The organism is Streptosporangium sp. NPDC020145 (assembly GCF_040631275.1).
In the GTDB taxonomy this organism is placed as follows: Bacteria; Actinomycetota; Actinomycetes; order Streptosporangiales; family Streptosporangiaceae; genus Streptosporangium.
This window is the reverse complement of sequence record NZ_JBEXZT010000032.1, coordinates 1-57,671: the sequence shown is the minus strand read 5'-3', so window position 1 is coordinate 57,671 and position 57,671 is coordinate 1. Positions and strand designations below refer to the sequence as shown.

Here is a 57,671-nt window from a genome sequence, read left to right as displayed (position 1 = left end):
CGTCGCCGAGGCGCTCGTCGCCCACGGCGTCAGCGCGGTTCCCGTACTGGACGCCGACGGCCACGTCATCGGCGTCGTCTCCGAGGCCGACCTGCTGCTGAAGCAGGAGCTCAAGGACCGCTACCACCACGAGGAACGCAGGCCGGCGTCGCGAACCCGGCCATCTCATCCGGTCGGTCTCGGGGAGAACGGTGAAAGGACACACGAGAACACCGCCGCCGATGTGATGACCTCTCCCGCCGTCACGGTCGAACCACAGCAGGCCACCGCCTACGCCATGAGGCTGATGGACGCCAACGGGATCAAACGTCTGCCGGTCGTCGATCGGCGGGGCAGGCTCGTCGGCATCGTCAGCCGTCGTGACCTGCTAAAGATCCTCATCCGGCCGGACGCCGACATCGCCCGGGAGATCCAGGAAGACGTCCTGGGCCGCTACCCACGCCAGGACGCCTCCACGATCTCGCTGTCGGTGGATCGAGGGATCGTGAGGCTGACCGGACGGGTGAAACGACGCAGCGACGCGCGGATCACGGCACACATGGCGACCATGACGAACGGTGTACTCGACGTGATCGACGAGCTGAAGTGGGACGAGGACGACGCCCCGGCTCCGCAGGATCGATGACCCCACCTCCCGTGGCGGCAAGGACGCTGGTCGAGGTCGGCCTTGCCGCCTACGGTCACACACTGGACCCACGCGTACGGAAGACCTTCACCAGATGCTGGAGCCTGCCCTGCGATTGCCCGCCGTCTGGCCGAGCTCGGTCGCCCCACCGGGTGCGCTTCGTCCTCGTACCCGGCCTCACCGAGGATCCGGCCGCCGTCGAGGAACCGGTGCGCTTCGTCGCCAAGCTGGGCAACGTCGAGCGCCTTTCGGTGAGGGACGTGGTGCCGGATTCACCCGTCAAAGGTCGCCGCGTCTCTTCCCGTCGAGCGTCCGGGCGAGATCACAGAGCAGCGGGGTGAGCAGCGCCGCCGTCAGGGCCATCGCCCATCCGGCGGAGGGCGGCGGCACCAGCGCCAGTGCCGCACCGAGCGGCGGGACGAGGGTGACCAGCGTCTGGAGCAGGCCGGTGGAGACAACCGCGATCAGCAGCGCGCGCCCGTGCCACCAGCCGCGTTCGAAGGTCCACCGGTGGGCCCGTACGACGTAGGCGAGGGTGAGCCGGGCGAAGACCAGGGTCAGGACCGCCTGGGTGCGGACCTGTTCGTCGCTCCAGCCCATCCGGCGCGCGGCCTCGACCCCGGCGATCACGAGCAGGCCCACGACCAGCGATCGCACCGCGACGCGGCCGAGCACGGCCCTCGACAGCAGACCACCACGAGGAGGCCGCAAGGCCAGTGGATCGCCCGACGGCTTGTCGACGCCGAGAGCGATGGCGGGGATGCCGTCGAGCACCAGGTTGATCCAGAGCAGGTGCACGGGAAGCAGCGGGATGATCAGATCCGGCCAGAGAACCAGACCGGTGAGGACCAAGAGGATCTCGGCCAGGTTACCGGTCAGCAGGTAGCCGATCATGGAGGAGACGTTGTGGCGCAGACGCCGTCCCTCGCGCACTCCGGTGACGACGGTGCCGAGTTCACCGTTGGTGACGACCACAGCGGCGGCCTCCCGGGCGACGTCGGTGCCCTCGTCGCCGGCCATCGCCACCCCCACGTCCGCGTGGCGCAGGGCGGGGGCGTCGTTGACTCCGTCACCCGTCATGGTGACGACCTCACCGCCCTCACGCAGCACACGGACCAGTTCCAGCTTGGTGGCCGGATCCACCCGGGCCAGCACGCCCGCCCGGCGCAGCCGTGCGGCCCTGCCGGTGCCGTCGCCGTCGAGGCAGGCGCCGGTGACCACAGGATCGGGGACGATGCCGACCTCCTCGGCCACGGTGCGGGCGGTGTCGCCATGGTCTCCGGTCACCATCACCACCCGGATTCCGGCCGCCCGGCAGTCGGCCACCGCCTGACGGGCCGAGGGCCTGACCTCATCACGCAGCCCCACCAGGCCCAGCGGACGTAACCCATCCACGTCAAGATCCATGGTGTCCGCCTCGGCGAAGGCCAGCACACGCAGTCCCCGGCGGGCGAGGGTCTCCACCTCACCGGCCAGGTGCCTGACCCGTTCATCGTCGGTGCAGCGAGCCAGCACGACCTCCGGTGCGCCCTTCACGGTCAGCAACGGGCCGGTGGTCACCACGGCCATGGACCGGGTATCCGCGTCGAACGGCCGGGTGGCCAGACGGACGTCCCCGTTGGCGAGCCGTGCCCCGTTTTCCCTGGCGGCCGCCTGAAGCGCGATGTCGACGGCGTCGCCGAGCCCGTCGCGGGCGTCGTTGCAACGCAACGCGGCCCGCCACAGGTCCGCGCCGGGGACCGTCACCTGGTCGACGACCGCGAGCCTGCCCGTGGTGAGCGTTCCGGTCTTGTCGGAGGCGATGACGGTGGTGGCTCCCAGAGCTTCGATCGCCGAGAGCCTGCGGACGATCACCCCCAGTTTCGCCATCCGCTGGGAGCCGAGGGCCAGGGCGGTGGTGACCGCGGCGGCCAGGCTCTCGGGAACCGCGGCGATGGCCAGCGCGACCCCGGCCAGCACGATGTCCGGCAGCGCCGCCTCTCCCCTGCCGACCCTGGTCAGGCCCATCACCACCATGGCCGCGCCTGCGGCCAGGGCCAGCAGGCCCATCCTCCGGGAGGCCTGCGCCAGATCGATCTCCAGCGGCCCCTTGGGGCTCCGTCCCCGCAACGCGTCGGCGATGCGGCCGGTCTCGGTCGCGGCGCCGGTCCGTTCCACCACCGCCGTCCCCGAACCGCGTACGACGAGGGTGCCGGAGAACAACTCACCGTCGCGGTCACCGAGCGGGACACCGGAACCGGTCGCGCCGCCGGCCCGTTTGGCCGCCGACTGCGACTCCCCCGTCAGTACGGCCTCGTCGACGGCCAGGGAGGTGGCCTCGATCAGGCAGGCGTCGGCGGCCACCCGGTCACCGGCCGCGACCTCGATCACATCGCCGGGCACGATCTCGGTGGCGGGGACGCGCCGGGTGACGCCGCCGCGCCGTACCTTGGCCAGCGGCGTGGTAAGCGAGCGCAGGGCGCGGACCGCCCGGTCGGCCTTGGTCTCCTGGCTGACCCCGATGACCACGTTGACCAGCAGGATCGCCAGGATCGCCACCCCTTCGGGGATCTCGGCCAGGACGAGCAGCGTCACCAACCCGGCGATCAGCAGCAGGATCGACGGCGGGTCGGCCAGCTGGCGTCCCGCGCGGGCGAGGAGCGTGGGGGGATCGGGTTGGGGCAGTTCGTTGGGTCCGTGCTTGTTCAGCGACTGGGCGACCTCGGCCTCGTCGAGTCCAGGCGTGACGCCTGCGTCGGTGTGCATGCGTCCAGCAGATCATCATGGCTTCGTCCGGAGCGTGAGGCGAAGGACACCGACGATCGGGACCTTCGGCCCCTGAGCACCGTGCGTTGCCGGACGGGCCCGGTTTCCCTGCTGGTGCTCTCCCAGGCGTCGCCGGAACCCTGTGCGGACCGCCCCACGAACGCGGTCCACGCTCCCGGTTCAGGACCGGTCCTTCTCGGCCCGCTCAGGCGGCCTGTCAACCCGGTCGGCTGTTCCACGACGCTCCGGCGTGATCGGAGCGAGATCGGTGATCCGGTACCGGAAGAACTCCCCTTCGGCCCAGCGGCCGGTGCCGAAGAACCATCCCACTCTTCCCGCACTGGGGACGGTGACACCGCCGAAGGTGGCCCAGGCCGTGATCTCGCCTCCGAAGGGGTGCCATCCCCAGGATCCGGTGTTGTCCGGGTCTCCCCACCGGTCGAAGACGAACGACCGGATCCGGCCGTCGGCGGTGAGTTCGTAGCAGGTCCGGACCGTCTCACCGTCGACGGAGTGGCTGACGCCGATGTGCGTGTCGTCGTCGGCCCACCATGTCGCCCCGAAACGGGGCAGCAGCGCCGTCGGCACCCAGCACGCCTCCGCTCCCGCCCGCTGCGCGGCCGAACGGGACACATCGCCTCCCTCGGCGTGGACCAGGGGAACCAGACCGGCCACCTTCCAGTCCATGCCGCCGTGTCCTGCGGCGTAGTGGTCCGAGCCGGTGATGAGGGCGGCGACGCGCGCCGTCCACACGAAACCCCGGTGCGGGGCGAGTACCTGACGGGCCCGGAACGGCAGCCACCTTCCGATCTTGATGCTGCCCCGCATGCGCAGGCGGACGGCCATCGCCAGAGGCGTGCCCGGCGCGATGGCACCCACGAGGTGCCTGCGTACCGGCGCGGGTAGTTCCGCGACCTCGGCCGCGGTGAAAGCCGCAGGGGCGGGCAGCCGTGTCAGGAGTGCCGCTTCGAGGTGTGACCGCTGTGTTCTGTTCATGCCGTCTCCCCGTCACGCCTCACAAGCAGGAAGGCCAACAGTGTTCCCGTAAGGACGACCACGTCCACGACGACGCCCGCGCCGGTCTGGGAGAGATCGGCCAGCAGGATCGGCAGCGACAGGGCCGTGGCCGCGAGCACGGTAGGCGCCCAGGCAGGACGCCCCACCGCCAGCAGTACGGCGGCGCAGCAGAACAGCGCGGCCGCGCCGAGCCACACCACCCCCACCAGCCGGCCTCCGGCCGTTCCGGGATCCGGCACCATCCGCCCGTAGGTAAGCTCGCCCACCTCGGTGATCCTCCACAGCAGCAGGAACCCGGCGATGTGGATGACACCGTGGACGAACAGGACGGCTCCTCCTCCGATACGCAGCCACGTGCGCACGCCGCGCCGCGTCGTCGGCAGCCCACGCGACCGCGGCCTGCGAGGAGATGAGTCGTCCGCACCTGCCACTAAATGTGCTGGCATGTCCTCCTCCTTGGTTCTCGCTTCCATCTGATCGTGCGGTGGCGTTTCGCGCAGCGGCCGAAGGGCCTGACCGTCTGGGACTTCCGGCTCCCGCCGTTCCCCCTTCCGCCGGTGGGATAGAGGAGACGGCAAGCGGACCGCAGGAGCGGAAACCACTCCCCTCTCACCGGGAGGATCTCGATGGTCGAACACGTGACGACCCCGGGCGACCTGGGTCGCCGGATGAGCAGAAGGCGTGAGGACCTGGGCCTGACCCGTGAGCGGTTGGCCGGCCAGGCGGAATCGACCCGCTCTACCTGGCATACCTGTCACCTGGGCGGTCAAGCTCCGGCCAGTCGAGGCGTGGCCGAGGGCGGGGCAAGCAGCCTAAACTCCCGTTGTCGGCGCGGTGCTCCGCCCGCCATCGCTCCATTGACGGTGAGGTGTCCGAGGCAGAGCTCGCCAAGGAGTACCGGTGAGCCGCTCGACGCTCCATCGCATTGTTCGCGCTGCGCCTGAGCGGGGAAGCAGGCGCGTTGCCTGCCCAGGACGCTGCGTCGCTTTGTTTCCGTCATCTGTTCGCTGATCTGGAGAAGTACTTGTGACCATGGAAAACCCCGGAGGGGTCACCGCGAAGCTGGCGGTCCTGATCGATGCGGACAACGCCACGCCCACGGTGATCGAGGAGCTGCTGGCTGAGGTCGCCAGGTACGGGACCGCCCACGTCAAGCGTGCCTACGGCGATTGGACGGATCCGCGTCTCAAGGGCTGGAAGGATCGGCTGCTCGCCCAGTCGATCCAGCCCATGCAGCAGTTCGCCTACACCACCGGCAAGAACGCCACCGACGCCGCGATGGTCATCGATGCGATGGACCTGCTGTACACGGGCCGCTTCGACGGGTTCTGCATCGTTTCCTCCGACAGTGACTTCACCCGTCTGGCCGCCCGTATCCGCGAGTCCGGGCTGACCGTGTACGGGTTCGGGGAACGCAAGACGTCCAAGCCGTTCGTCGCGGCCTGCGACAAGTTCATCTACATCGAGAACCTGCGCCCCGGTGCCCGGGCCAGGCCCGTCTCGTCGGCCCCGCCGAGGGGCCTGTCCGATGATGCCGACCTGATCAACCTGCTGCGCCGTGCCGCGGAGGCCGCCTCCGACGACGAGGGCTGGGCGAACCTTGCGAGTGTCGGCCACATCGTCACCAAGCAACGCCCTGACTTCGACCCCCGCAACTACGGCTATCCCAAGTTCAGCGACCTGTTCGCCGCCACGGACGCGTTCCAGGTGGAGCGTCGCATGCCCGGCGGTGGGAAGACCGCGGTTGTCTACGCTCGCGACAAGGCCCGGACCGATGCCCTGTAGACGGCGCAACGGACGCCGCTGAATGGTCGCGGTCACACCATCACACCCACTCGGAAACGCCCCTACTCGGCGTCAGGCCTCACCGCTTACGCCCTCAGCGGCGGCGCCTTCCCACAAGAGATCAACTCAGCGGGTTGATCGTCTGCAGTCGATGGGCGTCCTGCCTTTCGTGCGTCGCGGTCTACGCGGTTTCCAATGGCTTGCCATGGTGAAGCGTCTCGGCGTACGAGAACACGTAGCCGTTGCCCACCTCGACCGGCGCCAGGGCGGCGAGGTCGGAGGAGGCGACGTCGGGGAAGCTCAGTGTGGCCCGGCCCGTCCACAGCTCGGAGAACTCCACACCGCTCACCTCCGACACGACGAGCTGTGACAGCGGCTCCTCCGACGGGAGCCACGCGGGGAAGAACCTGGTGTGCACCAGTGGGACGGTGTGCAGGAGCGGCGGCTCCGCGGCCGTCGACTCCACCGTCACGCTCGCCTCGGCGACCCGCCTGCCGCCGGAGGACAGCGTGGCGTCGAACCGCCCGCCGGGCGCGCGCCTTGGTCCTGCGCGCCCCACTCGTACCGGCCGGATCTGGTGGACCTCGCCGAACTGCTTCGGCATGCCCTGGATCCACCCGCGTACGAGCGGCACCGCCTTGTCGACCCACGCGTACGGGCAGCGTGCCAGCCTGCGGCCCCGGTAGGCGCAGGCTATGAGAATCAGGAACTCGGTGAAGCCGCATCGGCCAGGGTCGGCCAGTTCCGCGCCGTCGTCCGAGCACCACTGCCACTCGGCGAACACCGCGGCCGCCGCGCCTGGATCCGGGCCCAGCGTCAATTCCGGCGGGAGGAAGCCCGCCGCCGCGTCCGGGTCCACACGGTAGTCGACCATGATCACGTCTCCGGAGAAGTGCCATGGGGGCTTTGTGATCATGGAGGAACGGCCGGAGGGCGACAGCGGGAGCGTGTATCCGTGCGGCTCTCCTGTCCGCGGGGCGGGCGGGGCGGGGGGCGAGGTGGTCATCGTCCTGGTCCTCTCTTGCCGGGGATGGCGTTCCAGACACCGGCCAGGCGCTCGACGGCGCGGGCCAGCCGGCCGGGGTCGTTGAAGCTGTAGGCGAGTCGTACGGCGGACACGGGGTTGCCGCCGTCGTGGCCGAGATCGCCGGGGCTCCGGTCGCCGTTGTGGCCGTCCGGGCGCCGTGCTGGGCGTCGCCCGGGGCCGAAGCGGGAGCCTGCGGCCACGTACACGTCCGCCTGTTCCGCGGCGGTCATCAAGGCGTGTTCGGGGTGGTGCGAGCGCAGCCACACGAAGAAGCCTCCTGCCGGGCGGTCCAGCAGGAAGGCGTCGTTCAGATGGGCGGTGAGCGCGTCCACCAGGGTGTCGCGGCGCTCGCGGAGCCGGTCACGCAGCCAGGTGAGATGGCGGTCGTAGTGCCCTTCTTCCATGAGGGTCGCGACGGCGAGCGAGGCGGTGTGGTTCGGGCAACCGCCGCTCCTGAACACGCCGTGCCCGGCGAGCCGGTCCACGAGCTCGGGAGCGGCGACCAGCCAGCCGAGGCGGAGGCCGGGGGCGAGGCTCTTGGAGAAGGTGAGCAGCCGGATCACCCCCCGGTGCCGGGCGAGGCTCGCCATCGAGGGCGGCGTGTCCTGGACATCGGAATCGGGCCCCGGCTCCATGTCCAGGGCCTGGTTCAGGAGGAGGTCGGCGTAGGCGTCGTCCTCGACGATCAGGGTTTGGTGGTTCCGGGCCACATCCAGGAGCGCGTGGCGGCGTTCCAGGGGGACGACCAGGCCGGTCGGGTTGTGGAAGGTGGGGTTGAGGTAGACGAAGGCGACGCGCCCGCGGGTCTCCGCGAGGGCGGCGGCCAGGGCGTACGGGCTCATCCCGTACTCGTCCCCGGCGACCTCGTATGCGCGCAGCCCGCAGTCGGCGAGGATGAGCCGCCCCAGGTCGTAGCAGGACTCGTCCACCAGGACGACGTCGCCGGGGGCGGCCAGGGTGGTGGCGATCAGGTGGAGCGCGTGCGAGGTTCCGGCCGTGACCAGGACGTTCGCGGGATCGCACGGCACGCCGTCCCGCTCACGTACGCGGGCGGCGAGCCGGGTGCGCAGCGGGAGAGCTCCGCGGTCGTCGCCGTAGGCCAGCGCCGCGGAGCCGTAGGCCGCCAGGGAGCCGGCGTACGACGCGGCGAGCAGGTCGGCCGGAAGCAGGCCGGGGTCGAGATAACCGGGGCCGAGGTCGATCACATGGGGCGGGGCGACCGACTGGACGACCCCTTCCCACCACTGCCGTGTGTGGGAGAGCGGGCCGGCGACCTGTACGTACGGCGTCATGTGGCGGCGAGTACGTGGCGCAGCGCGCGTGTGGCCTCGCTGAGCGGGCCTGCGGAGCGGGCGAGGGCGATCCTCAGCATGCTGTCGCCCTCGGCGGGGTTGGCCCAGTGGAACTTCTGGCAGGGCAGGACGTACACGTTCTGGTCGCTCAGCGCGGACCACACGTCCAGAGCGGAGCGGTCGCCGACGTGCACGCGTTCGACGCTGGCCCGGCTGTCGAGGTCGGGGAAGCCGACGCCGGGCAGGTGGGAGAGCTCCTGCCGTACGTGGGCGCGGTTGCCCGCGATGAAGCGGTGCAGGTCGGCGAGGCCGCCGTCGGCGGCGTCCTCGGCGAAGCGCTGCACCAGGGCCAGGACCAGCGGCGACGCGCCGAGCAGGATGTCGGAGTAGATCTTCGGGATGGGCAGGCCCAGCTCGGCGGAGAACACCAGCCAGCCGATCTTCAGTTCGAGCGTGGGCCACAGTTTGCCGGTGTCCTCGATGACGACCCAGCGGCACCCGCTGTCCTCCAGCACCCGGTAGTGGTCGTAGTGGCCGCGCGGGTCGAAGCCGCGGAAGGACGTGTCGAGCGCCAGCACCACGTTATGCCGGGCGCACTGCGCGGCGAGCGCGCGTAGCCGTTCCTCTGTCAGCACGCGTCCTGTCGGGTTGTTGGGGGTGGTGACGAAGACGCAACGTACGGAGTTCAGCAGGTCGTGATCCAGGTCGCCCTCGTGCAGGCGGTCCTCCTCCAGCGGGACGAGCCGCAGTCCCACGCCGCGAAGGATGTCGGGGATGTTGTCGAAGGTCGGGTGGATCAGCGCGACGGGGCCGCCCTCCCTGACCATTGCCCTGGCGAAGATCTCCATGGCCACGGAGGAGGAATAACAGGCCAGCACGCGGCCGTCGCCGCCCGGGTGACTGTGCTGGCCGAGCAGGCCCAGGTATGCGCGGCAGGCGTCCAGCTCCACCTCCTCCGGAGGACTGGCCGCGGTCTTGGCGAAGAGGTTCGGCAGGTCGTCGATGATACGGGCCTGGCCGGGGGTGAGCGCCTGCCTCGCATGGCCGTCGGCCATGTTCAGCCGACTGTTCAACGCCATGAATTCGAATTCGGTGAGATTTCTGGTGGCGGTGTCGGGGAGGGACGCCGTCGCCTGGATTTCCTGCATGACTTTCACCTCACAGTGGGTGTGCCGACAACTTTCACGAGACGCGGAATATGCGGACGACTTTGTTTGCTCCGATGCCGCGCCCGACGGTCTGCGTTTTTCGTTCAGGAGTCAATTACGTTGCCGTTTCTCTTGGGCGGTGAGAGTCTGCCGCCAGCGGATACTCCTTCGGACGGCACGGAAGGACGATGGCGATGGACACCGCGACAGCCGCTGTGGCGGCGAAAAACGAGGCCGCTTCGCCGAGATCGGCGAAGGTCTGGACCGGGATCGTTTCCGGCGCCGTCGCCGTGCTTTTGCTGGCGTACGCCGGAGGGCCCGGCTATTACGTCGACGAACTCTATTTCCGGGTGGCGGGAGAGCATCTCGCCTGGGGTTACGCCGACCAGCCGCTGCTCGTCCCGCTGCTCTCCTGGGCGCAGATCGCGCTGTTCGGTGACTCGCTGACCGCGATCCGCGTCGTGCCCGCCGTACTGGGCGGTGTGGCGGTGTTCGTCGCGGGGCTGACCGCCGGGGAACTCGGGGCGGGACGCCGGGGGCAGGTGCTGGCCGCCTGCGCGGCGGCCGCGTCGCTGGCCACACTCGCGGCCGGGCACGTCCTGCATCCCACCGCCGTCGACCACCTGGTGTGGGTCACGGCCTGCTGGCTGGTGATCAGGATCGTCCGTACCGGCGACCAGCGGCTCTGGCTCGCGGCGGGTGCCGTGGCCGGGGTCGGGCTGCTGGCCAAGTACCTGGTGGTACTGCTCGCCGTCGGGCTGGCGGCCGGGCTGCTGATCGCCGGGCCGAGGCGGATCCTGCTGAGCCGCTGGGCGGCGGGCGGTGCCGCGCTCGCGCTGCTCATCGGGGCTCCAGGGCTGGTGTGGCAGGCGGTGAACGGCTGGCCGCAGCTCACCATGGCCGGCGTGCTCACCTCCGGCGACAGCGGCGTGGTCGACTTCCTGGTGGGGCAGGTGCTGATGATCGGGCCGTTCCTGGCGCCGGTCTGGGTCGCCGGGCTGGTGGCGCTGCTGCGGCGGGCGGAGTGGCGGTCGTACCGGCTGGTCGCGGTGGCCTACCTGGTCATGGTGCCGGTGCTGATACTGCTCGGGGCCGAACCCCGCTACACCGAGGGTCTGCTGTCGGTGCTGCTGACCGCCGGGTGCGTGCGCGCGGCGACGCCCGCCCGCCGCCTGTGGCTGGGCGTCGCCGCGGTGGTCAACGGGGTGCTCGCCGCGCTGATGGTGCTGCCGGTCCTTCCCGTCTCCACGTACGCGGCCAACCCCGTGCTCGCCGCGCTCGGTGAGGAGCAGTTCGGCCAGACCGGCTGGCCGAGCCTGGCCGCGCAGGTCGCCGCCGTCCACCGGGCGCTGCCCGAATCCGAGCGGCGGCGTGCCGTCGTGTACGCGCAGAACTACGGCGAGGCCGGGGCACTCGACCGGTACGGTCCGGCGTACGGGCTGCCGCCGGTCTACAGCGGCCACAACGCCTACGCCGGCTTCGGCCGTCCGGCGGACGCCAAGGACGTCGTCATCGCGGTGGGCGTGGACCGGGCGGCGTTCTCGGCGCTGTTCGAGCGGTGCGAGGCGCGCGGGCGGCTGACGTTCGACGTCCCGCACTTCGAGGAGGGCAGGGAACTGCTGCTGTGCGTCGGGCCCCGCAGGCCGTGGTCCTCGATGTGGGACGGGCTGCGGTGGACGGGGACGTTCTGACCGGGTCATGACGGCTCGGCCCTTCGCCGGGACGAACAGGACGAGCGGGACGAGCAGGCACGCGGGCCGTGCGGCGCCGCGAGGATGGCCACGCCACCGGGGAAGCCGGGCATCAGCGCGCGGGACCGGTGGGTGCCGGCCGCGAGCGGCGCCGTCGAGAACGCTTGCGCCAAGGGGAGATCGGTCATCGCGGGCCTCCGTCATGCGGGACGAGCTCCGGGTTCGTACGGGATATCCCGGCGGACCGCCGGCCGAGCGCGCAGGACGGGCCGGTCAGGGCCGTGATCATCAAGAAGGACTCGACGGCGGGTGGACGACGTGGCCGACGGCCGGGACATGCCTCGTTTCGACGAGGGTGACGCCGTCGCGGTCGCCGGAGGCCACCGCGAGATATGACGCGGTCATCCGGCCCGACGTGCCGCCCCCGGCGATGACGACTTTTCTGACCATTCTGCTGCCCTTGTCCGTGCGTAAGATAAGTGAGCGCCGAGAAAACAGGAAACAGCGATTGGCGAGGCGCCCTTTTCAAGGGTGCATGATGCGCCGCGGGGATTCCAGCTCATTGACGCGGTAGCTAAATAGGGCGGTCAGACGGGTCTTCACGCCTGCGGGCACAGACGGTGAGCTGCCGTACGCCGGCCATGTCGCGCGGCTCATGGCGGCTGTATCGGCTCAGTTGGATGGTGATTCGATTCTGAACCCAACCGCAATTGACTCTTCAACGGACGCTGAGTTAGCTTGGGCATGACAGGGGGCTTCGCTACCCGGCGACCTCGGCAACGGCCGGGAGCTGTCCAAACAAACGCGCGTCCCGCGGTCGTTGTGCGTGCTATTTCCGCAGCTCGCGCGCGTCCTGCAGCATCGCGTACGGCAGCGCCCCACCATCATGGCCAAAATCTGCTGAGAAATGGGAGCCGCCGTGCTGCGGATTCATTTCACGGTCGAGGACTTGGCGCGGCTGCGCATGGCGGCGACGCTCGGCCCGGTGACCGAGAGCGTCTTCGCTCTCGACCTGTTCGGGCGCGGCGGTGCCGTGCCCGGCGAATGGCGCAAGGGAGTGCGCGAACGCATGAACGGCGAGGCCGCTCACGTGGAACGGCTGGCCCGAGAACGCCGCCCGGTCGAGGAACTACTCGACGTGGTGACACACACCCGGTCCGACAGCCAGGCGATCTCGGCGGTGCTCGCGTTCTGCCAGGCCGCGGTCCTGCCCTACTGGGGCCGGGTACGCGGTTACCTGGAACTGGAACGCGAGACGTTCGGGCGCATCACCATCACCAACGGTGTGGAGTGCCTGCTCGACACCCTGCACCCCAAGCTCATGTGGAACCCCCCGGTGCTGGAGGTGCCGCACGACACCGACAGGGACGTGCATCTCGACGGGCGTGGCCTGCTGCTGAGCCCGTCGTTCTTCCTTCAGGTCAAGCACTGCCTGTTCCTGGACAGGGAACAGGAGACCGGCCTGCCGGCCCTGGTCGTGTCGGTCCCGTGGACTCCCGGTGTGCTGACCGAACTCGTCGCCGAGCCCATGACCGCCGACGAAGCGCTCGGCGCGCTGGTCGGGCACACCAGGGCGGCGGCCATGCAGGCACTCACCAACAGTTGCACCACCGGCGTGCTCTCCGAACGGCTCGGCATCTCGCTGGCCGGCGCGAGCAAACACGCCGCGGTGCTGCGCAAGGCGGGACTCATCACCACCGCGCGCAACCGCAACACGGCCCTGCACACCCTCACGTCCCTGGGTGTGGCGCTGCTGCGCGGCGACTGGCCTCGCCTCCCGGCGCAACTGCAAAACCCCGCGAGCTTCCAACGCAGCTGAAACCCCCCGCGAGGAGGAACAGTGAGCAACAATCCCTTCGAGAACCCGGACGGCACCTACCACGTGCTCGTCAACGACGAGGGCCAGCACTCGCTCTGGCCGTCCTTCGCCGACGTGCCCAGCGGCTGGAACGTCGTGCTGAGCGACACCGACCGGCAAAGCGCGCTCGACTACGTCAATTCCAACTGGATCGACATGCGGCCGAACAGCCTCGTCGCCGCGATGAACGACCCGGCGCAGAAATAGATCATGCTACCGCTGATCGTCCAGGGCGCGGGCGAGCCGGTCTCCGCGTGGATCACGCGGAACGTGCGGGAGATCCGCGACAACCTGCTGGTGAACGGAGCGCTGCTGTTCCGCGGGTTCGACGTCGGTGGCGTCGAGGGCTTCGACGAGGCCGTACGCGCGATGTCGGGCACGCCTCTGGCCTACACGGAGAGATCGTCACCCCGCAGCGTGATCAAGGGCAACGTCTACACCTCGACCGACTATCCGCCCGACGAGGAGATCTTCCTCCACAACGAGAACTCCTACCAGGCCGTGTGGCCCATGGTGTTGTTCTTCCACTGCCTCCAGCCACCCACCTCGCTGGGCGCGACACCGCTGGCCTCCACCCGTGAGGTGTACGCGTCGCTCGACCCCTCGGTGCGCGAGGAGTTCGAGCGGCGCGGCTGGATGGTGGTGCGCAACTATGACGACGACTTCGGCATGCCGTGGCGGGAGGCGTTCAACACCTGCGACCGCGACGAGGTGACCGCGTACTGCAGGCGCAACGGTGTGCGGGCGGAGTGGCTCGACGGCGGCGCGTTGCGCACCAGCGCCGTACGCGACGCCGTGCACCGGCATCCGGTGACGGGCGAGCCTGTCTGGTTCAACCACGCGACGTTCTTCCACGTCACGACGTTGCCGGAGAGCGTACGCGAGGGGCTGCTTGAGGTGTGCGGCGAGGAGAGGTTGCCGAGCAACACCTACTACGGTGACGGCGGCCCCATCCCCGACGAGATCATGGATCATCTGCGCAAGTGCTACCGGGCCGCGTCCCGCCGTTTCGACTACGAACCGGACGACCTGCTGGTCATCGACAACATGCTGACCTCGCACGGGCGCGAGCCCTACACGGGGAGGCGGAGGATCGCGGTGGCCATGGCCGAGCCATCGTCTAGCCTGGCCGGTTCTCCGGCTCCTGGTACCTGAGCTGCCTGATCCTGGCGGAGATCACCAGCAGGACCAGCAGGTCGGCGAGCAGGCCCGGCACCGCGGAGAACTGGTTCACGATGAATGCGAACACCTGGCCGAACAGGATGTCGGCCAGGATCGCCAGGTTGAGGATCTGGAAGGCGGTCAGGCGGTCGTGCCGCGAGAATCCCAGCATGGCGGCCCCGACCAGGCACAGCACCACTGTGACCGCGGCGGAGGTGGCCAGCCCGATCACCGCTCCCCGCTCGGGCTCGCCCATGAGGGTGGGGCGGTCGTAGGAGTTCTCCAGTACCAGGCCCACGAGTGGGAGCGGTGCGCGTACGACGAGGTAGGCCACCGCGACCACGACCATCGCGGGGTGGCGGATCAGCCGTTCCAACCAGGCCACCGCGCCGCTCACCCACAACCGCACGCGGCCCACCGCCTCCTTGGGCGGCACCATGCCGAGCAGGCGGACGGTGGCGGCGTCCAGCGGATCGCCGGAGTCCTGCACCAGGCGGATCGCGTTGCGCCGCTGCTCCGCCGTCAGCCCGGAGATCGTGCCGGCGAGGGCGGTGTTCATGGCGTTCGCCGTGCGCTCGGTGCCGGTGTAGGCGGTGCGGGCCTTGAGCCACTGGGCCAGCATCACCAGCGCCGCGAACGTCACATAGATGATCCCCGCGGCGGGCCGGTAGAAGTAGTCGTTGCTCGTGGTCACGAACTTGCCCACCTCATCGGCGAACGTGCCGAACCCCGCCCCGCCGAGCAGCGCCGCCCCCATGCGCGCCCCCTGGCCGAGGAAGGTGAGGGTGACGACCAGCCCGGTCGCCATCAGCAGGCCGCCCCACAGCACGTGCGCGACATGCAGGTCGCCGCCGCCGAGCCGCGGGTAGCCGGTGCTCGCCAGATAGGTGCGGATGAGCAGCACCGCGCTGATGCCCGCGATGGCGAAGACCTGAAGATGGGTCGCCGCACTGGTGACACGGGCCAATCCTGATCGGCGCACCGATGGACCTCCTTCATGGCGGTGAGATCATCAGTACCTTTTCCTGGGCTTTTTCCATGACGCGGACGCCGCGGGCGGCGCCGACGACGAATTTTTCACCTGAGCCGCCGGACCGGAAATCAGCCGTATCGCGCAAAGGTCCCGCAGCCGACCGGCACGCGCTCGCGCAATGGGCTCGCGCATGCAATTCCTTTGAGTCACGCTATCACACGTCACGGTGACTGCGCTGTTTCACCCCTGGCTCAAACACATTGAACAGCGCGACCACATCCTTGATTCTTGACCACGAGATGTGCTGAGCAACCACGACCGTTGTCAGCGAAGGGAGTGACTTGTGTCAACATTCGAGCTACGCCCGGACGAGGCGGCTGCGATCCTCGATCTGGCGAGCGAACTGGCCCTGCGGCACCCGAGCGTGGAATCAGCGGAATTCCAGGACGTGAGCCGTACCCATGTCGATGAGTTACCGCGCCGACTGCGGGCGGCACTGTACGATTTCCGGCTCTCCGAACCTTCGGGAATCCTCGTGCTGTCCGGTCTCCCCATCGACGACGACGCAATCGGCCCGACCCCACCCGACTGGCGCAACCAGCCGGAACCGTCATCCACGCTGGTACTGGACATAGCGTTCTTCCTGGTGGCGAGCCTGCTCGGGGACCCGATCGCGTGGGCCACGCAACAGGGCGGGCGCATTATGCACGACGTTTTCCCGATCAAGGGATTCGAGTACGAGCAGATCGGGTGGAGCAGCGAGGAAACGCTCGTCTGGCACACCGAGGACGCTTTCCATCCACTTCGCACCGACTATCTCGGGCTCATGTGCCTGCGCAATCACGATCGTGTGGAAACGACATATGCCGACGTCGGTGACCTGCGCTTCGACGAAGCCACGGAAACCTTGCTCCGTGAGCCTCGGTTTCGCATTCTTCCCGACGATTCACACCGCCCGGCCAATCGCGTCACAGCACACGACGACGACCCCAGGACCGCTGCCCTGCGGGAACGCGGTTACCGACGCGTCGAGAGCGCGCTGAACGATCCCGAGCCCGGCCCCGTGCTTTTCGGCGCGCCCGACGACCCCTATCTTCGCGCCGATCCCTCGTATATGGCAGGAACACAGGACGAGGCTGATGAGAAAGCACTCGCCGCGCTCGTCTCCGCCGTCGAGGCAGCCATGACAGGAGTCGTTCTCCAGCCTGGCGACATCTGCATCATCGACAATTTCAAGGCCGTGCACGGGCGCAAGCCGTTCCGCGCCAGGTTCGACGGAACCGACCGATGGCTGCGCCGCCTGAACGTCGCCAGGGACCTGCGTAAGTCTCGTGAGTTCCGGCTGGACGCGCGTTCCCGCGTCATCTACTGACCACCCGGATCGAGCTAGGAGTCCCGGACATGGACAACCCGACGGCGCCCGCCCGCGAGAACTCCCCCGCCGTCCGCCCCGACCCGGCGAACCCGGCCGACCTGCTCGATCTGTTCGCCGGATGGGTGCGGCGCGACCCCGGGCGGACGGCCGTATCCGTCGCGCCGCTCCCCGGTAGGGGACCGGACGGCAACGGGCGGTACGGCGACGGGCCGCCCGGCCACGGATCACTCAGTTACGGTGAGCTCGACGCGCTGGCCGATCGACTCGCCCGCCGCCTGCGCGCGCTCGGCGCGGGCGCCGACACGCTGGTCGCCGTGTACGCGGAACGCGGCCCCGACCTCGTCGTCTCCCTGCTCGGGGTGTTGAAGGCGGGGGCCGCGTACCTGCCGCTCGACCCTGACCTCCCGTCAGGCCGTCTCTCCCTCGTCGTCGGCGACTCCGGTGCCCCCGTCATCGTCACCCAGCGCCACCTGCGTGAACGGCTGCCCGTCACCGCCGCCCAGGTGTTGTGCGCCGACGACGCCCCGGGGCGGGAGCCGGACGAACACCGCGCGCTCGTACGGCCCGCCCGGCGGGAGAACCTGGCGTACGCGATCTACACCTCCGGGTCCACGGGCCGGCCGAAGGGCGTGCTGGTCGAGCGGCGGCAGCTCGCGGCGTACCTGGCCTGCTGCCTGCGCGACTACCCGAGCCTGGCGGGAACCGCCACGCTGCACTCGTCGGTGTCGTTCGACCTGTCGGTGACGACGCTGTGGGGGCCGCTTGCGGCGGGCGGACGCGTCCATGTCGCCCCGCTGGACACCGCGTCGGCCCGGCCGACGTTCCTGAAGATCACGCCAAGCCATCTGCCCCTGCTCGACGAGATGCCCGCCGACCGGTCGCCCACGGAAGACCTGGTGATCGGCGGCGAGGCCCTGTACGGCGAGGCACTCGAACGCCTGCGGGCCGCGCGTCCCGCAACAGCGGTGATCAACGAGTACGGCCCCACGGAGACCACGGTCGGCTGCGTGGCCTTCCGCCTCGCCCCCGGCGACCGCTCCCCCGGCGGCCCGGTGCCGATCGGCCGCCCGATGCGCGGCGTCCGCGTCCACCTCCTCGGCCCCGACCTGAGCCCCGTGGGCGAGGGCGAACAGGGCGAGCTGTACGTCGCCGGCTCCGGCGTGGCCCGCGGCTACCACGGCCGCCCCGACGCCACGGCCGAGCGCTTCGTCGCCGACCCCTACGGGCCGCCGGGCGAGCGCATGTACCGTACCGGCGACCTGGCCCGCCTCCTGCCGACCGGCGACCTCGAATACCTCGGCCGTGCCGACGACCAGATCAAGATCCGCGGGCATCGGATCGAGCCGGGCGAGGTCGAGGCCGCGCTGTGCGGCCATCCGGGAGTGGCCGCCGCCGCGGTGACGGCGGCGGACGAGCGCCTGCTGGCGTACGTGGTCCCGGTCCACGAGCCGGGCCCGTCGCCCGAGCACCTGCGCGGGTTCCTCGCGCGCACGCTTCCCGAGTACGTGATCCCTTCCGTGTTCGTCTCCCTGGAGCGGCTCCCGCTGGCCGCCAGCGGCAAGGTGGACCGGGCCGCGCTGCCCGCGCCCAGCCGGGAGGACGGCGCGGACACCGGCTACACGGCGCCGCGCACCCACGAGGAGCGGGTGATCGCCGAGCTGTGGGCCGAGATGCTGGGGCTGGACCGGGTGGGTGTGAACGACGACTTCTTCACGCTCGGCGGCAACTCGCTGCTGGCCTTCCGCCTCGTCCGGCGTATCCGCGAGGCGCTGGGCACGGACCAGCCCGCCCTCTCCGTCTTCCGCAAACGAACCGTCGAGGCCCTGGCCGCCTCCCTCTCCACGAGCGCCACCGAACCGTCCCGCTCAGACGGACCTCTGGACACGGAGCGTCCCACGGCGCGACCTGACGAGGCCAAGCCGGACGAAGCGCCCTCCCCGAACCGGCCCTCCCCTGGCGGGCCCGACGTCATCGTGCCGCTTCCGTCCGGAGACCCGGCGCCGCTCTCCTTCGCGCAGCGGCGGTTCTGGTTCTTCCACGAGCACGATCCCGAGAGCGTCGAGTACAACGTCCGGTTCGGTTACCGGCTGCGCGGCCCGTTCGACGTCGGGGCGCTGCGTACGGCGCTGGGCGAGCTCATCGCCAGGCACGAGCCCCTGCGCACGGTCATCCGGTCCGTGCGGGGCGAACCGGTCCAGGTCGTACGGCCCGCGGACGACGTCGAGGTGCCGCTCTCGGTCACCGACGTGTCCGGGCTCGGGGAGGAAGAACTCAAGCGGCTGCTCCTGCGGGAGACGACCCGGCCGTTCGACCTGGCCGCCGGGCCGGTGCTGCGCATGACGCTGCTGCGCAGGGCGGCCGACGACCACCTGCTGATGCTGAGCCTGCACCACAGCGTGATCGACGCCCTGTCGATGCGGATTCTGGCCGACGAACTCGGCCTGCTGTACGACGCCGCCAGGCACGGACGGCGCGCCGAGCTGCCGCCGTTGCCGATCCGGTACGCGGACTACGCCGCCTGGCAGCGCGACCGCTGGACCGACGAGCGGTTGGAGAGCCGGCTCGCCTACTGGCGCGAACGGCTCGACGGGATCACCCCGCTCGACCTGCCGGCGGACCGCCCCAGACCGGCCGTCCGCTCGTGGGAGGGGTCGGCGTACCGCTTCACCGTGCCCGCCGAGCTGGTGGCCGCGCTGGAACGGGTGGCGGCACGCAACGACGCGACGTTGTTCATGGCGCTGGTGGCGGCCTGTCAGCTCCTGCTCTCCCGCTACGCGGGGCAGAAGGACGTGGCGGTCGGCACCCCGGTGTCGGGCCGCGACCTGCCCGAGTTCGATCCGCTGATCGGTTGCTTCATCAACACGCTGGTGCTGCGCTCGACCGTGGACGAGCACGCCACGTTCGCCGCGCTGCTCGGCGAGGTACGCGAGAACGTGCTGAACGCGTTCGACAACCGGGACGTGCCGTTCGAGCGGCTGGTGAGCGAGTTGGGCGAGGACCGGGACCCGAGCAGGACGCCGCTGGTCCAGGCGATGGTGGCGCTGCAGAACGCCCCGCCCAAGGTGCCGAACTTCGGCGGCGTGCGTACCGAACGGCACGAGCTGCCGCACGTATCGTCGATCTTCGATCTCACGCTGGAGTTCGCCGAGCGGGAGGGCGAGGGCGACGGCGGGCTGGACGCGATGATCGAGTACAGCACGGACCTGTTCGAGCTCGCGACGGCCGAGCGCCTGGCCCGGCATCTGGTCTCGCTGCTGGAGTCCGTGACGGGCGCTCCCGGGCTGCCGATGACCCGTCTGCCGCTGAGCGGTGGCGCGACCGGCGGGCCGGTGACCGGTGCGCCGGGCGACCGGCGTCCCGTGCACGTTCGGTTCGAGGAGTGGGCACGGCGCACGCCGGACGCGGTGGCGGTGGAGTGGCGGGGCGGCAGGCTCACCTACGCCGAGCTGAACGAGCGCGCCGGCAGGCTCGCGGGCCACCTGGGCTCGCTGGGCGTCACACGCGGCGTGCCCGTGGTGGTGTGCATGGAACCGGGCGCGGCGATGGTGACGTCGGCGCTGGCCGTGCTCAAGGCGGGAGCGGCGTACGTACCGCTCGACCCTGGCACGCCACGCGACCGGCTGGCCTACGTGATGGCCGACACGAGGGCGCCGTTCGCGCTGTCCGACGTGGCCCGTGCGGGCGTCCGGGTGGTCCACCCCGGCGACGGCGGGGAGTCCACCGGCGGCGTCATCCCGAGCGTGACACCTGACGACCTGGCGTACGTGATCTACACGTCCGGCTCGTCGGGACGTCCCAAGGGAGTCATGATCGACCACCGAGGGCTGTCGGACCTGTGCACGTGGCATGTGGCGGCCTTCGGGGTGGGACCGCAGGACCGGGCCTCACAGGTGGCCTCGCCGGGGTTCGACGCGGCGGTGTGGGAGGTCTGGCCGTACCTGTGCGCGGGCGCGCGGGTGGCCTTCCCGGACCGGGACACGCTCGACGATCCCGACGCACTGGTGGAGTGGTTCGCCGCCGCGGGCACGACGATCTGCTTCCTGCCGACGCCTCGGCTGGAGACCGTGATCGACGTGCCGCAGATCGAGCGTACGAGCCTGCGTACGGTGCTGACCGGCGGGGACGTTCTGCGCCGCCGCCCACGGCCCGGCCTGCCGTTCCGCCTGGTCAACAACTACGGCCCGACGGAGACGACGGTGGTGGCCACGGCAGGCGAGGTCGGCCCCGATGGCGACGGGCTTCCCCCGATCGGCGTGCCGGTGACGGGCAGCGCCGGGTACGTGCTCGACGCCTACGCCAACCCCGTGCCCGTAGGCGTGCCGGGCGAGCTGTACGTGGCCGGTCCCGGCCTGGCCAGGGGGTACCTGAACCGGGCCGGCCTGACCGCGGAACGGTTCGTGGCCGACCCGTTCGGGCCCGAGGGCGGGCGCATGTACCGTACCGGCGACCTGGTCCGGCGGCTGCCCGGCGGCGAGCTCGAATACCTGGGCCGCACCGACGACCAGGTGAAGATCCGTGGCATCCGCATGGAACCGGGCGAGATCGAGGCCGTGCTGCAACGGTCCCCGTCGGTGGCCGGCGCGGTCGTGCTGCCGAACCGCGGGCGCGACCGGCTGACGGCCTACGTCATCCCGTCGGGCCGGGGCGAGCCCGACCCGGAAGGGCTGCGGCGCTTCGCCGCCACTCTCCTGCCCGGCAGCATGGTGCCCGCCACGATCATGGTGTTGCCCGCGTTCCCGCTGACCGTGCGCGGCAAGGTGGACCGGGCCGCGTTGCCCGACCCCGGCGCGCCGGAGCGGGCAGGCACGTACGTGCCGCCGGAGGGCCCGGCGCAACGGGAACTGGCCAGGATCTGGCGCGAGGTGCTGGGCGTCGAGCGAGTGGGCGCGCGGGACTCGTTCTTCGCGCTGGGCGGCGACTCCATCCTCGCCATCCAGACGGTGTCGAAGGCACGCGCCGCCGGACTGCGGTTCACCTCGCGTGACCTGTTCCGGTGGCAGACGGTCGAGGCGCTCGCCCCACACGTACAGCGGGCCGCCGAGCGTGTGGAGGAGGAGCCGGGCGACATGACCGCGCCGCTCACCCCGATCCAGCACTTCCTGTACGACCGGTTCACCGTGCCCGGCGTGTTCCAGCAGTACGTGACCGCCGAACTGGACGAGAACGTGGACGCCGACGCGCTCGAATCCGCGGTGCGCGCCCTGGTCGAGCACCACGCGGCACTGCGTACCAGGCTTCGGGCAGGAACGCAGCGGACCGTGGAGGACACCGGACGCCTTCGGCGGGTAACGGTCGGCGGTGACGCCCTCGCCTGCGAGATCGAGGCCGCGCACCGGAGCGTCGACGTCGAGAACGGCCCCGCGATGGTGGCCGTGCTGTTCACCGGGGCCGGGCGGCCCCGGTTGCTGTTGAGCGCGCACCACCTCGTCGTGGACGGAGTGTCCTGGCGCGTGCTGCTCGATGACCTGAACACCGCCTACGGCCAGGCCGTCCGGGGCGAGCCGATCGATCTCGGCCCGCGCGGCACGTCGTTCGCGCGGTGGAGCAGGGCGCTGGCCGCCCACGCGGAGACCGGCGCGTTCGACGACGAGAGGCCCCACTGGGCGGACGTCGCCGCGCGCACGACGGCGATCCCCCTGGACCGTGCGGGCGCCGACACCGTGGCCTCGGGACGGCAGGTGACGGCCGCGCTCGACGAGGACGTCACCCGGGCGCTGCTGCGCGACGTCCCCGACGTCTACCACACGGAGATCATCGAGGTGCTGCTCGCCGCGCTGGCCCGCACGGTCACCGACTGGACAGGACACGGGGATCTCGTGCTCGGCATGGAGGGCCACGGCCGCGAGGAGATCATCCCCGACGTCGACCTGTCGCGTACGACCGGCTGGTTCACCACGTACTTCCCGCTGGCGCTGACGATCCGGGACGCCGGCTGGAGTGAGCTGATCAAGGCCGTGAAGGAGCAGGTACGGGCCGTGCCGAAGCGCGGGCTCGGCTACGGCGTGCTGCGTTACCTGCGCGGCACCGTGCCGGACTGCCGTCCCGGGATCTGCTTCAACTACCTGGGCCGCTTCGACCCGCCGACGGGCGGCGGGCTCTACCGTGAGGTCGAGCCGATCGGCCTGTTCCAGGACCCGGGCGACAGCCGGCCACACGCGATCGACGTGATCGGCGCGATCCGCGACGGACGACTCGAACTGACGTGGGAGTACTCGTCAAACCTGCACGACGATGCCACCGTCGAGCGACTGGCGGCCGATTTCGCCGCGAACGTCACCCGCCTCGTACGCCACTGCGCCGAACCCGACGCGGGCGGCCGTACCCCGTCGGACTACCCGCTGGCGCGCCTGGACCAGGCGGCCGTCGACCGGCTGGCGGGTACGGGCCGCACCATCGCCGCCGTCTACCCGCTCACGCCCACCCAGAACGGCATGCTGTACGACTGCCTGGCCTCCGGCGACGACCTCTACCTGGCGCAGTTCGAGATGGACGTCGACGACGTGGACGACCCCGAGGCACTGGCCATGGCCTGGCAGGCGGTGGTGGACCACACGCCGATCCTGCGTACGGGCCTGGCGTGGGAAGGTCTCGACACGCCCGTACAGATCGTGCGCCACCAGGCCGGGCTGCCGGTCACGCACCATGACTGGCGGGCTCTGCCTGCGGAGGAGCGGCGGGCCCGGCTGGCCGCGCTGCTGGCCGCCGACAGGGCCGAGCCGCTCGACTTCGCCGAGCCGCCGCTGTGCAGGCTGGCGCTCATCCGCGTGTCGGACACCCGCATCCACGTCGTGTGGACCCTGCACCACGTGCTGCTGGACGGCTGGAGCGTGCACCGGCTGCTGCCCGACGTGCTGTCGGCCCATACCGCGCTGCGCGAAGGCGTCACCTGGCGGCCCAAGCCGCGACGCCCGTTCGGCGACTACGTCGAGTGGCTGCTGTCCAGGGATCCGGCGGCGGACGAGGAGCATTGGCGCGCGGCCCTGGCCGGGTTCACCGCGCCGACGCCGCTCCCCTACGACCGGGTCCCCGCGCCGCGGTATCGGCCGAAGGCGGCCGAGCGCCTGCGTACCGGCCTGCCGTCCGAGGTCACCCGGCGGCTGGCCGCGCTTGCGGGTGAGGGCGGGCTGACGCTCAACACGCTCGTGCAGGGCGCGTGGTCCATCCTGCTGTCGCAGCACAGCGGCGAGCGGGAGGTGTGCTTCGGCGCCACGACGTCGGGCCGGCCGGAAGAGCTGGCCGGAGCCGAGTCCATGATCGGCATCTTCATCCAGACCCTGCCGGTGCGCGTGCTCGTGGACGGTGCGCGGCCGTTGCTGTCCTGGCTGAGCGAGTTGCAGCAGGCTCAGGCGCGGGCGCGCGGGCACGAGGCGGTCTCGCCGGCGCGGATCAGGTCGTGGACCGGGCTGCCGCCGGGCACCTCGCTGTTCGACAGCACGATCGTGTTCGAGAACTACCCGATCGAGGCGCGGGAGGCACGGCTGAGCGGCGTGGACGCCGCCGAGGCGAACGGCTACCCGCTCAGCCTCGTCGTCTACCCGGGCGGCGAACTGGAGTTCGTGCTGCTCTACGACCAGGCGCTGTTCGACGAGGCGACCGTGCGGCGGCTGGGCGAAGGTCTGAAGGCCCTGCTGACCCAGATGGCGGCCCAGGCGGGGGCCCGGGCGGGGGCTCATGTGGGGACGCTGACCGCGCTCGATCCCGGCGAACGACGGCGGACGCTGGCCGAGTGGAACGACACGGCCCGCGACTACCCCGGGCGCGCGGTGCACGAGCTGTTCTCCGAGCGGGCGCGTGCCATGCCGGACGCGGTGGCGCTGCGGGGGGACGGCGACCCCATCACCTACGCCGGGCTCGACCGCCGATCGGACGAGCTGGCCCGTGTCCTGTCCGGGGTGGGGGTGCGGCCGGGGTCGCGGGTGGCGATACTGCAGGCGCGTACGGCTGACGCGATCGTCTCGACGCTGGCGGTGCTCAAGGCGGGCGCCGCGTACGTGCCGCTGCACCCCGGCTTCCCACCGGACCGCCTGCGCTGGATCCTGAACGACACCCGCTCGGCGGCCGTGCTCACCGATTCCGCGATGGCGGACAGGGCGGGCGAGCTCGGCGTGCCCGTCGTCCGGATCGGCGACGAGCCCGCCGCCGACGGCCCGATCCCGGCGAGCACGCCGCCCGACCAGCTCGCGTACGTGATGTACACCTCAGGCTCGACCGGCGAGCCCAAGGGCGTCGCGATCACCCACAGGGGCGTCGTCAGCCTGGCCTGGGACAGTCGGTGGCGGTCCGGGCACGAGCGTGTGCTGTTCCATTCTCCGCACGCCTTCGACGCGGCCACGTACGAGATGTGGGCGCCGCTGCTGACCGGCGGCCAGGTCGTGGTGGCCACGGGCGAGCTGGACGCGCAAGGGCTGCGGTCGCTGGTGGCCGAGCACGGCGTGACGGCGACGTTCGTCACGGCCGCGCTGTTCAAGCTGTTCGCCGAGGAGTCGCCGGAGTGCTTCGCCGGGATGCGTGAGGTGCTGGCGGGCGGCGACGCGGTCGCGCCCTCGGCGGTGTCGCGGGTCACGGCCCACTGCCCGGGCACGCGGGTGCACAACGGGTACGGGCCGACGGAGACGACGACGTTCGCCCTCACCGGAGAGCTGACGCCCGAGCTGGCGCGGGCGGGGCTGGCTCCCGTCGGACGGCCGGTGGACAACACCCGTGCCTACGTGCTCGACCACAACCTGTCGCCCGTGCCCGTCGGCGCGCCGGGCGAGCTCTACCTCGCGGGCAGCGGCCTGGCCAGAGGGTACTTCGGCAGGGCCGGGCTGACGGCCGAGCGCTTCGTGGCCGACCCGTACGGGCCGCCCGGTGAGCGCATGTACCGCACGGGCGACCGGGTCAGGTGGACGGCGGACGGCGACCTGCACTTCCTCGGCCGGGTGGACGACCAGGTGAAGATCCGGGGGTTCCGCATCGAGCCGGGCGAGATCGAGTCCGCGCTGCTCGACCGTCCTGGTGTGGCCGAGGCCGTGGTCGTGGCCAGGGAGGGCTCGGGCGGACGCAAGACGCTGGTCGCGTACGTGGTGCCCGCGGCCGGGCAGAAGCCGCGGGGTGAGGAGCTGGCGAAGGAGCTGGGCGCGCGGCTGCCGGCGTACATGGTGCCGTCGGCGTTCGTGTTCCTGGAGCGGCTGCCGCTCAACCGCAACGGCAAGGTCGACCGCGGCGCGCTGCCCGAGTCGCCGCGCGAGCCCGAGCGCGCGGGCGAGCACGTCGCGCCGCGCAACCCCACGGAGGAGGCGCTGTGCCGCATCTGGGAGCAGGTGCTCGGCCTGGACGAGATCGGCGCGCACGACGACTTCTTCATGCTCGGCGGTGACTCCATCTCAAGTCTGCGGGTGACGTCGCGGATGCGCCCGGCCTTCGGGGTGAGTTTGTCCCCGGCCGACGTGTTCGTGGCGCCGACCGTGGCCGAGCTGTCCGAGCTGGTCCAGGACAGGATCCTGGACCAGCTCGAAGCGGCGGCGCGCGAGTCGTGAACGACTCACCCCCGCGCCGCCGTACCTGCCTGTGGGCGTTCCCGCGGCGCCTCTTGGCGTCGTAGGGGCGCGGCGGCTCCGATCGCCCGACGATGTCCTCGCGTCGCCGCCTCAGGAATTCGACCGTCTTCGCCGGGAGGTCATGCCTTTCCCAGCGGTCTTCGGAAAACCGCCCCCGTTGCCGCGCTTTACGACAGCCCTGCACAGGGCGCTCATTTCGCTGGCGGAGCAACCGCTTTTTTGCGCTCGGCGATGGCGCGTTTTCCTGCTTTTCGTCGAAGGTGGCCGTTGAGCTGGCTCTTTAGCCGTCGATTCAAGGCCCTGGAACCGCCGGGCCGGCGTTGAAAAGATCGGTTGTACCGGAAGTCCGCCTCCAGGGGTTCACAGCCTGCTCACCGCCGTTTCGGCGATGAGTGATCAGACGGGTTATCCAGGCGCGGCGAAACCGCAGGACATTGGAGAAACTCCCCGTGCATATCTCTTCCCCGCGCGACGAGCGCATCCAGGCGTTGCCCGAGCACCTGCGCGAGCAGCTTCTGCGGCGCCTGTCAGGGCAGTCGTCGCCCGCCGAGGAGCCGATACCCGCGATCGACGGCTCAGGACCGCTGCCGCTCTCGCCCGCGCAGGAACGCCTCTGGTTCATGTACGAGCTGGATCCGGAAGCCCTCGACTATCTCGTGCCGCTGATCGTGCGGCTCACCGGGCCGCTGGACGTGCCCGCGCTGCGTGCCGCGCTGAACGCGCTGGTGGAACGGCATGAGACGCTGCGGTCGACGTTCGGGTCGCGTGACGGCCGTGGCGTGCGCGAGGTCGCGCCGCACATGGAGGTCCCGTTACAGGTCACCGACCTGACGGGACGGCCGGGCGAGCTGGACCGCGTACTCGAACAGGAGGCGCGGCAGCCCTTTGACCTGCGGGAAGGTCCGGTGTTCCGGGCCCGGCTGATCAGGCTGGGCGAGCGTGAGCACGTGCTGACGGCCTACGCGCACCACATCGTCACCGACGGCTGGTCCTCGCGGCTGGTCCTGGACGACCTGGCCGCCCTGTACTCCGCCACGCTCGGCGGCGAACCGGCGGGCCTGGCGCCGCTGCCCCTGCGTTACGCGGACTACGCCGCCTGGCAACGGAATCTGACGGCGGGGCCGCAGGCCGGGAAGCAGCTCGGGTACTGGCGCGACCGGCTGGACGGGTTCACGCCGATGGACCTGCCGACGGACCGCCCCCGCCCGCCGGTCAGGAGCTCGGCCGGGGCGCGGCACACGTTCGAGATCCCGGCCGAGGTGGTGGGGCGGCTGCGCGAGGCCGGCGAGCGCAACCGGGCGACGTTGTTCATGACGCTGGTCGCGGCCGTGCACCTGCTGCTGGCCCGGTACACGGGACGGCCTGACGTCGCGGTCGCGACCGTCGTGTCGGGCAGGGACCGGGTGGAGCTGGAGAACCTGGTCGGGTTCTTCGTCAACACGCTGGTCCTGCGTGGTGACGTGGACGAGGGCGTGTCGTTCGACGAGCTGCTGCGGCGTACGCGGGCGGGCGTGCTGGACGCGTTCGCCCACGACGGGGTGCCGTTCCAGCGGCTGGTGGAGGCGCTGCGGCCGGAACGTGACCCGAGCAGGCCGCCGCTCACCGAGGTCGCGGTCAATCTGCGTAACCTGCCGGCGGCGTCGGCGGCGTTCGCCGGCCTGCTGGCCGAGGAGTTGGAGCCGCCCGTGCTGGCGGCGAGCATGGACCTGTCGTTCGACTTCGCCGAGCGCGACGGGGCGCTGGCGGGGAGCGTGGCCTACAACGCGACGCTGTTCGACGCGGGGACGGCCGAGCGAATCGCGGCGCATCTGACGTGCCTGCTCAAGGAGGTCGCGGACGGCCCCGACCGGCCGCTGGCCGAGATCTCGCCGCTCGGCCAGGCCGAGCGGACGCTGCTGACGTCGCTGTGGTGCGGCGACGGGACCGGGCCGCCCGCGCGCACGGTGAGCGAGCTGTTCGCCGAGCAGGCCGAGGCCCGGCCGGACGCCGAGGCGGTGGTGTGCGGCCCACGCTCGGTACGTTACGGGGAGCTGGCCGAGCGGGCCGAGCGCATCGCCGGGCTGCTGGCCGCCGAGGGCGCGGGGCCCGAGCGGTATGTTGCGGTGGCCCTGCCGCGCTCGATCGACATGGTCGCGGCCGTGCTGGGCGTGCTCCGCTCCGGCGCCGCCTACCTGCCGATCGACCTGGACTATCCGGCCGACCGGATCCGTACCATGATCGACGACACCGCGCCGGTGCTCACGCTCACCACCCGCGAGGGCGTGGACAGGCTGCCCCCGGGTGTGCCCGCCGTGGCGCTGGACGACCCGGCCGTCGAGAACGCCCTGACCGGCCCGCACCCCACCCCGCTCCCCTCCGTCAACCCCGATCACCCCGCCTACGTGATCTACACCTCGGGTTCCACGGGACGGCCCAAGGCCGTCGTGGTGACGCACGCGGGTGTGCACGACATGGTGCTCATCCAGCGGGAACGCCTGGACGCCGGGCCGGACGCGCGGGTGTTGCAGTTCGCGTCGCTGAGCTTCGACGGCGCGTTCTGGGAGCTGGTGTGGGCGCTGCTGTCGGGCGGCACACTGGTGATCGCCACCGACGAGGAGCGTCCGCCCGGCACGCCGTTGGCCGGGCTGATGGCACGCGAGCGCGTCACCCACGCCGTGCTGCCGCCCACCGCGGTTTCGACGCTGCCGCCCGGCGGAGTGCCGTACGGCGCGGTGCTGATCGTGGCGGGCGAGACCTGCCCGCCGGAACTCGTGCGGACGTGGTCGCGGGGCCGGCGCCTGTTCAACGGGTACGGGCCAACCGAGACCATGGTGGGCGCGACTTTGGGCGGGCCGCTGACGGCGGCCGACGCCGATCCCGGACCGGTGCCGATCGGACGGCCCTTCCCGAGCATCAGGGCGTACGTGCTGGACGCGCGGCTGCGGCCGGCGCCGATCGGCGTGCCGGGCGAGCTGTATCTCGGTGGTACGCGGCTGGCGAGGGGGTATTCGAACCGGCCCGGGCTGACCGCCGAGCGGTTCGTGGCCGACCCGTACGGGCCGCCGGGCACGCGCATGTACCGGACGGGCGACAGGGCACGCTGGCTGGCCGACGGCAGGCTGGAGCACGCGGGCCGCGCCGACGACCAGGTCAAGCTGCGTGGGTTCCGTATCGAGCTGGGCGAGGTCGAGGCGGCGCTGGCCGCGCATCCCGCCGTGGTCACCGCCGCGGTGGCGGTCAAGGAGGATGCGGGCGGGGCAAAACGGCTGGTGGCCTACCCGGTGCCGGCCGACGGCGGGGTCACGCCGGGCGAGCTGCGCGACTTCCTGCGCCGGCGGCTGCCCGAGCACATGGTGCCCGCGGCGTTCGTACCGTTGCCCGAGCTGCCGCTGACCCGCAGCGGAAAGGTCGACCGCCGTACGCTGCCGCCGCCGCCCGGCGAGCGCGACAGCGGCGAGGAGTACGTCGAGCCGCGCACCCCCACCGAACGTGTCCTGGCGGGGGTGTGGTCGCGGGTGCTCGGCGTGGACCGGGTCGGCGTCCGGGACAACTTCTTCGACCTGGGCGGCGACTCCATCCTCGCGCTCCAGGTCGTGGCCGGGGCCAGGGCGCAGGGACTGGAGGTCGCGCCGCGGCAGATGTTCCTGCGCCAGAACGTCGCCGACCTGGCCGTGACGGCGGCCCTCGTCCCAGCGGGGCATGAGGACCACGCGGGCGGGGACGAGCGGGTGAGCGGCGACGTGCCGCTGACGCCGATCCAGCACTGGTTCCTGGAGAACATGGCCGACAGCCTGTCCCGCTTCAACCAGGCGGTCTGCCTGGAGCTGGCCCCCGACGTGGACGAGGACGCGCTCGAAGCCGCCCTGCGCGCCCTGGTCGAGTGGCACGACGCGTTGCGCCTGCGGCTGGAGCGGGACGGCGACGGTGGGTGGCGCCAGCACAACGCCGAGACCGAGCACGGCACGATCCTGCGCAGGGCGGAACGGCCCGGCGAGGAAGCCGAGATCACGTTCGCGCCGGACAGCGGGCCGCTGGTCAAGGCCCTGCTGGTCACGTCCGGCGAGTCCAGGCGGCTGTACCTGGCCGTCCATCACCTGGCCGTGGACGGCGTTTCGTGGCGGATCCTGCTGCCCGACCTGGAGACCGCCCTGCGGCAGGCCGCGGCGGGTGAGCCGATCAGGCTCGGGCCGCGTACCACCTCGTTCCGCTCCTGGTCGCTGCGGTTGCGCGAGCATGCCCTCTCGGGCGGTTTCGACGACGAGCTGGACCATTGGCGACGCACCCGTGAGCTGGCGAGGAGCGCGGCGGTGCTGCCACTGGACGGCGGCGGCGAGAACCTCGCCGGTGACCTGCGTACGGTGACCAGCACTGTCGGCCCCGAGGTCACCCGGCGGCTGATGCGCGAGGTGCCGGAGGCGTACCGGGCACGGATGGACGACGTGCTGCTCGGCGCGCTCGGCCGGGTGCTGACCGGGTGGGCGGGCGGTGACCGGGTGCTGGTCGAGGTGGAGGGCCACGGCCGCGAGGAACTGTTCCCGGAGGTGGACCTGTCGAGGACGGCCGGGTGGTTCACCACGGTCTCGCCCCTGGTGCTGCACATGCCGGGCGGTGACTGGGGTGACCTGCTCAAGTCCGTGAAGGAGCAGGTCAGAGCCGTTCCATCGCGCGGTCTCGGGTACGGCGCGCTGCGTTACCTGTCCCCTTCAGGGGAGGAGCTGCGTGACGACCCGAGGCCGCAGGTCGCCTTCAACTATCTGGGGCGCATGGACGCCCACGGCTCGCCCGGCGGCCCGTTCCCGCGCTTGCTGCCCGTCCCCGAAGGCACCGAGCGCGTCCCGGGGCAGGTTCGGGCTCACCTGCTGGAGGTCAACGCCGTCGTACGCGACGACCGGCTGGAGATCGGCTGGTCGTACTCGGCCCGGCTGCACCGCGAGGAGACCGTGAACCGGCTGGCCGGGCAGCTCGTGGCGGCGCTCGGGGAGATCGCCGAGCACTGCGCGCGTCCCGGGGCGGGCGGGTGCACGCCGTCCGACTTCCCGCTGGCGCGGCTGGACCAGGCGGCGCTGGACGGGATCGCGGGCGACGGCCGGGCCGTCGAGGACGTCTACCCGCTCACACCCGTGCAGAGCGGCCTGCTGTTCCACTCGCTGTCCGACCCCGCGGGCGACACCTACGCCTCGCACTTCAACCTGCTGCTCGACGGCGTGGACGATCCGGAGCGGCTGGTGCGCGCCTGGCAGGAGGTGGCCGCGGACATCCCGGCGCTGCGTACCGCGGTCGTGTGGGAGGGGGTGCCCGAGCCGCTGCAGGTCGTGCGGCGCGACGCCACGATCCCCGTCGAGCGTCACGACTGGCGCGCGCTGACCGAGGAGGCCAGGAACGCCGAGGCCGCGCGCATGTGGGAGGGCCGTGCCCGGTGGCGGCTCGACCTGGGCCGGGCGCCACTGATGCGGCTGGCCGTGGCGCGACTGTCCGACACGCGGGTGCGGGTGTTCTGGACGGCGCATCACCTGCTGCTCGACGGCTGGAGCGCGGCACAGGTGCTGACCCAGGTGTTCGAGCGGTACGCGGGTCGCACGCATCCGGCGCGCAGGCCGTACCGGGACTATGTGGAGTGGCTGGGGCGGCAGGATCGGGCGGCGGCGGAGGCGCACTGGCGGCGGGAGCTGGACGGGTTCACCGCGGCGACGCCGCTCCCGTTCGACCGGCCGCCGGTCAGGGCGCACGGGTCGCGCTCGGCCGCCGCCGTACGGCTGAGCCTGTCGCCCGAACGTTCGCACGCGTTGTACGAGCGGGCCCGCCGCGCCCGGCTGACGGTGAACACGCTGCTCCAGGGCGCCTGGGCGATCCTGCTCTCACGGTATTCGGGCGAGCGCGACGTGTGCTTCGGCGCCACGGTCTCCGGCCGCCCCTCCGGACTGCCGGGGTCGGAGTCGATCGTCGGCCTGTTCATCAACATGCTGCCCGTGCGCGTGGACGTGGACGGCGACGCCGACCTGATCGGCTGGCTGTGCGGGCTGCAGGAGTCTCAGGTCGAAGGCCGCCAGTACGACTACCTGTCCCCCGCGGACGTGCAGAGATGTGCCGGTCTGGCGGGCGGTGTGCCGCTGTTCGACAGCATCATGGTGTTCGAGAACTACCCGGAGGCCGCAGGCGACCATGACGTCCGCGTGCTGGAGCACACCGGTGACGAGCACGGCAACTACCCGCTCATGATCACCGCGTACGCGGCGGGCGAGCTGACCCTGGCGCTCGACTACGACCCGGGCCTGTTCGACGCGGATACGGCGGAGCGGCTGCTCGGCCACCTGGAGACGATGCTCGGCGCGTTCGCCGGCGACGAGACCTGCCGGGTGTCGGAGCTGCCTGTCATGCCGGAGTCCGAGCGGCATCGGCTGCTCGTGGAGTGGAACGACACCGTCGTCCCCTTCCCCGCCGCCGGTCCCGTGCACGAGCTGTTCGCGGAGCAGGCCGCCCGCACCCCCGACGCCACCGCCGTGAGCTGCGGCGAAACCGCGCTGAGCTTCGCCGCCCTGGACGAGCGGGCCAACCGGCTGGCTCACCACCTGATCGGGCTGGGCGCGCGGCCCGGCACGCTGGTCGGCGTGTGCGTCGAACGCGGCTTGGACGCCGTCGTCGCGCTGCTCGGCGTGCTCAAGTCGGGCGCGGCGTTCGTGCCACTCGACCCCGACCATCCGCCTCGGGTCCTCGAATCCATGCTGGAGGACGCCGCCGCCCCGATCGTGGTCACCCAGACGAGGCTGCTGGACCGGCTGGAACGCGGCCGGGCGGCGTTCGTCTGCCTCGACGACGCCGACCTGGCCGGGCACCCCGCCACCGCGCCCCACACGGACGTGACCCCCGGCGACCTGGCGTACGTGATCTACACGTCGGGCTCGACCGGGAGACCGAAGGGCGTGATGGTCGAGCATCGCCACGTCTGCCACATGCTGCGTGCCTGGGACGCCCGTTACGGCCTGGCGGGGACCTCGCCCCGATGCCTGTCGGTCTCCAGCCAGTCGGTGGACCTGTTCTTCGGCGACTTCCTGCTGTCGGCGGTGCTCGGCGGCGAGATGATCATCTGTCCGAGCGGACGGCTCGGCGACCCGCTCGCCATCGCCCGCCTGATCGAGAGCACGCGCGCGGAACTCCTGGTGACCGTGCCCGCGCTGGCCCGCGCCATCGCCGAGGAGCTGGACGGTCCCGGCTCGCTGCGGGTGCTGATGGTCGGCTCCGAGGGCTGGCCGGTCGGCGAGGCCCGGCGCATACTCGACCGGCTCGGCTCCGGCACCGTCATCGTGAACGCCTACGGCGCCACCGAGACGACCGTTGACTCGACCGTGTTCCAGCTCGGCGCCGACCCGATGGGGCACAGGACGTACGTGCCGATCGGGCGGCCCTTCGCCAACACCCGCGTGTACGTGCTGGACGCCGAAAGGCGGCCGGTGCCCATCGGCGTGGTCGGCGAGATCCACATCGCCGGTGACGGGGTGGCGCGCGGCTACTGGAACCGGCCCGACCTGACCGAGGAACGCTTCTCACCCGACCCGTTCACCCCGGGACGCATGTACCGGACCGGCGATCTCGGCCGCCGCAGGGCCGACGGCGTACTGGAGATCGTCGGGCGGGTCGACGACCAGGTCAAGGTACGCGGGTTCCGTGTCGAGCCAGGCGAGGTCGAATCGGCGCTGGTCGCGCATCCCCAGGTCGCCGCCGCGGCGGTGGCCGGACGGCAGGACGAGGCGGGACGGACGCGGCTCGTCGCGTACGTCGTTCCCACCGGCGAGCAGGCACCCGACCCGGCCGTACTGCGGGCGTTCCTGGCCGGGCGGGTGTCGGCTCAGGCGGTGCCGTCGGCGTACGTCAGGATCGACGCGCTGCCGATGACCCCGAGCGGCACGCTGAACCGGCGCGCCCTGCCCGCCCCCGCCGGCCTGCTCGACGCCGCCGTGCCCCATGTCCCGCCGCGCGACACCACGGAGAGGCTGCTCGCCGGGATCTGGGCCGAGGTGCTGCGCCGCGATCCGGCGGGGATCGGCGTCGAGGACGACTTCTTCGACCTGGGTGGCGACTCGATCCTCAGCATCCAGGTGATCTCGCGGGTACGTGCGGCTCTCGGCGCCGCGCCCTCGCCCCGCCAGCTCTTCGACACGCCCACCATCGCCTCCTTCGCCGGGACGCTCGGGGCCGCCGCGCCGCAGGAGGCCATCGGGCGGGCGGACGGCGACGACGGCCTGCCGCTGTCGTTCGCGCAGCAGCGGCTGTGGTTCCTGAGCGAGTTCGAGCCGGACAGCTCCGAGTACAACACCGTGTTCGGCCTGCGTCTGTCCGGTGAGGTGGACGTGGCCGCGCTGCGTACCGCGCTCGACCGGCTGGTGACCAGACACGAGTCGCTGCGTACGGTCTTCGGCGACGTCGAAGGCCGCGGCGTGCAGTCCATCCTGCAGCCCGGACCGTTGCCGCTGCGCGTGATCGACGTGTCCGGCCACGACGACCCCGAGTCCGCGACGCACGACCTTCTCGGGCGGGAGGCGTCCCTGCCCTTCGACCTGCGCCGCGGCCCGCTGCTGCGGGCCACCCTGATCAGGATGGGACCGGACGAGCACGCGTTCGCGCTGGTCATGCACCACATCGTGACCGACGGCTGGTCGATGGGCGTGCTCGCCGCCGAACTCGGCGCCTGTTACGCGGCCGCGCTGCGCGGCGACACCCCCGAACTGGCGCCGCTGCCGATCAGGTACGCCGACTACGCGGCCTGGCAGCGCCGCCACCCGTCCGACCCGTCCTACTGGCGGGAGCGGCTGGCCGGGCTCACCCCCCTGGCCCTGCCCACCGACCACCCACGCCCCCCGGTACGGCGGGCCGACGGCGCGATCCGCCTGCTCGACCTCCCAGCGCACACGCTGGACGGGCTGAAGGCGGTGGCCAGACAGCATGACGCGACCCTGTTCATGGTGCTGGTCGCGGCCACCACGATCCTGCTGTCCAGGATCTGCGGCCAACGGGACGTCGCCGTCGGCACCGCCGCCTCGGGACGCGGGCGCGCCGAGCTGGAAGGGCTGGTCGGGTTCTTCGTCAACACGGTCGTGCTGCGGTCCACGGTGACCGAGTCGTCGTCGTTCGCGGCGTTCCTGGCGCAGGTCAGGGATACGGTGCTGGAGGCGTTCGAACACGACGACGTACCGTTCGAGCAACTCGTCGAGGTGTTGCGGCCCGAACGGGACCCGAGCAGGAACCCGCTCGTCGACGTCATGGTCGTCCTGGACAACACGCCCTCGGCCGACCCCGATCTGCCGGGGCTGCGCACCGCGCCGCTGCCCGCGGTCTCCGACCAGGTCAGCCACGACCTGACCGTGGACTTCCTGGAGCACGGCGGCCGGCTGACCGCCGCCGTCGGCTACGGCACCGCGCTGTTCGACCACTCGACCGCCGACCGTCTGGCCGGGCACCTGACGACCCTGCTCAACGCCATCGCCGCAGGTCATCAGGGTTCCGTGGCGGAGCTTCCGATCATGACGGACACGGAGCTCAAGCAGGCCGTGACCGGCTGGCAGGACACCCGCCGGGACACCCCGCCCGCCCTGTTCGCCGAACTGTTCGAGGAGTGCGCGGCGGCGAACGCCGACCGTACCGCGCTCGTCTTCGGTGACCGCGCGCTCACCTTCGCCGAGCTCGACGCCCGCGCCAACCGCCTGGCGCACCTGCTGCGCGCCCGGGGGGCGGGACCCGAGACGCTGGTGGGGCTCGCGGGCTCGCGCAGCGAACGGACCGTGGTCGCGCTGCTGGCCGTACTCAAGGCCGGGGCCGCCTACCTGCCGCTGGATCCCGGACTGCCTCGGGAGCGGATGGCGTACATGCTGGACGACGCCCGGCCGCTGATCGTCCTCACCGACCGCGACTCCGCGTTCGAACCGCCCGAGCCTGTGGACGTCGTCCTGCTGGACGATCCCGCGCTGCTGGACGGCCTGCCTGACACGCGGCTCGGTGTGCGGCCGCATCCGGCGCACCCGGCATACGTGATCTACACGTCGGGCTCGACGGGACGGCCCAAGGGCGTGGTCGTCGAGCACCGGGGACTCGCCAACCTGTTCCTCGACCACCGGGCCGACCTCATGCGCGCCGAGACCACCCAGCCGATCAAGGCGGGGGTGACCGCGGCGTTCACGTTCGACACCTCTTTGGAGGGCGTGCTGTGGATGGCCGACGGCCACGAGCTGCACGTGATCGACGACCTCACCAGGCGCGACCCGGAAGCGCTGATCGACTACGTCGCCCGGCACCGGATCGACCTGCTGGACCTCACGCCCTCCTACGCCGAACAGCTCACCGCACGCGGCCTGCTCACCTCCGCCCGTCACCGGCCCGCCGTGCTCATGCTGGGCGGTGAGGCGGTCGGCGAGCAGCTCTGGCGCGAGCTGCGCGACGCGCCCGGCACCACCGGCTACAACTACTACGGGCCGACCGAGTGCACGGTCGACACCCTGTACTGCAGACTGTCGGACAGCGAGCGGCCCGTCGTGGGCAGGCCCACCTGGAACACCAGGGCGTACGTGCTGGACGACCGGCTTCGCCCGGTGCCCGTCGGGGTCGCAGGAGAGCTGTACCTGGCCGGTGACCAGCTCGCGCGCGGCTACCTCAACCGGCCGGGCCTGACCGCGGAACGGTTCGTGGCCGGGCCTTTCGAGGAGCCGGGCGACCGCATGTACCGGACGGGCGACCTGGCCAGGTGGCGGCCCGACGGGCTGATCGAGTACTTGGGCCGCACCGACGACCAGGTCAAGGTGCGCGGCTTCCGTATCGAGCCGGGCGAGATCGAGGCCGTGCTCTGCGAGCACCCGGACGTGGCGCAGGCCGCCGCGGCCGTGTTCGACGACCAGGGGTCGCCGCGCATCGCCGCGTACGTGGTCCCCGTTCCCGGGGCCGCGCCCGAGCCCGGCGCGCTGCGCGACTTCGCCAAACGCTCACTGCCCGGGTACATGGTGCCGCACCTCTTCGTGACGCTGGCGGATCTGCCGCTGAACACCAGCGGGAAGGTGGACCGCCGCGCCCTGCCCGCTCCCGGCGCGACGGCGGCGGCGGGCACGGACCGGCTCCCCCCGCGCGACGACGTCGAACGGGCTCTGGCCGAGGCGTGGGCCGAAGTGCTCGGCGTGGACGCGGACTCGTTCGGGGTCGAGGACAACTTCTTCGACCTCGGCGGCGACTCCATCCTCAGCATGCAGATGGTGGCCAGGGCCAGGCAGGCGGGGGTGTGGATCACGTCCAAGGACCTTTTCCTGCACCAGACGATCGCCGAACTGGCACCCGTCGCCCAGCCGGTCGCCGAGACCGCCTCCTCCGGTGCGGTCGTGGACGGGCCGGTGCCGCTGACGCCCGTGCAGCGCGAGTTCCTGCTGTCGCGGCGGGTCGCGCCGCACCACTACAACCAGTCGATGCTGGTGGAGCTGTCCGGCCCGGTCGGCGAGCCCGCGCTGCGGGCCGCGCTCGCCGCCCTGGCCGAACGGCACGACGCCCTCAGGCTCCGCTTCGAACGTGACCGCTCCCGGCCCCGCACCGGGGACTGGTCGCAGCTCGCCGCGCCCGCGCCGGCCGTCCCGCTGGCCTGCCACGACCTGTCCCATCTGACGGGCGAGGCCGAGCTGCGAGCCGCGGCGAACGAGCTGGCCACCGACGCTGATCTGGGGTTCGACCTGGAACATGGCCCCCTGTGGTCCGCCCTGCTCCTCGACCTCGGCGCGGAACGGCGGCCCTGGCTGTACCTGACCGCGCACCACCTCATCGTGGACGCCGTGTCCTGGCGAATCCTGACCGAGGATCTGGAGACCGCCTACCGGCAGGCGGCAGGCGGCGCACCCGTCGATCTCGGGCCCGCGACCTCACCGTTCCGCCAGTGGGCGGCCCGGCTGGTCGAGCACACGGCGGGGGGCGGGCTCGACGGTGAGGCGGCGTACTGGACCGGCCTGCCCGATCCCGCGCCGCTGCCCACGGACCACGACGGCGAGAGCCTCGTCGGCTCGGTCTCGACCGCGCCGTGCTCGTTGTCCGAGCACGAGACCCGGGCGCTCGTGCGCGGCGCGCCCGCCGTGTTCCGTGCCCGGCTGAGCGAGGTGCTGATCGGCGCGCTGGCCTGGACGCTGTGCCGGTGGACGGGCCAGGAGCAGGTCGTGATCGGCCTGGAGGGACACGGCCGTGAGGACGTCTTCGACGACCTCGACCTGACCAGGACCGTCGGCTGGTTCACCAGCGAATACCCGGCCGCCCTGACCGTGCCCGGCGGCAACGACTGGGCGGCGCTGGTCAGGACCGTGCGCGCGCAGCTTCGCGCGATCCCCGGCAACGGCCTCGGGTACGGCCTGCTGCGCCACCTCAGCCCGCCCGGCTCCCCCGGCACCGCACTCGCCGGCCGACCGCGCCCGCAGGTCGCCTTCAACTACCACGGCCAGTCCGGCACCGCGCCGGGAGAAGGCCTCTACCACGCCTTCCACGACCCGATCGGGCAGGAGCAGAGCCCGCTGGAACACGTCGGTCACCCGTTGGAGATCGTCGGCGCGATCCGCGACCGCCACCTGACCTTCGACTGGTACTACTCGCAGAACCTGTACGACCCGTCCACGGTGTCGAAGCTCGCGGAGGACTTCGCCGGCGCGCTGCGTTCCCTGGCCCGCCACGCCGAGCGGCGTTCGGCGCCCCGCGAGGAGGTCTGACATGGACGTTCTCGCCCTCCCCGCCACCGCGCTGGCCGGCCTGCTGGCCGAACTGGCGCGCGAGCACCACGTCCCGGGCGCGCAGCTCGCCGTCCGCCACGGCGGCCGTACGGTGAGCGCCAGGTACGGCGTCGAGACCCACGGCGGCGAGGCGGCCGTGACGGAGGCGACGGCGTTCCCGCTGGGCTCGCTGACCAAGCCGTTCACGGCCACGCTGGCCGCCATGCTGGCCGACGACGGTGACCTGACCTTCGACGGCCCGCTGCCCGGCGGGGTCGAAGGGGTGACTCTGCGTGGCCTGCTCAGTCATACCTCGGGCTTGGCCGCCGACGGCGACGTACGGCACCCCGCCGTTCTGCGGGTGGGCCGGGCGTTCTCCTACTCCAACCTCGGCTACGAGCTGGTGGGCCGCCTGGTCGGGCAGGTCACCGGGATGACCTGGTGGGAGGCGGTCGAGGAACTACTGCTGACCCCGCTGGGCATCGAAGCGTCGTACGCGACGGGACGGCGTACCGGTCGCCGTACCGCGACCGGCCACAGCGTGCATCCGGCGACAGGTCGCGTGGTGCCGGTGGCGCAGGAGCAGGAGACCCCCGGTCAGGCCCCTTCCGGCGCGCTCGCGCTGAGCGCGACCGACCTCGTCACCCTGGCTCGGCTCCACCTGGCCGACCCTGACCTGCCCGTCCTGCTCGACCGGCGTACCCTTCACGAGCTGCGCGAGGATCAGCTGGCCGGGATCGAGATCGGGCCGTACGGGCTGGCGGACGGCTGGTGCCTGGGCTGGTCGGCGCACCACCGCGACGGCCTCGACTGGTACGGCCACGACGGCACCGGCGAGGGCACCTCCTGCCATCTGAGGTTCGAGCCCTCGCAACGAACCGTCGTCGCGCTCACCACGAACGCGGACACCGGGCTCGCCCTGTGGCGCGACCTCACCGAACGGCTGGCCCTCCACGGGATCGCCCCCGGCGACCACCGCCCGCTCGCGGGCTCGGGACCACCCGTGGCGCCGCCGCCCGGGTGCACGGGCACATACGTGAACGGCGGATCGGCCTTCGAGGTCACCAGCGGCGGCGGCGGGCTGCGTCTGCGGTCGGCAGGGCCGATCACCTGCTACCGGGGCGGGGTGTTCGAGATCGGCGAGGGCCACGCGGGGCGGTTCATCACCCTGGGCGGCGACATCGACCTGATCCAGGTGTCAGGCCGTTTGGCTCGCCGGGCGGGGAGCCCCGGAGCATGAAGGAAGCCGCCGTGGAGACCGTCGCTCCCCCGCTCGCGCGTAACAGGCGTTACGCGATCCTGTGGAGCGGACAGTTCCTGTCGGAGTTCGGCAACGAGATCAACTTCGTCGCGTTCCCGCTGCTGATCCTGGCCATGTCGGGCTCCGCGTTGCAGGCCGGGCTGGCCTCGTCGCTGGTCGCGGCCGGTCACATGCTGGCCAACCTGCCCGCCGGTGTGATCGCCGACCGGTGGGACAGGCGCAGGACGCTGCTGCTGTGCCAGGGCGGCCGGGCGCTGGCCGTGGCGTCGGTGGCGGTCGCCGTCTGGCTGGACGCGTTCTCGTTCCCGCACGTCCTGCTCGTGGCGCTGATCGACGGGCTGCTCGGGGCGGCTTTCGAACCTGCGGAGCAGGCCGCGCTTCCGCAGGTCGTACCGGAGTCCCAGTTGTCGCGGGCGGTCGCGGCCAACACGGCGAGACCGTTCATCGCGACGCTGCTGGGCCCGGCGCTCGCCGGGTTCCTGTTCGCGGTTGAGCAGGCGATGCCGTTCGCGCTGGACGGCCTGATGCTGGCGCTCTCGTTCGCGGCGCTGATGTTCCTCCGGCTGCCCGCGCGCCCCGCGCCCGCGGAGCCCGCCCGGGGCGCGGGAGGGGATCTCGTGGCCGGGCTCCGGTGGGTGCTGGGGCAGCGGTTGATCAGGACGACGCTGGTGTGGATGGCGGTGTCCAACCTCGTGTTCACCGCACTGATGATCATCGTGCTGGCGATGTCGCACGAGGACAAGGTGGGCGCGGGCGTGATCGGCCTGACCATGGCCTGCATGGGCGCGGGCGGGCTGCTCGGCGCGGCGCTGGCCGACCGGCTGCACGCCCTGCTGCCCGCTCCGGTCGTCATCATCGGCTTCTCGTGGATGACGGCCCTGCTGACCGGGCTGATGGCGCTCGTGCCCGGCGGCCTGCCGCTGGGGCTGCTGCTGGGCTGTACCGCGTTCTTCGCGCCGCTGGCGAACACGACGATCCTGACGTACCAGATCACGGTCACTCCGGACAGGCTGCGCGGCCGGCTGACCGGCATCGTCGGGTTGTGCTCCGGCGGCGCGGCGGCGCTCGGGCCGCTGCTCGGCGGCGCCCTCATGACCGCCGGTGGAGCGGGGCCCGGCGGCATACTGAGCTGCGCCGCCGCCCTCAGCGTCATCGCGCTGGCGACCACGCTCACCCCGGCACTCCGTCGCTTCCCCACCACCGGCTAAAGCGAACTCAGGCCCTCGCGGGAAACGTCACCGAACGTCAGCCGGGAGAGCATCTGAGGTTGAAAGGCTGAAGCCGCGGCGGTTCGAGGGGCAGGCCAGCCCGGGCGACGAAGCCGTCGAGCAGCGCAGGACGGTACCGCATCCGTTCGAGCCTGGTCTTGACCAGTGTGGTGAGCCGCTCGGCGTCATGGGGAGCGAGGTTGGCCGGGCCCCGTTTGAGAACCGGCCGCACTCCTTCGGCCAGGTTCGGTTCCGGGGCATCCAGCGGCGCCGTGAACCGGACAGGTCCGAAGCCTTGACCTCGAAGAGACCGCCACGCTCTGGCCCCGTAACGACCAAGGTGTCAGGTTACAAGTTTTGACATCTGTTACCAGCCTGCTTACTGTTTCTCGCATGGAGCAGAGAACACTCGGCGCCGACGTCCATGTGGGGGCGGTCGGGCTCGGTTGCGCAGGCATGTCCGGCGCGTACGGGCACAGCGCCGACGAACAGAGCATCGCGACGTTTCGCAACGCGCTCGACGCCGGGATCACCTTCATCGACACGGCCGACCACTACGGGATGGGGCACAACGAGACGCTCATCGGGCAGGCGCTGCGATCCGCCGATCGCGACCGCGCCGTGGTGAGCGTGAAGTTCGGCGCGCTGTTCGGCGTGGACGGCAGCGTGCGCGGCATCAACGGCCGACCGGACGCGATCCCGAACTTCCTGGGCTACTCGCTGCAGCGGCTGGGCATCGACTATGTGGACATCTATCGCCCGGCCAGGCTGGATCCCGTTGTCCCGATCGAGGAGACCGTCGGCGCCGTCGCCGAGATGGTGCAGAAGGGCTACGTGCGCGGCATCGGGCTGTCCGAGGTCGGCGCCGAGACGATCCGCCGCGCCCACGCCGTGCACCCGATCACCGACGTCCAGATCGAGTACTCACTGTTCAGCCGCGGTGCCGAAGACGAGATCCTGCCCACCTGCCGCGAACTGGGCATCGGCGTCACCGCCTACGGGGTACTCGCCCAGGGAATGCTGACCGGGACGTGGCGGCCGTCGGCCGGCGACGCACGGCATCGCGGGCACCTGCCCCGCTTCGCCGCCGGAAACATCGAGACCAACCTCGCGCTGGTCGAACGGCTGCGGGAGATCGCCACCTCCCGCGGTGTCACGGTCGCACAGCTCGCGATCGCGTGGGTGCTCGCACAGGGTCGCGTGCACCGGGACATCGTCGCGCTGGTCGGGGCCAGCCGGCCGCACAGCGTCACCGAGGCGGTGGACGCCACCGGTCTGCGGTTGACCGAGGACGACCTGGACGCGATTGAGCAGGCCGTCCCCCGAGGGGCGGTCGCGGGAGAACGCTACGCCCCCGCCCTGCTCGCGCTACTGGACAGCGAGCGAACGGGCGGCGGACGCTGATGCCCGCCCGAACCCCGCTGGACGCGAACGCCATCCTGGCAGCCACCGAGGAGATCCTGCGGCGCCACGGACCGGACAAGGCAACGGTCGTCGACGTCGCCCGGGCACTCGGGGTCAGCCACGCCGCCGTCTACAAGCACTTCCCCTCCAAGCAGGCGCTGCGCGAGGCCGTGACCCGGCGCTGGCTCGACCGCAACCGCGACGCCCTCGCCGTCATCGCCGCCGACAGCGCGGTCGCGCCGGCGCGGCGGCTGCGTACCTGGCTGCACGCCGTCCTGGCCGTGAAGCAGGCCAAGATTCGCCAGGACCCGGAGCTGTTCGCCGCCTATGGAATCCTCGCCGCCGCGCACAGCAGCGTCGCCACCGACCACGTCGCCGATCTCCTGGGCCAGCTGACGGCCATCATCGCTGACGGCGCCGCCGACGGCAGCCTCCGCACCGACGACGCGGCGGCCACCGCCCGCGTGGTCTTCAACGCCACTGCCAAGTTCCACCATCTCGCCCACGCGGCCGAATGGCAGAACCCCGGCGTCGGCGCCGAGCTCGACGAGGTGTGCAGCCTGCTGCTCGAGGGTCTTCACGCCCCCGCATCGCCGTAGCCGAACCGGGTCGATCATCCGCCGCGACTCGTCAACGGCATGGTCGGCCCTGCCCACCGCCACCCCGGCGGCAACGAACAAGGAGTACGAACGACCATGGTTCAAGCAATCGGAGTGACCCGGCCAGGCGGACCCGACGCTCTTGGCGAGTTCGACCTGGTGGCCGAACCGATCGGTCCCGGTCAGGTCAGGATCCGGGTGAGCAGCGCCACGGTGAACCCGGTCGACACGGTGATCCGTTCTCGTCCGCGGCAGGATGAGGCGGACGCGGTGCGGGTGCCGGGCATGGAGGTCGCCGGTGTGATCACCGAGATCGGCCCCGCTGTCGACCGTCCGTTCGCGATCGGGGACACCGTCATGGCCATCGTGGTGCCCTCAGGCGCGCACGGCGGCTACCGGGCAGACCTCGTCGTGCCGGCACGCTCGGTCGCGAGGATCCCGGCCGGGCTCTCGGACGTTCAGGCCGCCACCATCCCGATGAACGGGCTCACCGCCCGGCTCGCACTTGACACGCTGGCGCTCCCGGCCGGCGCGACGGTCGCCGTCACCGGTGCGGCCGGTACCGTCGGCGGGTACTTCGTCCAGCTCGCCAAGCAGGCCGGACTGGTCGTCGTCGCCGACGCCGCCCGGCAGGACGAGACCTTCGTCCGCGAGTGCGGAGCCGACGAGACTGTGCCGCGGGGGGACGACTTCGCCGCGATGGTCCGCCGCCTCCACCCGGGCGGCGTCGACGGGCTCGTCGACGCCGCCGTGCTGGAGGCCGCCGTACTCCCTGCCGTCAAGGACGGCGGCACCGTCGCCACCCTCCGCGGTTACCAGGGCGACGGGACCGGCCGGGTCCGCGTCGTCCCGATCTTCGTCCGCCACTACGTCGAGGCCGCGGCCAAGCTCGACCGGCTCGCCGAACTCGCCGGTGAGGGACTGCTCACCGTCCGCGTGGCCGGCGAACTGCCGGCCTCCCGAGCCGGCGACGCGCATCGCTCGCTCGAACGGCGTGGCGTTCGCGGGCGGTTCGTCCTACGGTTCGGCTGACCGGCCCTCGCGGAGGGCCGCACACGACTCCCGAAACGTCGTCACCACGGAAGAAACCGTCGCCGCCGTCGAACCGCGAAGGCCGGCCGAGACGAACCTGCTGCTTGTGCGGTAGTGACAGCACCCGTTGGGCGGCCATACGGATCTCGGCCATGGCGTCGAAAACGTCCATGGATGGTCGCGGGCCGTGCGGGCCTGGGGTGCTGTTGACCAACGTGTCATAGGCCGCCAAACCTCGAAGATCCCTAGCCTGACCTTCTGTGATGCCGAAGCTGAAGTACCTCACGCAGCACGGGCGCTTCCCGCGCGGGCGGGCGGAGTTTCCTGACGAGGTGGTCGACCACGTCGCGAAACAGACCGGGTCACGTCCAGTGAAGTGGTGTACGAGCTGACCTTCGCGTGATCCTGTTTCTGCAGGTTAAGCGGTAAGTGTCTGCGGTAGTGGGTTGTGGGCCGGTGTGTCGCCGGCAAGGACGCGCATCCGGCATTTGGCCAGGATGTCGAGCCCCATGGAGCGGCGGGCCTCGGTCCACTCATCGGTCTGCTCGGCCAAAACCGCACCGACCAGCCGGACGATCGCGGCCCGGTCGGGGAAGATCCCGACCACGTCGGTGCGGCGGCGGATCTCCTTGTTCAACCGCTCCTGTGGATTGTTCGACCAGACCTGCCGCCAGGTCTCCTTCGGGGAAGGCGGTGAAGGCCAGCAGGTCTTCGCGGGCGGCTTCCAGGTGCTCGCACGCGGCCGGATACCTGGCCCCCAGCGCGTCGATCACCCAGGCGTGCTGAGCGCGTACCTGCTCGGCGGCAGGCTGGTCGAAGATGGTGCGCACCAAGGTGGCCACCCACGGCTGCGCCGACTTCGGGACGGTGGCAGCAGACTGCGCGGGTAGTGGGTGCGGCATCTCTGCCAGGACGCGCCCGCCAAGGTCGCGCCGATCGCCTCGACCAGGCCAGGATGGGCGTCGGAGACGACCAGCTGCACCCCGCCCAGGCGGCAGGCCACCAAGCCCCGCAGGAACCTCAGCCAGCCGGCGCCGTTCCCGGCCGAGGTGACCTCCAGCCCGAGGATCTCCCGGTTGCCGCCTGCGTTCACGGCCGCGGCGACCAGGACGCGCACGTTTTCGAACTTGATCTTCGCTACTCGAAGGATCACGCGATGGCCGTCACCATTTCCCGGCGCCATGCCTGTGCCAGGTCAAACTCGTACACCACCTCCGTGGACGCAACCCCGACAGAATCCAGGTTCTGCCCGATGTGGCCAGCTCAGAACTGATGGCCGTGAGCTGGAGAAACGTCTCCGCCCTCAGCTCTACCGCCAAAATCTGTACCGATCCCCCGGCGGCCGGTCAGAGGTGTCCGGGGTGAAGAACTGCGGGGGGGGGCGGCTCCTGGGTGGTATGGCCGGCCCCAAGTATTTCCATAACGTAGTCAATTAACTACGATAGGTAGCGACTGGTTGCCGTCGATCCCCACGACACCCCGGGCAGAGCGCCCGCTCATCAGCTGCGGAAACGTCCTTCGCCCAGAAAAGGAGCCCCCATGCGCCGCTTGCGGCCCCTGCCCGTCCTGGCCCTGGCCACCGCCTTGGCCACCCTGACCGGCGTGCCCGGCTTTCCGACACCTGCCCAGGCCGCTTCCTCCTTCGCCAAGGCGGCACCCGCTGCCGACTCCGCGGCCCGGGCGGTCGGCGAGGGCCCGGGTTGCGGCGGCCACCAGGCCGACTGGCGCTCGGCCACCCTTGCCGCGGGCTTCTCCGGCTCGGTGCGGGCCACCTTCTGGAACGGCCGCAGCGGCCCTTATGGCCAGCGCCGGATCGCCCTGGTGCCCGGCGGCGTGATCCCGAGCCTGCCCAACGGCGGCCTGGCGGTCATCAGCGGCAGCATCCAGGACGTTTTCGCCGGGCAGCCGGACGCCTTCAACGGCACCGCCGCCGTCGCCGGGCGCGGCTACACCTGGACGATCACCCCCCGCAGCGACTATCCCCGCCGCCCGGGAGGCACCGCCAGCCTGCTCAACCCCCAGTGCGCCGCCGGCAGCACCAAGGTCACCACCGCCACCTACCACTACCAGTCCAGCCCAGCCACCGGCTCGGTCTTCGTCCGCACCCTCGACGGAACCGTGACCCGAACTGGGTGAGGGCTGCGCTACCGGACGTGTCCCCAGCCGCCTACGAGCGCCCGCAGCAGGAGCTGGACACGCTGCCCGCCGACCGCGCGCTACCCCGTTCGTCGCCGCGCTCGCCGAACTGGCCGAGCTCCAGGCCACTCGGCAAGCGGCCGGCCTCGGCCGGGAAGCATCTGATCAGAGCCTGGATCGGGTGGGGTCGGCGCCCGTGCGGAGCTTGCTGAACGCCCGACACCTCTGCGGCCCCTGGGAAGGTAGCCCTTCGGAACGGGCGGCGCCATGAGGTGACGGTAACCGCCCGGCAGGTGCCTGCATCAGTGAAGCGAAGCGCGGGTCACCACATGAACGAAGATCACTTCCTGGCCAACAGCTTCGGAGAAGAATGTGTTGAATGCGCAGCATCACCGATCTTGAAGCCATCATCGGGCCATCCCGTGTTCCGCCTCCACCCGTGAACTGGACCCTCTTCGAAGAAGGCACCGGCCTGGTGTTCCCGGACGACTACAAGGACTGGGCTTCGAGATACTCCACCCTGGAGTTCGACGAGTTCCTCCTCGTGGGCCATCCCGGAACCAGCGAAACCCCGCAGGAGTACGTTCAAAGCTGGGCGGACGTGCTGGAAAACATGCGCCGGTGGGGGGAACGCTTCGACCAGATCGAACTGGTCGACGACCGCGATGTTCCCCGTCCGGCGCCGCCGTTTCCCGTTTACCCCGCCCCCCAGGGGCTGTTTCCCTGGGGTAACACCTCCAACGGAGACTACTGCTGCTGGCTCACCGACCCGGACCCGGGAAAGTGGACCATCGTCATAACGACACTTCACCGGTGGTGGCACTATCCCGGAACCTTCACCGACGTGCTGGTCGGTCTGCTGAACGGGCACGTCCGGTGCCCCACGTTCGGGCCGGAAGGACTCGTAGGGGCGACCGTGGAGGAGGCTGGGTGGATTCGCGAATCTTGAGTGAGAGAGCCCGCCAGTAGTCAGACCCCGTACCCCTCAAGGGCAGACACGGCCGCCGAGATCAGGCGATTTCTCCTGAAACCGCAGGCTGCGGGCGTAGGTGCTTCCCGTAACGATCAGACGGCATCAGGCCGGGGCCAGGCTGCGACGGCTGGAATGAAAGCAATGCCGTTACTTCCACGTCGCCGCTTCCGTCCTTCCCTTCGCCGAACCGTCACGGTGGCGCCTCCGCCGTTGCATACGCCCCGGTCGGCTCTGTGGTGGATCGTCTGCGTGACCGTGCTGGTGGCCGTCGTGGTCGCCGTCACGTTGTGGTGGCTTCTGGCCGACCCGGCCGCCTCCGTTCCCGTCCCGAGCCCTGGCGTCGGAGGCGGGGTGGGAAGCGTGCGGGGGGAGATGCTGCGCACCGCGCCGGCCGCCGGGGCCGCGGTCGGGGCGGCGGTCACGCTGATGCTGGCCTTCCGCCGTCAGCACCACCAGGAGGTCACCGCCGCGCACACCACCCACGACGCGACCGAGCGCCGGGTGACCGACCTGTACACGAAGGCGGTCGAGCAGCTCGGTCACGAGGCCGCCGCGGTACGGCTGGGCGGCCTGTACGCGCTGGAGCGCCTGGCCCAAGACAACCCCGGGCACCGGCAGACCATCGTCAACGTCATCTGCGCGTATCTGAGGATGCCGTGGGCGTCGCCCGGCGGTGTCCGGCAGGACCTGGCGCCCGCCGTCCCGCGCGCCGCCATCGCCGGAGCCTCCGCCCCCGCCACCGGACGCGACCCGCACGAGGAACTTCAGGTTCGCCTCACTGCCCAGCGCATCCTGGAAGACCACCTCCACGATGACCGCGCACCGGGTGAGCGCATCGCCGAACCGGCCAGCCCCCGGTTCTGGGAAGGCATGTGCGTCGACCTGACCGGCGCCATCCTCACAACCTGAACTTCACCCGCTGCCACTCCGCAGGGGCGATCTTTGTCGGGGCGACCTTCACCGGGGGCGCCAGGTTCTATAGGGCGTCCTTCAGCGGGAGCGCATGGTTCGGCGAGGCGACCTTCACCGGCGGTGCCCGATTGTTCGGCGCGACAGCTGTTCCTCTAGAGGGTCATAGGTGGCCGGATGGATGGCGTTTGGAGGTGAGGTCCGGCGGCGAGGGCCGTCTGGTCGAAGACAGCGCGGCTGATGAGCCGGGGCCGGTCGACGACGCCTCAGAGGAGAAGGCACGATCGGGCAACGCCTGACTGCGGCTGGTGGATCAGGCAGGGGTGTTCCCGCCGTCTGCAGGTGTGGCCTGCTCGCCGGCGCCGAACAGCGTCAGCTGCTCGGCAAGCGGCTCGGCACTGGTGAGTTTCAGGCACCGGCGACAGGTGACCGGCCCGCAGTCTGGGTGGGCGGCGCCCAGGCCCCAGCCGCTGACACCGACCGTGCACGCCGGGCCAGCCACCCGGATCGTTCCGGTGACGGCGTGGTAGGCGCCGCGTTCGCGTTCGGCCGTTACAGGTGGAGAGGGCCGAGGTCGGTGATGACGTCGAGGAACGCGCGGATGACGTCGGATTCGGCGTCGGCGCGCCACACCGGTGCCCAGCGCGAGTCGGGCACGCCCGTGATGGGGATGTAGGCGATGTCGGGGCGGGTGTGGTAGCGCACGGCGTGCGCGTGGACCGGAGCGACGATCTCGCCGTTGGCGACGATGGCGACCAGCTCCATCCAGTCGGCGACCGTCGGTCCGACGCGGATGGGATGCCCGCTCGGGGTTCTGAACGGGACCACCGCGGCGCGCCAGTAGTCGGGGACGTCGGCGGCCAGGGTGGTCTCGGCGGCCAGATCCTCGTACGTGACGGACTCGCGTTGCGCCAGCCGGTGCCGGATCCCGACGGCGAGCACGAACGGCTCGGTGAACATGAGTGGGCCGACGGCCAGGTCGGGTTCGCGGACCGGCAGCCACAGCACCGCGAGGTCGAGGTCGCCACGGCGCAGACCGGCGAACGGCCTGCCGAACGGGATCGAGCGGAGCTGGATCGGATGCTCGGGGTGGCGGGAGGCGAACTCGTCGAAGACCGGGCGCAGGTCGTCGAGCGGGCCTCCGCCGACGATCCCGAGCCGGAGCGGGGTGTCGGCCGCCGCCGTCCCGGTGCTGGCCGTAAGGCGGGCGTTGTCCAGGCCCTTGCGCAGAGCCTGGTAGGCCGGCTGCAGGTCGTCGCGCAGGCGGCGGCCGAGCGCGGTCAGCGCCACGTGGTGCGATGAGCGGTCGAACAGCAGCGCCCCGATCTGCCGCTCCTGCTTCTTGACCGACTGGCTGACCCGGGCCGGCGTCAGCCGCAGCCGCTGGGCCGTACGACCGAAATGCAGCTCTTCGGCGAGGGTCAGGAAGATCTCGATGTCGCGCAGTTCCACGGACGTATCTTCCCCGATGGCGGTAAGCATCGCTTAACGCCGGTTGCCGAGTTGAGCGTTGCCGCTGCTGAGCGGGCCGATGATGCTGGCTCTCGCGAAAAGAAGGCGCGCGAGAGGAAAGGCGTGACGATGAGCGACGTCGGTAACGGATTCACCACAGCGGGGATGGCCAGACTGCGCGGCCTGCTGAACCGGTATGTCGAGTCCGGGCAGATTCCCGGCTTGGTGGCCTTGGTGAGCCGGGGTGAGGAGGTCCACGTCGAGGCGGCCGGGACGATGCGGCACGACGGCGGCCCGGCGATGCGCCGGGACACGATCTTCCGGATGGCCTCGACCACGAAGCCGGTGACGATGGCCGCGGCGATGGTGCTGCTGGACGAGTGCCGTATCCGGCTGGATGATCCGGTGCAGGAATGGCTGCCGGAACTGGCCGATCGGCAGGTGCTCGTCCGCCCGGACGGCCCCCTCGACGACACCGTCCCGGCCCATCGCCCGATCACGGTGCGGGACGTGCTGAGCTCGACCTTCGGGCTCGGGATCGACCTGCCGCTGATGGCCGCGCCGATCGGCGCGAAGATTATGGAGGTCGCCTACTACAGTCCGGCGGCCGGGTCCGCGGTCGACCCCGACGCATGGCTCCGGCTCCTCGGCGGGATTCCGCTGTCCTACCAGCCGGGACAGCGCTGGCAGTACGAACTCAGCCACGACGTGCTGAGCATGCTCGTCGCCCGGGTGACGGGTCAGACGCTGGGCGATTTCCTGGGCGAACGGGTCTTCGAACCGCTGGGCATGCGCGACACCGGATTCTGGGTCGGCGAAGCCGCGATCGACCGGCTGCCGCCCTGCTACATGCCCGACCCGGGCACCGGGGAGTTCCACGTGTGGGACGAAGCCGCCGGCGGCAGTTTCAGCAAACCGCCGATGTTCCATCGTGGCGGTGGAGGGCTGGTGTCCACCGTGGACGACTACCACACCTACTTCCGGATGCTGCTGGCCGGCGGAGTCCATCACGGCCGACGGATCCTGTCGCGTCCCGCGGTGGAGCTGATGACCACCAACCGGCTGGGGGCCGAGGTGCAGGCCCTACGCCATCAGATGGCTGTCAGCAACGTGCACCTGTCGTACGGGCAGGGGCAGCACGGTGGCTGGGGGTTCGGCATGGCCGTCAGGACGCACCGCGGCGATTACTCGCCGATCGGGCAGTTCGGGTGGGATGGCGGCACCGGGACGTCGGTCTACGCCGACCCGCGCCACGGGGTCACCGGCATCCTGCTGACGCAGGTCGGACTGTCCGTGCCCGCTCCCGCACGGCTCATCCATGACTTCTGGACCACCGTCTACCAGGCCATCGACGCATAGCCGCGATGCACGCTTGCGGGCTTCTTCTTGTTGATCACCCCCGTTACGGTTGTGGTGATGTCGACGAGGTTCATTCGCCTCCCGTGACGACGATCCCGCGCAGACCGGGTCCTGCCGCATCCATGCCCGGCTCGCAGGCGTCGGGATGGGGCAGGTGCTCCTGGGCCGCTCCCCACACGATTCACAAGTCCGCCGCGAAGGTATGAGGGGCACTTCGCTCGCTGATGCGCAGGGCCCCGCGTCGGGCGCCGTGCCCCGGAAGGTGGGAAACCTCATCGAGGGTGGGATCGGGCCACGGCACCCGGTCCAGAAGCCGGAGACCCGTCGGCGCCGGCCGAGGACTGTGCGGACGTAGCCCCAATTGGCCTGGCGGCGCGTCGGTGGATGCACAGTCGCTGGGCCCGTGACGGCTCAGGCTGGTCAGGTAGGTCTGCGATGTGGGCGACGGAGTCGGCCCAGGACTCCTAAAGCCACGCCCAGGGGCGAAGTAGCGGTCTAACCACAGGTCAGCGGGCTCCCGAAGCTGCGACGAACTGCAAAGCAGGCGGGCCGGTCCAGCTCAGCACGGGTTTCCGTACCGCTCGCCAGGGCCGAGTCTCGGCGGCCCGTCCCGGGTCGGCATCGGGGACCGGATTGGCGGGGCGATCGGAGTCAGAGCCGTGACCTGGAACAATGCGGTTCCGGTGACCGGGCACAGAGTCGTAGTTCTGTCCGGTCGGCCTCCTGCTTTGCCCCTGGCCGTAGCTTCGGGAGTCCTGGGCCATGCCGTCTGACCCGCCCTCGCCGACCGGCAGGGATCTCACAATGGTCGGGCGTTGACTTTGTCGCAAGTTATGACGCATCATCTTGATACAAAGCTTGCGACAAAGGAGGCGCTGTGACCCCCGAACCGTTACCGGACGCCGGCCCGCAGACGCGTGCGACCGATCTGCGACTGGCAGGCGAGTGGCTGGCCATGCACGACCTGGCCGGCACCCGCCCGACCCCACTGCTGGCCAGCCGGCTCGCGGTCCGCAGACGCGCCCGCCTGGCCGCTCAGATCATCCCGGCCGTGCTGATCATCGCGAGCGCGCTCGCCGCCGCTTCCGCCTTCGGCGGCTCCCCGCCGCATCGCCCACTGCCTCTGCTGGCCCTGACCGCGCTGGTGGCCGGGCTGCTGCTGGCACAATCACTGCTCGACCGGTGGGTGCGACGCGTCGACCAGCGGGCGGGCGCGACACTGTCCCGCAGGGCCACCCACCTGATCCAGCCCGGCTGGCGGGCCGTGCTCGGCAGGCCGTACGCCGCCTTCGCGGCCGCCACGTTCGCCGGAACGATGGCGCTGGCCGCAAGCGCCCTGGCCGTTCCCGACCCCACCCTGCGGCAGCCAGCCGTCGTCCTGCTGATCGCCCTGCTCGGCGCGACGGCCATCACCGCCATGCAGTTGCGCCACCTGCTCAGGCACCCGGTCGTGGCGCAGGATGAGGAGTCGCTGACCGCCGACGTCATCATGCGCGTCGAAGACGCCCGCGAGCTCACCACGCCGAGCGTGCAGTGGTCGCTGCCCATGGTGCTGCTGTTCGGCACCGCGCCCGGCTGGTGGGGCGCCGCCGCGGTCGCCAACGTGGTCCTGGGCATGGTCGCGTGCATCGCCCTCCGCGTCAGGACGCCGTCGAGCGCGACGGTGGCCCGGCGGGCCATGAGCACCCGATGATCGTCATCGACGCGGCCTCGCCGGTGCCGCCGTTCGAGCAGCTGCGGGCCCAGCTCGCCCGGCAGATCCAGGACCGCACGCTGGCCGTGGGCGCCCGGCTGCCGACCATCCGCCACCTGGCGGCCGATCTCGGCCTGGCCGTCAACACGGTCGGCCGGGCCTACCGGGAGCTGGAGGAGGCGGGGCTGATCGAGACGCGCGGGCGGGCGGGCTCGTTCGTGTCGGCGGCCGGTGAGGAGGGCCGGGAGCGGGCCCGCCGGGCCGCCGCCGAGTACGCGGCCGTGATCGCCAGCGTCGGCCTCGACGCGGGCGAGGCGATCCGCATCGTACAGGCGGCTCTGACGTCCGGCGCGGCGGCACCGGCCTCGTCATGACCGCGACCCGGCCGCAGAGGTCACGTCGCCAGGCACACGACGCCGACGTGGCCCAGGACTCCCGAAGCTACGGCCAGGGGCAAAGCAGGAGGCCGACCGGACAGGACTACGACTCTGTCGGTCAGCGGAATCGCGTCGCCCCAGGTCACGGCTCTGACTCCGGTCGCTCCGCCGATCCGGTCCTCGACGCCGGCCCGGGACGGGTCGCCGAAGTCCGGCTCTGACGAGCGGTACGGAAACCCGCGCCGAGCTGGATCAGCCCGTCTACTTTGCGGCTCACCGCAGCTTCGGGAGTCCTGAGCCGTGTGAGCCGTAGGGCAGCGGCAGCACGGTCTCAACGAAAGTGTCATCAGCCCAAAAGTCTGGAGTTCAGTCTCCGACCTGTCCGGTCGGATCCGGGCCGTCGAGTCCGGCGAGCAGTTCACGCAGCAGGTCGGCGAGGAGCTCACGGCGTTCGGGGGCGAGATGGCCGACGAGACGGTCCTCTGTGAGAAGCAGATCGGCGACGACGCGGTCGAGCAGGGCTCCGCCCGCCTCGGTGAGGGTGACCGCGCGCGCGTGGTAGCCCGACCCCACAGCGGTCCGTTCGACCAGCCCGGCCCTGACCGCCCGCTCCACGCGCTGGGTGATCGCGCCGCGCGTCACCATGCACGCCCCGGCCAGCTCCCCCGGGCTCATCCGGTACGGCGGGCCGGAGCGCCGCAACGTGGACAGCAGGTCCAGCGTCGCGACGTCCACCCCCAGCGCCGCGAGGGTGCGGCGGCGCTGGTCGCCGAAAACCTTGGCGGCCCACCAGACGCGGGTGACGATCCCGATCGACTCCACCGGAACACCCGGCAGTTCGCGCCGCCAGGCGTCCTGGATGGCATCGGCGCCGTCGCGTGGCGGCTCAACGGCCACGCTCGGCGCCGCCGTTCACCTGGATGATCTGCGCGGTGACGTGCCCGCTGCCGGGCGAGGCGAGCCAGTGCACGGTCTCGGCGATGTCCCCCGGTGTCCCGGCCCTGCCGGTGTGGGTCTGCGTGACGAGCGCCGCGCGGCGTTCCTCGCTCAGGGTGTCGCCGAAGAACTCGGTGTCCTCGACCAGTCCCGGGGCGACCGCGTTCACCGTGACGCCACGCGGCCCCAGGGCGGCGGCGAGGTCGAATACATACGGGTGCAGGGCCGCCTTCATCGGGCCGTAGGAGGTGCCACCCGAGCCTCGGAAGGCCGCGATCGAGGTGATGAACACGATCCGGCCCGACGGGTTCAGCAGATCGCGGAACGCCTCGGTCGGCAGCACCGCCGTCAGCACGTTGGCCCGGAAGTTGCTCGTCCACCGTTCCGCGACGCCGCCGGACCCGCCGTGCCGTTCGATGTTGCCGCCCGCGTTGTTGACCAGCACGTCGATCACGCCGAAGCGCTCGGCCAGGTCGGCGCGCACCCGTGCGACCTCGGCCGGATCGCTCAGGTCGGCCGCCAGCGCTGTGCCGCCGATCTCCTCCGCGGTCTTCTCCAGTACGTCGGCGCGGCGGCCGATGATCAGCACCTGGTCTCCGTCCGCCGCGAAGCGCGCCGCGATCGCCTTGCCGATGCCGGTGCCCCCGCCGGTGACCACGATCACACGTGTCATGCCGCCCTCCTCAAGTTTAGGCCTAAAGTCAGATTAGCGGAGAAGGGGCGGTCCGTCGCTGGGTTGCTGTTGCGATTGGACCAAGCCGCCCAGCAGTGCCCCGCCCGCCATCACCGACAGCTCTCGGACCGCCGCGCTGTGGCGTCTTCCTGCGCGTATTGGCGCTACTAGGGAGTCGCGCCCGGTGTGGAGGTCACGCGCTCGAGCTTGGTCCAGCCCGTCCAGCCTCGCTGCTTCAGCAGTTCGATCAGCCGGCGCGCCGGCGGCACAGTGGCGAACGCCAGTGTGTCCATCAGCTTGACGAGCGGCAGCTCGATATCGATGTCGTCGACATAGTCCTCGCCCCGCTCGTCGGCCATACGCGTGAGATAGGCGGCCAGCTTGTCGGCCAGCTCGATCAGCCGCGGATCGTCGTCGGCCCGGTCAAGGGCCTGGCCCAGGATGAGATAGAAGTCGACCAGCCGCGGATCGTCGAGCTGCTTCCGCTTGCGTGCCATCCACTCCGGGACTCGCTCGGGTGAGTGCGCGGCCAGCGGGATCCAGCCATCGCGCTCGGCCTGAACGATCCGCTCGTCGACCCCGAGCGCCCGCATCCGGTCGAGATACTCGACCACCTCCGGGGGCAGGACCAGGCTGTCCCCGGAGGCGAGCCGGGCGATTCGCTCTCGGTGCCGCTGCCTCTCCCGGATCTCCGCCTGCAGTTGCCTGTCGATGTCCGCGACCGCCGCGGCGAACTCCTCCTGCCCGGCCCGTAGCAGCTCCCGCACCCGCGCCAGCGGAACCCCGGCCTCGGCGAGGGTCCGGATCTTGATCAGTTCGATCACGGCGCCGGCGTCGTATCTGCGGTAACCGGAGTTATCCCGTTCAGGCTCCGGCAGCAGCCCCTTGGCGTGGTAGTGCCGCACCGCACGCACCGTCACCCCCGCGTACGACGCCAGCTCGCCGATGGTCACCATCAGACCAGTCTCCAGGAACCGCTCAAGAGATCGCCCGACCGGATGAGACCGGTGCATCAAGAATGATCTGCGCGATGTGCGGGGCATGGGTGAAGACCAGCTGGTGATCGGTGTCGAGCCAGCTGGTGGCAATGTGCGGATGCTCGCGGACAAGCCGCTCGACGCCGGCACGCCAGTTCTGGTTGAACCGCGGAGCAGGCCCTTCGCCGCTGTCGCCGGCCATCGAGGTCGACATGATCATACTGACGGGCCGGTCGATGTTCCTGTACCGGCCGAGGATCTCGGACCGGATCACGTCGATCTCGAGGTTCAGGTCGAGGATCTCCTGGGCGCTGAGCAGCACCTGACGCGCGGTGCCCCGCTCGGCCTCCTGCTGAGTCGCCAGGTCCTTCCACATGGCGCGGAACGCCGGCAGGGCTGCCTCGGTGATGAACGGTTCGGGCACCGGGTTCGCCCCGTCGATGAGAACAAGCTCGGCGACGGTGTCAGGATGCTCGGAGGCATAGTGCACGGCCAGGTCGGCGCCCAGCGAGTAGCCCACCAGTACGGGCGCTGTCGGGAGGCCGAGGTTTCCCAGCTCCGCCATCACCGCGACGAGATCATTGAGGAAGTCCTCGAAGGAGTACCGGTCGGCGGCCGAGGCGAGGCCATGCCCCCGCAGGTCGAAGGTCACCACGTCGTGATCGCGTCTCAGCAGCTCGATCAGCTCGCGCAGGTGGGCCTGGGTCGAGCTTAGGCCAGGGCACAGGACCAGCGGTCGTCCCTGACCGCCGCAAGACACCGGGATTGTGACGCCGTCGTGGTGGATCGTGAAGCGCCGGATCGTCCTGTCGCCTCTCTCCGCCCGCCCTCCATCATTGTTGTGCTCGTCGTACAGCTCGGCGACCTCGATCGCCTTGGTTTCCGTGGTCATGCCACCATGCTGAAAGCTTGACCCTGCGTCAGGGTCAAGTGGCGCGGCAACATGACGCCCATACATCCGCGATCGCCGGCTCGGCTCCTGCCGCAGCCCGCCAAGCCGCCGCCGACTTCCTTGGCTCCGAAACCGCGGTCCTCTCCAAAGCGCTTGTCGGCTATGCCCGGGTCTCTACCTGTGCTCAACGGCTGGACCGGCAGTCCCACGCGCTCGAAGCCGCCGGCTGCATCCGCATCTTCGCCGACAAGCTGAGCGGCAAGAACACCGACCGCGAAGAGCTCACCAAGGCCCTGGACCACCTGCGGTCCGGCGACACCCTGGTCGTTCCCTCACTCGACCGGCTCGCCCGCTCCCTGGCCGACCTCATCACGATCGTCACCGAGCCGCGCCGCCTTCCAGTCCCTGAAGGAAGCCCTCAACACCGCCACCCCCGGCGGCCGCCTCGTCTTCCACGTCTTCGCCGCGCTCGCCGAATTCATCCGCGAGCTCATCGTGGAAGGCACCTATGAGGGTCTGGCCGCCGCCAAGGCTCGCGGCGCCCGACTCGGCCGCCCGCCCGCGATGACCCCGAGCAGGTCCGGAACGCCCGCGCCTTGCTCACCCAGCCCGACGCCACCGTCTCCTCGATCGCCCGGCTGCTGAACGTCAGCCGCTCCACGATCTACAAGTGCGTGCCCGAACTCGCCACGGGCCGCCCCGCCGCCGAACGGCCAACGGCGCGAGCCGAGTTGGAAGCGGGACATCGATTCCCCAGATCAGCGCCTACCTGGCGGCTAGGAGTTGTCTCAAAGTGAGGTCAGCAGCCAGTCGTTGATGATGGCGATGTGAAGGCTGGCCTCGTAACGGGCGGCGAGTTTGTCGTAGCGGG

36 protein-coding genes and 3 pseudogenes (1 of these 39 running past the window's edge) are annotated in these 57,671 nt (G+C 71.0%); 24 read left to right on the top strand and 15 right to left on the bottom strand.

The features are described 5' to 3' along the window. On the top strand, nt 1–625 hold the 3' portion of the coding sequence (locus ABZ463_RS36075; RefSeq protein WP_362783513.1) for a CBS domain-containing protein. The gene continues 71 nt to the left of window position 1, outside the view; the window shows 625 of its 696 coding nt (coding positions 72–696); its start codon lies off the left edge, out of view; it ends in the stop codon at nt 623–625. 279 nt (nt 626–904) lie between these two features. Here ABZ463_RS36075 and ABZ463_RS36070 read toward each other — a convergent pair whose 3' ends face one another. The 3 genes from ABZ463_RS36070 to ABZ463_RS36060 all read right to left on the bottom strand — a co-directional run bounded on the left by ABZ463_RS36070 (nt 905) and on the right by ABZ463_RS36060 (nt 4,833). Then, on the bottom strand, nt 905–3,370 hold the full coding sequence (locus ABZ463_RS36070) for a cation-transporting P-type ATPase (RefSeq protein ID WP_352016290.1): 2,466 nt from the start codon (nt 3,368–3,370) through the stop codon (nt 905–907). A 180-nt stretch (nt 3,371–3,550) separates the two neighbouring features. Beyond that, nucleotides 3,551–4,366: a DUF6544 family protein gene (locus tag ABZ463_RS36065; RefSeq protein WP_362783511.1), complete on the bottom strand. Its 816-nt coding sequence runs from the start codon at nt 4,364–4,366 to the stop codon at nt 3,551–3,553. Beyond that, nucleotides 4,363–4,833, bottom strand: a complete 471-nt coding sequence (locus ABZ463_RS36060) for a hypothetical protein (protein WP_362783508.1) — start codon at nt 4,831–4,833, stop codon at nt 4,363–4,365. Before ABZ463_RS36060 ends, ABZ463_RS36065 begins: the two co-directional genes overlap by 4 nt. 586 nt (nt 4,834–5,419) lie before the next feature. Here ABZ463_RS36060 and ABZ463_RS36055 point away from each other — a divergent pair. Then, on the top strand, nt 5,420–6,172 hold the full coding sequence (locus ABZ463_RS36055) for an NYN domain-containing protein (protein ID WP_362783505.1): 753 nt from the start codon (nt 5,420–5,422) through the stop codon (nt 6,170–6,172). Nucleotides 6,173–6,353: 181 nt separating this feature from the next. Here ABZ463_RS36055 and mppR read toward each other — a convergent pair whose 3' ends face one another. From mppR to mppP, 3 genes are read right to left on the bottom strand one after another with little or no spacing between them, the layout of a single operon-like run. Next, entirely contained in the window at nt 6,354–7,178 is an 825-nt protein-coding gene (mppR, locus tag ABZ463_RS36050) for an enduracididine biosynthesis enzyme MppR (RefSeq protein ID WP_362783502.1), read from the bottom strand. Further along, on the bottom strand, nt 7,175–8,491 hold the full coding sequence (locus ABZ463_RS36045; protein WP_362783500.1) for an aminotransferase class I/II-fold pyridoxal phosphate-dependent enzyme: 1,317 nt from the start codon (nt 8,489–8,491) through the stop codon (nt 7,175–7,177). Before ABZ463_RS36045 ends, mppR begins: the two co-directional genes overlap by 4 nt. After that, the gene (gene mppP, locus ABZ463_RS36040; RefSeq protein ID WP_362783497.1) at nt 8,488–9,639 is read right to left on the bottom strand and encodes an enduracididine biosynthesis enzyme MppP; all 1,152 of its coding nucleotides are present in this window, start codon (nt 9,637–9,639) and stop codon (nt 8,488–8,490) included. The genes ABZ463_RS36045 and mppP overlap by 4 nt, the downstream gene beginning before the upstream one ends. A 194-nt stretch (nt 9,640–9,833) precedes the next feature. Between mppP and ABZ463_RS36035 the strand changes: the two genes are divergently transcribed. Then, nucleotides 9,834–11,330: a glycosyltransferase family 39 protein gene (locus ABZ463_RS36035; RefSeq protein ID WP_362783495.1), complete on the top strand. Its 1,497-nt coding sequence runs from the start codon at nt 9,834–9,836 to the stop codon at nt 11,328–11,330. Nucleotides 11,331–11,618: 288 nt separating this feature from the next. On the opposite strand, the gene ABZ463_RS36030 is transcribed toward ABZ463_RS36035, so the two are convergent. Next, a complete protein-coding gene (locus ABZ463_RS36030; RefSeq protein ID WP_362783492.1) occupies nt 11,619–11,780 on the bottom strand; it encodes a tryptophan 7-halogenase in 162 nt (53 codons plus the stop codon). 469 nt (nt 11,781–12,249) lie between these two features. On the opposite strand from ABZ463_RS36030, the gene ABZ463_RS36025 reads away from it, so the two are divergent. Genes ABZ463_RS36025 through ABZ463_RS36015 form a run of 3 tightly spaced genes read left to right on the top strand, consistent with a single transcriptional unit; the run spans nt 12,250 to nt 14,343 of the window. Then, complete coding sequence (locus tag ABZ463_RS36025; protein WP_352016299.1) at nt 12,250–13,149, top strand: winged helix-turn-helix domain-containing protein; 900 nt, start codon at nt 12,250–12,252, stop codon at nt 13,147–13,149. 21 nt (nt 13,150–13,170) lie between these two features. Next, nucleotides 13,171–13,395: an MbtH family protein gene (locus ABZ463_RS36020; RefSeq protein ID WP_352016300.1), complete on the top strand. Its 225-nt coding sequence runs from the start codon at nt 13,171–13,173 to the stop codon at nt 13,393–13,395. A gap of 3 nt (nt 13,396–13,398) precedes the next feature. Continuing rightward, entirely contained in the window at nt 13,399–14,343 is a 945-nt protein-coding gene (locus ABZ463_RS36015; RefSeq protein ID WP_362783489.1) for a TauD/TfdA family dioxygenase, read from the top strand. On the opposite strand, the gene ABZ463_RS36010 is transcribed toward ABZ463_RS36015, so the two are convergent. Beyond that, nucleotides 14,309–15,331, bottom strand: coding sequence for a hypothetical protein (locus ABZ463_RS36010; protein WP_362783486.1), 1,023 nt, complete (start codon nt 15,329–15,331; stop codon nt 14,309–14,311). The genes ABZ463_RS36015 and ABZ463_RS36010 overlap by 35 nt on opposite strands. Nucleotides 15,332–15,665: 334 nt before the next feature. Here ABZ463_RS36010 and gntD point away from each other — a divergent pair, with 334 nt between their 5' ends. From gntD to ABZ463_RS35985, 5 genes are all read left to right on the top strand, one after another. Then, nucleotides 15,666–16,694, top strand: a complete 1,029-nt coding sequence (gene gntD, locus ABZ463_RS36005; RefSeq protein ID WP_362783484.1) for a guanitoxin biosynthesis L-enduracididine beta-hydroxylase GntD — start codon at nt 15,666–15,668, stop codon at nt 16,692–16,694. A 29-nt stretch (nt 16,695–16,723) separates the two neighbouring features. Further along, nucleotides 16,724–26,215, top strand: coding sequence for an amino acid adenylation domain-containing protein (locus tag ABZ463_RS36000; protein WP_362783481.1), 9,492 nt, complete (start codon nt 16,724–16,726; stop codon nt 26,213–26,215). A gap of 470 nt (nt 26,216–26,685) precedes the next feature. After that, nucleotides 26,686–38,919, top strand: coding sequence for an amino acid adenylation domain-containing protein (locus ABZ463_RS35995; protein ID WP_362783478.1), 12,234 nt, complete (start codon nt 26,686–26,688; stop codon nt 38,917–38,919). A 1-nt stretch (nt 38,920) separates the two neighbouring features. Beyond that, the gene (locus ABZ463_RS35990; RefSeq protein WP_362783475.1) at nt 38,921–40,159 is read left to right on the top strand and encodes a serine hydrolase domain-containing protein; all 1,239 of its coding nucleotides are present in this window, start codon (nt 38,921–38,923) and stop codon (nt 40,157–40,159) included. Then, nucleotides 40,156–41,388 carry an MFS transporter gene (locus ABZ463_RS35985; RefSeq protein ID WP_362783473.1) on the top strand — a complete coding sequence of 411 codons (1,233 nt, stop codon included), beginning with the start codon at nt 40,156–40,158 and terminating at the stop codon, nt 41,386–41,388. Before ABZ463_RS35990 ends, ABZ463_RS35985 begins: the two co-directional genes overlap by 4 nt. 37 nt (nt 41,389–41,425) lie before the next feature. Here the strand turns inward: ABZ463_RS35985 and ABZ463_RS35980 are convergent, their stop codons facing one another. Next, on the bottom strand, nt 41,426–41,620 hold the full coding sequence (locus tag ABZ463_RS35980; protein WP_362783471.1) for a hypothetical protein: 195 nt from the start codon (nt 41,618–41,620) through the stop codon (nt 41,426–41,428). A gap of 161 nt (nt 41,621–41,781) precedes the next feature. On the opposite strand from ABZ463_RS35980, the gene ABZ463_RS35975 reads away from it, so the two are divergent. From ABZ463_RS35975 to ABZ463_RS35965, 3 genes are all read left to right on the top strand, one after another. Next, on the top strand, nt 41,782–42,792 hold the full coding sequence (locus ABZ463_RS35975) for an aldo/keto reductase (RefSeq protein ID WP_362783468.1): 1,011 nt from the start codon (nt 41,782–41,784) through the stop codon (nt 42,790–42,792). After that, nucleotides 42,792–43,391 carry a TetR family transcriptional regulator gene (locus ABZ463_RS35970; RefSeq protein ID WP_362783465.1) on the top strand — a complete coding sequence of 200 codons (600 nt, stop codon included), beginning with the start codon at nt 42,792–42,794 and terminating at the stop codon, nt 43,389–43,391. The genes ABZ463_RS35975 and ABZ463_RS35970 overlap by 1 nt, the downstream gene beginning before the upstream one ends. Before the next feature lie 96 nt (nt 43,392–43,487). After that, nucleotides 43,488–44,423 carry an NADP-dependent oxidoreductase gene (locus tag ABZ463_RS35965; RefSeq protein WP_362783462.1) on the top strand — a complete coding sequence of 312 codons (936 nt, stop codon included), beginning with the start codon at nt 43,488–43,490 and terminating at the stop codon, nt 44,421–44,423. A 418-nt stretch (nt 44,424–44,841) separates the two neighbouring features. On the opposite strand, the pseudogene ABZ463_RS35960 reads toward ABZ463_RS35965, so the two are convergent. Next, a pseudogene (locus ABZ463_RS35960) lies at nt 44,842–45,576 on the bottom strand (transposase); the annotation flags it as partial. 386 nt (nt 45,577–45,962) lie between these two features. Here ABZ463_RS35960 and ABZ463_RS35955 point away from each other — a divergent pair. The 4 genes and pseudogenes from ABZ463_RS35955 to ABZ463_RS35940 all read left to right on the top strand — a co-directional run. Next, on the top strand, nt 45,963–46,559 hold the full coding sequence (locus ABZ463_RS35955) for a hypothetical protein (protein ID WP_362783459.1): 597 nt from the start codon (nt 45,963–45,965) through the stop codon (nt 46,557–46,559). Nucleotides 46,560–46,938: 379 nt separating this feature from the next. Then, complete coding sequence (locus ABZ463_RS35950; protein WP_362783456.1) at nt 46,939–47,508, top strand: SMI1/KNR4 family protein; 570 nt, start codon at nt 46,939–46,941, stop codon at nt 47,506–47,508. A 273-nt stretch (nt 47,509–47,781) separates the two neighbouring features. Continuing rightward, nucleotides 47,782–48,441: a hypothetical protein gene (locus tag ABZ463_RS35945; protein WP_362783453.1), complete on the top strand. Its 660-nt coding sequence runs from the start codon at nt 47,782–47,784 to the stop codon at nt 48,439–48,441. Beyond that, nucleotides 48,405–48,575 (top strand): annotated as a pseudogene (locus ABZ463_RS35940) (pentapeptide repeat-containing protein); the annotation flags it as partial. The gene ABZ463_RS35945 and the pseudogene ABZ463_RS35940, both read left to right, overlap by 37 nt. Nucleotides 48,576–48,993: 418 nt before the next feature. Here the strand turns inward: ABZ463_RS35940 and ABZ463_RS35935 are convergent. Then, entirely contained in the window at nt 48,994–49,893 is a 900-nt protein-coding gene (locus tag ABZ463_RS35935; RefSeq protein WP_362783450.1) for a LysR family transcriptional regulator, read from the bottom strand. A 129-nt stretch (nt 49,894–50,022) separates the two neighbouring features. Here ABZ463_RS35935 and ABZ463_RS35930 point away from each other — a divergent pair, with 129 nt between their 5' ends. The 3 genes from ABZ463_RS35930 (at nt 50,023) to ABZ463_RS35920 (ending at nt 53,319) form a co-directional block, all read left to right on the top strand. Next, nucleotides 50,023–51,252: a serine hydrolase domain-containing protein gene (locus ABZ463_RS35930; RefSeq protein WP_362783448.1), complete on the top strand. Its 1,230-nt coding sequence runs from the start codon at nt 50,023–50,025 to the stop codon at nt 51,250–51,252. An 877-nt stretch (nt 51,253–52,129) separates the two neighbouring features. After that, a complete protein-coding gene (locus ABZ463_RS35925; RefSeq protein WP_352013487.1) occupies nt 52,130–52,945 on the top strand; it encodes a hypothetical protein in 816 nt (271 codons plus the stop codon). After that, complete coding sequence (locus ABZ463_RS35920) at nt 52,942–53,319, top strand: GntR family transcriptional regulator (RefSeq protein WP_352013486.1); 378 nt, start codon at nt 52,942–52,944, stop codon at nt 53,317–53,319. Before ABZ463_RS35925 ends, ABZ463_RS35920 begins: the two co-directional genes overlap by 4 nt. A gap of 369 nt (nt 53,320–53,688) precedes the next feature. On the opposite strand, the gene ABZ463_RS35915 is transcribed toward ABZ463_RS35920, so the two are convergent. The 4 genes from ABZ463_RS35915 to ABZ463_RS35900 all read right to left on the bottom strand — a co-directional run bounded on the left by ABZ463_RS35915 (nt 53,689) and on the right by ABZ463_RS35900 (nt 56,800). Then, entirely contained in the window at nt 53,689–54,219 is a 531-nt protein-coding gene (locus tag ABZ463_RS35915) for a MarR family winged helix-turn-helix transcriptional regulator (protein ID WP_362783445.1), read from the bottom strand. Then, the gene (locus ABZ463_RS35910) at nt 54,209–54,931 is read right to left on the bottom strand and encodes an SDR family oxidoreductase (RefSeq protein ID WP_362783442.1); all 723 of its coding nucleotides are present in this window, start codon (nt 54,929–54,931) and stop codon (nt 54,209–54,211) included. The genes ABZ463_RS35915 and ABZ463_RS35910 overlap by 11 nt, the downstream gene beginning before the upstream one ends. A 167-nt stretch (nt 54,932–55,098) precedes the next feature. After that, nucleotides 55,099–55,887 (bottom strand): MerR family transcriptional regulator, encoded by a 789-nt coding sequence (locus tag ABZ463_RS35905; protein WP_362783439.1) that lies wholly within the window; start codon nt 55,885–55,887, stop codon nt 55,099–55,101. Between the two features lie 22 nt (nt 55,888–55,909). After that, nucleotides 55,910–56,800 carry an alpha/beta fold hydrolase gene (locus tag ABZ463_RS35900; RefSeq protein ID WP_362783436.1) on the bottom strand — a complete coding sequence of 297 codons (891 nt, stop codon included), beginning with the start codon at nt 56,798–56,800 and terminating at the stop codon, nt 55,910–55,912. A gap of 17 nt (nt 56,801–56,817) precedes the next feature. On the opposite strand from ABZ463_RS35900, the gene ABZ463_RS35895 reads away from it, so the two are divergent. The 3 genes and pseudogenes from ABZ463_RS35895 to ABZ463_RS35885 form a co-directional block, all read left to right on the top strand. Beyond that, nucleotides 56,818–57,312: a recombinase family protein gene (locus ABZ463_RS35895; protein ID WP_362783433.1), complete on the top strand. Its 495-nt coding sequence runs from the start codon at nt 56,818–56,820 to the stop codon at nt 57,310–57,312. Continuing rightward, entirely contained in the window at nt 57,206–57,445 is a 240-nt protein-coding gene (locus ABZ463_RS35890; protein WP_362783541.1) for a recombinase family protein, read from the top strand. Before ABZ463_RS35895 ends, ABZ463_RS35890 begins: the two co-directional genes overlap by 107 nt. Continuing rightward, a pseudogene (locus tag ABZ463_RS35885) lies at nt 57,361–57,597 on the top strand (helix-turn-helix domain-containing protein); the annotation flags it as partial. The gene ABZ463_RS35890 and the pseudogene ABZ463_RS35885, both read left to right, overlap by 85 nt. Nucleotides 57,598–57,671 lie beyond the last annotated feature (74 nt).

Excerpts from the sequence above, each read along its gene's own strand:
- ABZ463_RS36070 (WP_352016290.1), bottom strand. The coding sequence starts at position 3,370 with ATGCACACCGACGCAGGCGTCACGCCTGGACTCGACGAGGCCGAGGTC.
- ABZ463_RS36065 (WP_362783511.1), bottom strand. The coding sequence starts at position 4,366 with ATGAACAGAACACAGCGGTCACACCTCGAAGCGGCACTCCTGACACGG.
- ABZ463_RS36060 (WP_362783508.1), bottom strand. The coding sequence starts at position 4,833 with ATGCCAGCACATTTAGTGGCAGGTGCGGACGACTCATCTCCTCGCAGG.
- ABZ463_RS36055 (WP_362783505.1), top strand. The coding sequence starts at position 5,420 with ATGGAAAACCCCGGAGGGGTCACCGCGAAGCTGGCGGTCCTGATCGAT.
- mppR (WP_362783502.1), bottom strand. The coding sequence starts at position 7,178 with ATGACCACCTCGCCCCCCGCCCCGCCCGCCCCGCGGACAGGAGAGCCG.
- ABZ463_RS36045 (WP_362783500.1), bottom strand. The coding sequence starts at position 8,491 with ATGACGCCGTACGTACAGGTCGCCGGCCCGCTCTCCCACACACGGCAG.
- mppP (WP_362783497.1), bottom strand. The coding sequence starts at position 9,639 with ATGCAGGAAATCCAGGCGACGGCGTCCCTCCCCGACACCGCCACCAGA.
- ABZ463_RS36035 (WP_362783495.1), top strand. The coding sequence starts at position 9,834 with ATGGACACCGCGACAGCCGCTGTGGCGGCGAAAAACGAGGCCGCTTCG.
- ABZ463_RS36030 (WP_362783492.1), bottom strand. The coding sequence starts at position 11,780 with ATGGTCAGAAAAGTCGTCATCGCCGGGGGCGGCACGTCGGGCCGGATG.
- ABZ463_RS36015 (WP_362783489.1), top strand. The coding sequence starts at position 13,399 with ATGCTACCGCTGATCGTCCAGGGCGCGGGCGAGCCGGTCTCCGCGTGG.
- ABZ463_RS36000 (WP_362783481.1), top strand. The coding sequence starts at position 16,724 with ATGGACAACCCGACGGCGCCCGCCCGCGAGAACTCCCCCGCCGTCCGC.
- ABZ463_RS35990 (WP_362783475.1), top strand. The coding sequence starts at position 38,921 with ATGGACGTTCTCGCCCTCCCCGCCACCGCGCTGGCCGGCCTGCTGGCC.
- ABZ463_RS35985 (WP_362783473.1), top strand. The coding sequence starts at position 40,156 with ATGAAGGAAGCCGCCGTGGAGACCGTCGCTCCCCCGCTCGCGCGTAAC.
- ABZ463_RS35975 (WP_362783468.1), top strand. The coding sequence starts at position 41,782 with ATGGAGCAGAGAACACTCGGCGCCGACGTCCATGTGGGGGCGGTCGGG.
- ABZ463_RS35970 (WP_362783465.1), top strand. The coding sequence starts at position 42,792 with ATGCCCGCCCGAACCCCGCTGGACGCGAACGCCATCCTGGCAGCCACC.
- ABZ463_RS35965 (WP_362783462.1), top strand. The coding sequence starts at position 43,488 with ATGGTTCAAGCAATCGGAGTGACCCGGCCAGGCGGACCCGACGCTCTT.
- ABZ463_RS35955 (WP_362783459.1), top strand. The coding sequence starts at position 45,963 with ATGCGCCGCTTGCGGCCCCTGCCCGTCCTGGCCCTGGCCACCGCCTTG.
- ABZ463_RS35950 (WP_362783456.1), top strand. The coding sequence starts at position 46,939 with ATGCGCAGCATCACCGATCTTGAAGCCATCATCGGGCCATCCCGTGTT.
- ABZ463_RS35930 (WP_362783448.1), top strand. The coding sequence starts at position 50,023 with ATGAGCGACGTCGGTAACGGATTCACCACAGCGGGGATGGCCAGACTG.
- ABZ463_RS35920 (WP_352013486.1), top strand. The coding sequence starts at position 52,942 with ATGATCGTCATCGACGCGGCCTCGCCGGTGCCGCCGTTCGAGCAGCTG.
- ABZ463_RS35910 (WP_362783442.1), bottom strand. The coding sequence starts at position 54,931 with ATGACACGTGTGATCGTGGTCACCGGCGGGGGCACCGGCATCGGCAAG.
- ABZ463_RS35905 (WP_362783439.1), bottom strand. The coding sequence starts at position 55,887 with ATGGTGACCATCGGCGAGCTGGCGTCGTACGCGGGGGTGACGGTGCGT.
- ABZ463_RS35900 (WP_362783436.1), bottom strand. The coding sequence starts at position 56,800 with ATGACCACGGAAACCAAGGCGATCGAGGTCGCCGAGCTGTACGACGAG.